The sequence below is a fragment of the Enterobacter cloacae complex sp. ECL411 genome (assembly GCF_021869665.1).
Classification (GTDB): domain Bacteria; phylum Pseudomonadota; class Gammaproteobacteria; order Enterobacterales; family Enterobacteriaceae; genus Enterobacter; species Enterobacter intestinihominis.
The window spans coordinates 1,151,390-1,209,060 of record NZ_CP091486.1 but is presented as its reverse complement, the minus strand read 5'-3'; the positions used below and the strand labels follow the sequence as shown (position 1 = coordinate 1,209,060).

Annotated in this window: 49 protein-coding genes and 3 pseudogenes (2 of these 52 running past the window's edge); 19 read left to right on the top strand and 33 right to left on the bottom strand. The window is 57.1% G+C overall.

Annotation, left to right across the window (positions count from 1 at the left end; genetic code table 11):
• Nucleotides 1–1,409 carry the 3' portion of a TonB-dependent siderophore receptor gene (locus L3069_RS05705; RefSeq protein ID WP_063135850.1) on the top strand. The gene continues 832 nt to the left of window position 1, outside the view, so the window shows 1,409 of its 2,241 coding nt (coding positions 833–2,241); its start codon lies beyond the left edge, outside the window; its stop codon occupies nt 1,407–1,409.
• A 519-nt stretch (nt 1,410–1,928) separates the two neighbouring features.
• Complete coding sequence (entD, locus tag L3069_RS05700; RefSeq protein WP_038415620.1) at nt 1,929–2,618, top strand: enterobactin synthase subunit EntD; 690 nt, start codon at nt 1,929–1,931, stop codon at nt 2,616–2,618.
• On the opposite strand, the gene L3069_RS05695 is transcribed toward entD, so the two are convergent.
• The 7 genes from L3069_RS05695 to betT all read right to left on the bottom strand — a co-directional run bounded on the left by L3069_RS05695 (nt 2,554) and on the right by betT (nt 8,880).
• A complete protein-coding gene (locus L3069_RS05695; RefSeq protein WP_038415618.1) occupies nt 2,554–3,393 on the bottom strand; it encodes a metal ABC transporter permease in 840 nt (279 codons plus the stop codon). The genes entD and L3069_RS05695 overlap by 65 nt on opposite strands.
• Nucleotides 3,390–4,238 (bottom strand): iron/manganese ABC transporter permease subunit SitC, encoded by an 849-nt coding sequence (gene sitC / locus L3069_RS05690; protein ID WP_032624704.1) that lies wholly within the window; start codon nt 4,236–4,238, stop codon nt 3,390–3,392. Before sitC ends, L3069_RS05695 begins: the two co-directional genes overlap by 4 nt.
• Entirely contained in the window at nt 4,235–5,041 is an 807-nt protein-coding gene (sitB, locus tag L3069_RS05685) for an iron/manganese ABC transporter ATP-binding protein SitB (protein WP_038415616.1), read from the bottom strand. The genes sitC and sitB overlap by 4 nt, the downstream gene beginning before the upstream one ends.
• Before the next feature lie 2 nt (nt 5,042–5,043).
• On the bottom strand, nt 5,044–5,955 hold the full coding sequence (sitA, locus tag L3069_RS05680; RefSeq protein ID WP_032624705.1) for an iron/manganese ABC transporter substrate-binding protein SitA: 912 nt from the start codon (nt 5,953–5,955) through the stop codon (nt 5,044–5,046).
• Nucleotides 5,956–6,166: 211 nt separating this feature from the next.
• Nucleotides 6,167–6,451 (bottom strand): NadS family protein, encoded by a 285-nt coding sequence (gene nadS / locus L3069_RS05675; protein ID WP_003858821.1) that lies wholly within the window; start codon nt 6,449–6,451, stop codon nt 6,167–6,169.
• A 2-nt stretch (nt 6,452–6,453) separates the two neighbouring features.
• Nucleotides 6,454–6,708 (bottom strand): hypothetical protein, encoded by a 255-nt coding sequence (locus L3069_RS05670; RefSeq protein WP_032621825.1) that lies wholly within the window; start codon nt 6,706–6,708, stop codon nt 6,454–6,456.
• Nucleotides 6,709–6,846: 138 nt separating this feature from the next.
• Nucleotides 6,847–8,880, bottom strand: a complete 2,034-nt coding sequence (gene betT, locus L3069_RS05665) for a choline BCCT transporter BetT (protein ID WP_023305649.1) — start codon at nt 8,878–8,880, stop codon at nt 6,847–6,849.
• A 128-nt stretch (nt 8,881–9,008) separates the two neighbouring features.
• On the opposite strand from betT, the gene betI reads away from it, so the two are divergent.
• From betI to L3069_RS05640, 5 genes are all read left to right on the top strand, one after another.
• Nucleotides 9,009–9,596 (top strand): transcriptional regulator BetI, encoded by a 588-nt coding sequence (gene betI / locus L3069_RS05660; RefSeq protein WP_003858827.1) that lies wholly within the window; start codon nt 9,009–9,011, stop codon nt 9,594–9,596.
• 13 nt (nt 9,597–9,609) lie between these two features.
• The gene (gene betB, locus L3069_RS05655; RefSeq protein WP_038415612.1) at nt 9,610–11,082 is read left to right on the top strand and encodes a betaine-aldehyde dehydrogenase; all 1,473 of its coding nucleotides are present in this window, start codon (nt 9,610–9,612) and stop codon (nt 11,080–11,082) included.
• A 13-nt stretch (nt 11,083–11,095) separates the two neighbouring features.
• Nucleotides 11,096–12,775: a choline dehydrogenase gene (gene betA, locus L3069_RS05650; protein WP_038415610.1), complete on the top strand. Its 1,680-nt coding sequence runs from the start codon at nt 11,096–11,098 to the stop codon at nt 12,773–12,775.
• A gap of 273 nt (nt 12,776–13,048) precedes the next feature.
• Nucleotides 13,049–13,789 carry an SDR family oxidoreductase gene (locus tag L3069_RS05645; RefSeq protein ID WP_023299541.1) on the top strand — a complete coding sequence of 247 codons (741 nt, stop codon included), beginning with the start codon at nt 13,049–13,051 and terminating at the stop codon, nt 13,787–13,789.
• 33 nt (nt 13,790–13,822) lie between these two features.
• Entirely contained in the window at nt 13,823–15,517 is a 1,695-nt protein-coding gene (locus L3069_RS05640) for a thiamine pyrophosphate-binding protein (RefSeq protein WP_023299540.1), read from the top strand.
• Nucleotides 15,518–15,550: 33 nt separating this feature from the next.
• On the opposite strand, the gene L3069_RS05635 is transcribed toward L3069_RS05640, so the two are convergent.
• The 5 genes from L3069_RS05635 to budA form a co-directional block, all read right to left on the bottom strand.
• Entirely contained in the window at nt 15,551–16,249 is a 699-nt protein-coding gene (locus L3069_RS05635) for a GNAT family N-acetyltransferase (RefSeq protein WP_038417000.1), read from the bottom strand.
• A gap of 107 nt (nt 16,250–16,356) precedes the next feature.
• Nucleotides 16,357–16,830 carry a cold-shock protein gene (locus tag L3069_RS05630; RefSeq protein ID WP_022647360.1) on the bottom strand — a complete coding sequence of 158 codons (474 nt, stop codon included), beginning with the start codon at nt 16,828–16,830 and terminating at the stop codon, nt 16,357–16,359.
• 130 nt (nt 16,831–16,960) lie between these two features.
• Nucleotides 16,961–17,731: a (S)-acetoin forming diacetyl reductase gene (locus tag L3069_RS05625; protein WP_003858846.1), complete on the bottom strand. Its 771-nt coding sequence runs from the start codon at nt 17,729–17,731 to the stop codon at nt 16,961–16,963.
• Between the two features lie 20 nt (nt 17,732–17,751).
• Entirely contained in the window at nt 17,752–19,473 is a 1,722-nt protein-coding gene (gene alsS, locus L3069_RS05620) for an acetolactate synthase AlsS (protein WP_276523073.1), read from the bottom strand.
• Nucleotides 19,445–20,224: an acetolactate decarboxylase gene (gene budA, locus L3069_RS05615; protein WP_088581799.1), complete on the bottom strand. Its 780-nt coding sequence runs from the start codon at nt 20,222–20,224 to the stop codon at nt 19,445–19,447. Before budA ends, alsS begins: the two co-directional genes overlap by 29 nt.
• Nucleotides 20,225–20,329: 105 nt before the next feature.
• Between budA and L3069_RS05610 the strand changes: the two genes are divergently transcribed.
• Complete coding sequence (locus L3069_RS05610) at nt 20,330–21,226, top strand: LysR family transcriptional regulator (protein ID WP_100167681.1); 897 nt, start codon at nt 20,330–20,332, stop codon at nt 21,224–21,226.
• Nucleotides 21,227–21,452: 226 nt separating this feature from the next.
• Here the strand turns inward: L3069_RS05610 and cspA are convergent, their stop codons facing one another.
• Nucleotides 21,453–21,665, bottom strand: coding sequence for an RNA chaperone/antiterminator CspA (gene cspA, locus L3069_RS05605; protein ID WP_022647355.1), 213 nt, complete (start codon nt 21,663–21,665; stop codon nt 21,453–21,455).
• Nucleotides 21,666–22,379: 714 nt separating this feature from the next.
• Here cspA and L3069_RS27435 point away from each other — a divergent pair.
• From L3069_RS27435 to L3069_RS05590, 4 genes are all read left to right on the top strand, one after another.
• The gene (locus L3069_RS27435; protein WP_157843337.1) at nt 22,380–22,487 is read left to right on the top strand and encodes an ash family protein; all 108 of its coding nucleotides are present in this window, start codon (nt 22,380–22,382) and stop codon (nt 22,485–22,487) included.
• 26 nt (nt 22,488–22,513) lie between these two features.
• On the top strand, nt 22,514–22,969 hold the full coding sequence (locus tag L3069_RS05600) for a hypothetical protein (RefSeq protein ID WP_038415604.1): 456 nt from the start codon (nt 22,514–22,516) through the stop codon (nt 22,967–22,969).
• A 179-nt stretch (nt 22,970–23,148) separates the two neighbouring features.
• Nucleotides 23,149–23,769 (top strand): LysE family translocator, encoded by a 621-nt coding sequence (locus L3069_RS05595; protein ID WP_038415603.1) that lies wholly within the window; start codon nt 23,149–23,151, stop codon nt 23,767–23,769.
• Between the two features lie 177 nt (nt 23,770–23,946).
• On the top strand, nt 23,947–24,276 hold the full coding sequence (locus tag L3069_RS05590; protein ID WP_032671566.1) for a type II toxin-antitoxin system HigB family toxin: 330 nt from the start codon (nt 23,947–23,949) through the stop codon (nt 24,274–24,276).
• Nucleotides 24,277–24,359: 83 nt separating this feature from the next.
• Here the strand turns inward: L3069_RS05590 and L3069_RS05585 are convergent, their stop codons facing one another.
• The 9 genes and pseudogenes from L3069_RS05585 to L3069_RS05540 form a co-directional block, all read right to left on the bottom strand.
• Nucleotides 24,360–24,923 carry a hypothetical protein gene (locus tag L3069_RS05585; RefSeq protein ID WP_038415601.1) on the bottom strand — a complete coding sequence of 188 codons (564 nt, stop codon included), beginning with the start codon at nt 24,921–24,923 and terminating at the stop codon, nt 24,360–24,362.
• 132 nt (nt 24,924–25,055) lie between these two features.
• Complete coding sequence (locus L3069_RS05580; protein ID WP_038415599.1) at nt 25,056–25,394, bottom strand: barstar family protein; 339 nt, start codon at nt 25,392–25,394, stop codon at nt 25,056–25,058.
• Nucleotides 25,394–25,603 (bottom strand): annotated as a pseudogene (locus tag L3069_RS05575) (ribonuclease domain-containing protein); the annotation flags it as partial. The pseudogene L3069_RS05575 and the gene L3069_RS05580, both read right to left, overlap by 1 nt.
• Before the next feature lie 150 nt (nt 25,604–25,753).
• Nucleotides 25,754–26,580 (bottom strand): annotated as a pseudogene (locus L3069_RS05570) (RHS repeat domain-containing protein); the annotation flags it as partial.
• A 556-nt stretch (nt 26,581–27,136) separates the two neighbouring features.
• Entirely contained in the window at nt 27,137–27,751 is a 615-nt protein-coding gene (locus tag L3069_RS05560; RefSeq protein WP_126504311.1) for a hypothetical protein, read from the bottom strand.
• Nucleotides 27,752–28,317: 566 nt separating this feature from the next.
• Entirely contained in the window at nt 28,318–28,884 is a 567-nt protein-coding gene (locus tag L3069_RS05555) for a hypothetical protein (RefSeq protein ID WP_023299519.1), read from the bottom strand.
• On the bottom strand, nt 28,878–33,116 hold the full coding sequence (locus L3069_RS05550; protein WP_232926097.1) for an RHS repeat-associated core domain-containing protein: 4,239 nt from the start codon (nt 33,114–33,116) through the stop codon (nt 28,878–28,880). Before L3069_RS05550 ends, L3069_RS05555 begins: the two co-directional genes overlap by 7 nt.
• A 17-nt stretch (nt 33,117–33,133) precedes the next feature.
• Complete coding sequence (locus L3069_RS05545; protein WP_038415594.1) at nt 33,134–33,571, bottom strand: DcrB-related protein; 438 nt, start codon at nt 33,569–33,571, stop codon at nt 33,134–33,136.
• Between the two features lie 117 nt (nt 33,572–33,688).
• A complete protein-coding gene (locus tag L3069_RS05540) occupies nt 33,689–34,579 on the bottom strand; it encodes an oxidoreductase (RefSeq protein ID WP_038415592.1) in 891 nt (296 codons plus the stop codon).
• Between the two features lie 105 nt (nt 34,580–34,684).
• Here L3069_RS05540 and L3069_RS05535 point away from each other — a divergent pair, with 105 nt between their 5' ends.
• Nucleotides 34,685–35,806 carry a YbdK family carboxylate-amine ligase gene (locus L3069_RS05535; protein WP_022647338.1) on the top strand — a complete coding sequence of 374 codons (1,122 nt, stop codon included), beginning with the start codon at nt 34,685–34,687 and terminating at the stop codon, nt 35,804–35,806.
• On the opposite strand, the gene L3069_RS05530 is transcribed toward L3069_RS05535, so the two are convergent.
• The 3 genes from L3069_RS05530 to L3069_RS05520 form a co-directional block, all read right to left on the bottom strand.
• Complete coding sequence (locus L3069_RS05530; protein ID WP_063135797.1) at nt 35,736–38,891, bottom strand: efflux RND transporter permease subunit; 3,156 nt, start codon at nt 38,889–38,891, stop codon at nt 35,736–35,738. The genes L3069_RS05535 and L3069_RS05530 overlap by 71 nt on opposite strands.
• 9 nt (nt 38,892–38,900) lie before the next feature.
• Nucleotides 38,901–39,965: an efflux RND transporter periplasmic adaptor subunit gene (locus tag L3069_RS05525; RefSeq protein ID WP_038415590.1), complete on the bottom strand. Its 1,065-nt coding sequence runs from the start codon at nt 39,963–39,965 to the stop codon at nt 38,901–38,903.
• Nucleotides 39,966–40,076: 111 nt separating this feature from the next.
• Complete coding sequence (locus L3069_RS05520; protein WP_038415589.1) at nt 40,077–42,785, bottom strand: cation-transporting P-type ATPase; 2,709 nt, start codon at nt 42,783–42,785, stop codon at nt 40,077–40,079.
• A 488-nt stretch (nt 42,786–43,273) separates the two neighbouring features.
• On the opposite strand from L3069_RS05520, the gene L3069_RS05515 reads away from it, so the two are divergent.
• Nucleotides 43,274–43,522, top strand: a complete 249-nt coding sequence (locus tag L3069_RS05515) for a DUF1158 domain-containing protein (protein WP_003858875.1) — start codon at nt 43,274–43,276, stop codon at nt 43,520–43,522.
• On the opposite strand, the gene L3069_RS05510 is transcribed toward L3069_RS05515, so the two are convergent.
• Entirely contained in the window at nt 43,508–45,076 is a 1,569-nt protein-coding gene (locus L3069_RS05510) for an alpha/beta hydrolase-fold protein (protein WP_038415587.1), read from the bottom strand. The two genes, L3069_RS05515 and L3069_RS05510, sit on opposite strands and share 15 nt — an antisense overlap.
• A 123-nt stretch (nt 45,077–45,199) precedes the next feature.
• On the opposite strand from L3069_RS05510, the gene L3069_RS05505 reads away from it, so the two are divergent.
• Nucleotides 45,200–47,344, top strand: coding sequence for a TonB-dependent siderophore receptor (locus tag L3069_RS05505; protein WP_038415585.1), 2,145 nt, complete (start codon nt 45,200–45,202; stop codon nt 47,342–47,344).
• 106 nt (nt 47,345–47,450) lie between these two features.
• On the opposite strand, the gene L3069_RS05500 is transcribed toward L3069_RS05505, so the two are convergent.
• Both L3069_RS05500 and L3069_RS05495 read right to left on the bottom strand, forming a co-directional pair.
• On the bottom strand, nt 47,451–47,792 hold the full coding sequence (locus tag L3069_RS05500) for a RamA family antibiotic efflux transcriptional regulator (protein WP_017694370.1): 342 nt from the start codon (nt 47,790–47,792) through the stop codon (nt 47,451–47,453).
• A 32-nt stretch (nt 47,793–47,824) separates the two neighbouring features.
• A complete protein-coding gene (locus L3069_RS05495) occupies nt 47,825–48,928 on the bottom strand; it encodes a RomA family MBL fold metallo-hydrolase (protein ID WP_038415583.1) in 1,104 nt (367 codons plus the stop codon).
• A 192-nt stretch (nt 48,929–49,120) separates the two neighbouring features.
• Between L3069_RS05495 and L3069_RS05490 the strand changes: the two are divergent.
• Both L3069_RS05490 and nfsB read left to right on the top strand, forming a co-directional pair.
• Nucleotides 49,121–49,426 (top strand): annotated as a pseudogene (locus L3069_RS05490) (TetR/AcrR family transcriptional regulator); the annotation flags it as partial.
• 59 nt (nt 49,427–49,485) lie between these two features.
• Nucleotides 49,486–50,139 (top strand): oxygen-insensitive NAD(P)H nitroreductase, encoded by a 654-nt coding sequence (gene nfsB, locus L3069_RS05485; RefSeq protein WP_003858884.1) that lies wholly within the window; start codon nt 49,486–49,488, stop codon nt 50,137–50,139.
• A 27-nt stretch (nt 50,140–50,166) separates the two neighbouring features.
• Here the strand turns inward: nfsB and L3069_RS05480 are convergent, their stop codons facing one another.
• Both L3069_RS05480 and L3069_RS05475 read right to left on the bottom strand, forming a co-directional pair.
• The gene (locus L3069_RS05480) at nt 50,167–50,769 is read right to left on the bottom strand and encodes a hypothetical protein (RefSeq protein ID WP_023299508.1); all 603 of its coding nucleotides are present in this window, start codon (nt 50,767–50,769) and stop codon (nt 50,167–50,169) included.
• A 152-nt stretch (nt 50,770–50,921) separates the two neighbouring features.
• Entirely contained in the window at nt 50,922–51,791 is an 870-nt protein-coding gene (locus L3069_RS05475; protein ID WP_022647328.1) for a helix-turn-helix transcriptional regulator, read from the bottom strand.
• A 107-nt stretch (nt 51,792–51,898) separates the two neighbouring features.
• Between L3069_RS05475 and L3069_RS05470 the strand changes: the two genes are divergently transcribed.
• Complete coding sequence (locus L3069_RS05470; protein ID WP_038415581.1) at nt 51,899–53,335, top strand: MFS transporter; 1,437 nt, start codon at nt 51,899–51,901, stop codon at nt 53,333–53,335.
• A gap of 67 nt (nt 53,336–53,402) precedes the next feature.
• Nucleotides 53,403–54,647, top strand: a complete 1,245-nt coding sequence (locus L3069_RS05465) for a mechanosensitive ion channel family protein (protein ID WP_022647326.1) — start codon at nt 53,403–53,405, stop codon at nt 54,645–54,647.
• Here the strand turns inward: L3069_RS05465 and L3069_RS05460 are convergent, their stop codons facing one another.
• The 3 genes from L3069_RS05460 to L3069_RS05450 all read right to left on the bottom strand — a co-directional run.
• On the bottom strand, nt 54,648–55,619 hold the full coding sequence (locus L3069_RS05460; protein ID WP_022647325.1) for a LacI family DNA-binding transcriptional regulator: 972 nt from the start codon (nt 55,617–55,619) through the stop codon (nt 54,648–54,650). It abuts the gene before it with no gap.
• A 75-nt stretch (nt 55,620–55,694) separates the two neighbouring features.
• A complete protein-coding gene (locus L3069_RS05455; RefSeq protein WP_038415578.1) occupies nt 55,695–56,837 on the bottom strand; it encodes a Gfo/Idh/MocA family protein in 1,143 nt (380 codons plus the stop codon).
• On the bottom strand, nt 56,830–57,671 hold the 3' portion of the coding sequence (locus L3069_RS05450; protein ID WP_038415576.1) for a sugar phosphate isomerase/epimerase. Its footprint extends 184 nt past the window's final position; 842 of the gene's 1,026 nt are visible here — the last part of the coding sequence; its start codon lies off the right edge, out of view; its stop codon occupies nt 56,830–56,832. The genes L3069_RS05455 and L3069_RS05450 overlap by 8 nt, the downstream gene beginning before the upstream one ends.

The following is a 57,671-nucleotide window of genomic DNA, read 5'->3' as shown; positions in this document are numbered from 1 at the left end:
GCCGCCAGAACAACCTGTATGCGGGCGACACGCAGAACACCAACAACGACAACGCGCTGGTGAAGAAGAACTACGGTAAAGAGACGAACCGTATTTATCGCCAGAACTTCGCCGTGACCTGGAACGGCGGCTGGGATAACGGCATTACCACCAGCAACTGGGCGCAGTACGAGCACACCCGCAACTCCCGTCTGGGTGAAGGACTGGCGGGCGGTACTGAAGGTCTGTTCAACAGCAATAAATTCACCGACACCGATCTGTCCGACGTGATGCTGCACAGCGAAATCAACCTGCCGATTGATTTCATTGTGAACCAGAACCTGACGCTCGGCACCGAGTGGAACCAGCAGCGCATGAAGGACTCGACCTCCTTCACGCAAACCCAGCAGGGCGGCACCATCCCGGGCATGAGCGAAGACCGTAGCCCCTACACGTCAGCGGAGATCTTCTCCCTGTTCGCCGAAAACAACATGGAGCTGACCGACAGCACCATGCTGACCCCTGCCCTGCGCTTCGATCACCACACTATTGTCGGCAATAACTGGAGCCCGTCCCTGAACCTGTCGCAAGGTCTGGGGGATGACTTCACCCTGAAGATGGGCATCGCGCGCGCCTATAAAGCGCCAAGCCTGTATCAGACCAACCCGAACTACCTGCTGTACAGTAAAGGCCAGGGCTGCTACGCCAGCTCCGACGGCGTGGGCTGCTACATGATGGGTAACGACGATCTGAAAGCGGAAACCAGCATCAATAAAGAGATTGGCCTTGAGTGGAAACGCGACGGCTGGCTGGCGGGCGTGACCTGGTTCCGCAACGACTATCGCAACAAGATTGAAGCGGGCTACGCGCCGATTGGCCAGACGTCCACCGGCAAAGTCACCACCGATATCTACCAGTGGGAAAACGTGCCGAAGGCGGTGGTGGAAGGTCTGGAAGGCTCCCTGAACGTGCCGGTCAGCGACACCATCAACTGGACCAACAACATCACTTACATGCTGCAAAGCAAGAACAAGGAGACCGGCGATCGTCTGTCGATCATCCCGGAGTATACGCTGAACTCTACCCTGAGCTGGCAGGTACGTCAGGATGTCTCATTGCAGTCGACCTTCACCTGGTACGGCAAGCAGCAGCCGAAGAAGTACAACTACAAAGGTCAGCCGGTGACCGGGTCTGAGAAAGACGAAGTCAGCCCGTACAGCATCGTTGGCCTGAGCGCGACCTGGGACGTGACGAAAAACGTCAGCCTGACCGGCGGCGTGGACAACGTCTTCGACAAGCGCCAGTGGCGCGCCGGTAACGCCCAGACCACGGGTAATACCACGACGGGTGCGTATATGTACGGTGCGGGTGCGTATACGTATAATGAGCCGGGTCGCACCTGGTACATGAGCGTGAATACGAGGTTCTGATACAGGTAGTGACTTCCCCCTCTCCCTGTGGGCTGAGGGATCCCCAGTAATTTTTTTATGCAGTAGCAATAAAGTTGCTTTCTAAATGACTGAGGGCTGTCAGCGATGCCCTGGTCCGGCTGTAAATCGCTGAGGCGTTTGCCTTCCGGCCGGGGCGAGGCGCAGGGATGCGCCGAGAGGGCGGCTTTACAGGGACGTTGCCTCCGCCCGTACCCGATAAGCCGGAAGGAATAAGCCGAGGGCACCGCGAAGCGGCGATTTACCGCCGGGAGCCCGGGTCGCCAGGGTGGTGGCGACTGAGCCACCCTGGCACGTTCACCGGTCATGTCGTTACAGAGTAGCAAGGAACATAAAGTGAACGGAATGACCACCACCGCCGTATATTCCCCTCACCCTAACCCTCTCCCCGGAGGGGCGAGGGGATTGCTCAGTGCTCGCATTAATTTGTGGGGAACCCTCAGCCCTTTGGGAGAGGGCCGGGGTGAGGGCATCAGGCCGCACAATACTGAAGGGAAAACCATGCACACAACCCACAGCACATTTTCTCTCGCCGGCCACACCCTTCACCGCATCACTTTCGACCCCACCACCTTCACCGACGCCGATCTCCTCTGGCTCCCCCATCACGCACAGCTGGCTGACGCCGGACGTAAGCGCAAATCCGACCACCTGGCAGGCCGCATCGCCGCGGCGCATGCGCTAAACGAGCGCGTAATCCCCGGCATCGGACCCAGCGGCGAACCGCTCTGGCCGCAAGGTATTTCCGGCAGCATCACCCACAGCGGCACGCAGGCGATGGCCGTCGTCACGCATCACCCGGCGCTTATCGGCATAGATTGTGAAACGATCCTTTCCGAAAACGAAGCCTGGGAAATCAAAGACGGCATCATTGATATGCAGGAAGAACCTGTGCTTTCCCGCTCGGGATACCCGTTCGCCCTCGCCCTGACGCTGGCGTTCAGCGCCAAAGAGAGCCTGTTCAAGGCCCTCTTTCCGCAGGTGCAGGCCTGGATGGGTTTTGACAGCGCCCGCATTACCCTGCTCGACGACAGGACGCTTACGCTGGCATTGACCCGTCAACTTGCAGGCTTTGAGGAAGGCACTGCCTTCACCCTTCACTGGCAGCAGCACGGCGAACAGGTCATCACCCTGCTGTCACACGCTCCTGCCGACGTGCCTTCACGCTGGTCACCACAAACGTCACGATAAACACCATCGCGAACAGGACCACAATGGTCGGCGCGGGCGCGCTGTCGAGATAAAACGAGGCATAAACGCCGCTTACCGACACCAGCGCTGAAACGGCGACCGCCACCAGCAGCGCCATGTGAAAGCGTCGGGTGATCAGCACCGCCACCGCGCCGGGGGCAATCAGCAGCGAAATCGACAGAATTATCCCCACCGCTTTCAGCGTCGCCACGATGGTCAGCGAAACCATGCACAGTAAGCCGTAGTGCAGCCAGCGGGTGCGCAGGCCGCTCGCCTGCGCCTGCTGATAGTCAAAGCAGAACAGCAGAAAATCGCGCCACTTCAGGCCAATCACCAGCGCAATCAACCCCGCGACGAGACCGCTTTGCAAAATGTCCATCCCGTTAATGCCCAGCATATCGCCGAACAGAATGTGGTCGAGATGCACCTCAGGTTTGACGGCGATATAGAGGATCAGCCCGGCGCCGAACATGCCGGAAAAGACGATCCCCATAACCGTATCTTGCTTGATTCGGCTGTTATCCTTCAGGTATCCGGTGGCGACCGCGCAGAACAGACCGGCCACGAATGCGCCCAGCGCCAGCGGCAGGCCCATCATCCAGGCCAGCACGACGCCGGGAAACACCGCGTGGCTCATGGCGTCGCCCATCAGCGCCCAGCCTTTCAGCACCAGAAAAACCGACAGCAGCGCGCAGGGCACGGCCACCAGGAGTGAAATCAGCAGCGCGTTGTTCATAAACGCAAACTGGAACGGTTCGAGGAGCAGCGTCATCATGGATGTGCCTCCCGCGCCCGACGGCGGCTGGCAAGCAGCCCGTGCTTCGGCGCAAAGACGAACGCCAGCAGGAACAGCAGCGTCTGGGCGACCACGATAATGCCGCCGGTGGCGCCGTCCAGGTAATAGCTGGCCCACGCACCGAGGAAGCTGGTGATGCTGCCAATGGCGACGGCAATCATCAACAGGCGCGGGAAGCGATCGGTCAGCAGCCAGGCGGTCGCACCGGGCGTAACCACCAGACAGATCACCAGAAATGCGCCGACGGTTTGCAGCGCCGCCACGGTAGAGACCGCCAGTAGCGTAAAGAAGAGAATTTTCAGACGTTCCGGGCGCAGACCGATGGCGCGGGCGTGGTTCTCATCAAAAAAGGTCACCATCAGATCTTTCCATTTGAACAGCAGGATAACTATCGACACCACGCCGATAATCGCCAGCTGGACGATATCTTCCGGGGCGATAGCCAGAATATTGCCGAGGACGATGGTCTGAATGTTCACCGAGGTCGGGTTGAGTGAGACCATAAACAGCCCCAGCCCGAAAAAGGAGGAGAAGATCAGCCCGATAATGGCGTCCTCCTTCAGGCGGCTGCGCTGGTTGAGAAACAGCATGCTGCCCGCCGCCAGCCCGCCCGATAAAAACGCCCCCAGCGAGAACGGCAGCCCGAGCATGTAAGCGCCCGCTACGCCCGGCACGATGGAGTGCGACAGCGCATCGCCGATCAGCGACCAGCCTTTGAGCATCAGATAGCAGGAGAGAAACGCGCACAGCCCGCCCACCATCGCCGAGACCCACATCGCGTTGAGCATGTACTCGTAGCCGAAGGGTTCGAGAAGCACGTTCATTTGGCCTCCTGTCGGTGCGTGACGAAGGGGCGTTCGTCGTCGGTAATAATGCGATCTTCCGAGCCGCTGAGGACCACGTGGCGCAGCACGCCGCTGAAGGCGCGCTCAAGATTCTCAGCGGTAAAAGTGATATCCGTCGGGCCGCTCGCCAGCACGGTGCCTTTGACCATCACCGTGTAATCGCAGAATTCCGTGACCGAGCCCAGATTGTGGGTCGAAACCAGCATCGTTTTACCCTCGTCGCGCAGCTCCCGCAGCAGGCTGATGATCCTGGCTTCGGTTTTGACGTCCACGCCGGTAAACGGCTCGTCGAGCAGGATCACCTCGCCCTGCTGGGCAATCGCCCGCGCCAGAAACACGCGCTTCTTTTGGCCGCCGGAGAGCTCGCCAATCTGCCGATGACGCAGCTCAAGCATATCCACGCGCTTCAGGGCGTCGGTTACAATCTGCCTGTCGCGCTCTTTAGGCCGACGCAGAAACCCCATATGCCCGTAGCGGCCCATCATCACCACGTCCTCGACCAGCACCGGAAATGACCAGTCGACCTCTTCCGACTGCGGCACGTAGGCGACCAGGTTCTGGCGCAGCGCCCGGTGAGGCGGAAGCCCGAGAATGGAGATAGTGCCGCTCGCCGCCCGCACAAAGCCCATCACCGCCTTAAACAGCGTGGACTTGCCGGAACCGTTCACCCCCACCAGGGCGGCAATCGATCCGCCCGGCACGCTGAACGACGCGTCGCGCAGCGCCGTGTGGCCGTTGCGGTAGGTCACGGTCACGTCGGTTACAACAATCCCCTTCTGCATGGTTACTCCTTCATCCCATCGCGGATGCCCTGCACCAGCGTGCGGGTGGTGACGTTCAGCAGATCGATATAGGTCGGCACCGGGCCGTTTTCTGCACTCAGGGAGTCAACGTACAGCACGCCGCCGTAATGGGCGCCGGTTTCCCGCGCCACCTGACGAGCGGGCTTATCCGAGACGGTGCTTTCGCTGAACACCGCCGGAATGTGATGTTTTTTCACCAGATCGATAACCTTGCGCACCTGCTGCGGCGTGCCCTGCTGATCGGCGTTGATCGGCCACAGGTACAGCTCTTTCAGGCCCAAATCCCGCGCCAGATAGGAGAACGCCCCTTCGCTGGTCACCATCCATCGCTTGTCTTCCGGGATCGCCGTGACCTGCTTGCGCAGCGGTTCGAGAGTGGCGGTGATCTTCTGCTTGTAGGCGTCGGCGTTACGCTGATAGGTCTGCGCGTTGGCCGGATCGTACTTCACCAGCGCGTCGCGGATGTTATCGACGTAAATCAGGGCGTTGTCCGGCGACATCCACGCGTGCGGGTTGGGCTTGCCGTTATAGGGCCCTTCGCTGATGCCCATCGGGGTGATGCCTTTGGTAACAATCACCTCCGGCACGCCGTTCAGATGCTGATAAAAGCGCTGGAACCACAGCTCCAGATTCATGCCGTTCGCCAGGATCAGCTGCGCCTTCTGCGCGCGTTTGATATCGCCCGGGGTGGGCTGGTATTCGTGAATTTCCGCGCCCGGTTTGGTGATGGAGGTGACCTCTGCGGCATCCCCCGCTACGTTTTTCGCCATATCAGCGATAACGGTAAAAGTGGTGATGACCTGGAACTTTTCAGCCGCCAGCGCGCCGGTTGTGGTCGCGGTCATAAGCAGCGCGCCGAGCAACAGACGCTTCAATCCTTGCCGTGGATGCATCGCAGAAGTCTCCTGAGGTGATTAAATTAAAAGCAAAATTAGCCCGTGCTATAAGGTATAGCACAGGCTATATTTAAATGAAAATAATTATCATTAAAGTTGTGTCAACGGAGGGAGAGCCTGATGGCGCTTCGCTTATCAGGCCTACGGTAAAGCAGTTTTGGAGTTTTGTAGGCCGGGTAAGCGCAGCGCCACCCGGCATAAGGGCGACTCACTGCCCGGCAAGTGCCTTATAAAATGCAGGATTCTCCCGAATCACATTAAGTACCTTCGCCGCCAGCCCGGTTGGGTTGCGACGTTTAGACTCCCAGCTCTTTATCGTATCGACGCTCGTGCCAAGCGCCTTCGCCATTTCGCTTTGCGTGATATTGAGCTGCTCTCTGATGGCGCGCACATCAGCAACTTCATAGCGGGTTACCCGGGAAGCGGCTTTTCTTCCGTTATGGATCTCAACGGCCTCTTCAAGCGAAGATTTTAATTCATTAAAAATACTCATTATCAGCCTCCACCTGCCTGATTAGGGTACATAGTACACCTCAAATTTACGGCACTGGAAGCAGTATTTTTCAGAATGGAAGTCAGCTTTTTAAGTTCTGCTTTCTCTGTCTCTGTCAGGCTGTCCTTTATGCATTTTGGATAGGCCATAATGAAATAGATCACCTTTTGCAGATCCTTTAATTCATCATCCGTAGCAATGCTTTTAATCTGTCGGGTAAAGAGTGATGTTTCGATAAACTCTATCGCATGACTCATCCATAGTTCCTTCCCTAAACGCAGCAAAAGCCCGAATGCTTCAGCATCAGGCTCTTGCTGCATGGTTACTCTTCCTTGAGTAATGCTGCGCCAAATAACTGTATTTATATACAGTCTGAAGGTATTTTAAGAATCCGTTTAGACATCCGGGAACATCACGCTATTCCCCGGCGCTTCCCTGTGGAGATGGATAAAGTTCAGGTGCCGTTCATACTGGTCCAGAATATCCGTAATTACCTGCTCCTTGCTGTAATCCATCAAATCATTCCCCTGGCTGCCTTCCAGCAGGAAGGTCTCCAGCCGGTAGTAGGTCGATTTGCCGCTGCGCGCCCGGTAGGTGAACCCTGGCACCGAATACTGCTGCGGCCAGATCTGATAAACAAAGTTCTGCTCGTCGCCCATGTGCACCAGCAGATCCAGGTGCCCCAGGGTTTCGCCCTCTTCCGGTGGCAGGTTTTTCAGCTCCACGTAGGCGCCACGCAGCTTCAGCTCCTGCGCCACCTCTTCCATCGCCGGGAAGCAGACCGTCTCCATCATCTGGCTGGTGTAGCGCGTGCCCGGGTAGTTCATGAGGCGCGACAGGCGTTTCTTCCAGCTCAACCTGTCCTGCGCGCCCATCGGCCGCGGGGCGGTGTCGCGGCTGGCGCTGACGCGGCGGTAGTCTTCCACCTTAAGCGATTTATACAGCCCGGCCATCACGAAGAAGATCACGAAGCTGAACGGCAGGCCCATGATCACCGTGGTGTTCTGCAACGCAGAGATACCGTTGGTCATCAGCATCCCGAGCGTCAGCAGGCCGATGGCGACGGACCAGAAGATGCGCAGCCAGTTCGGCGCATCGCTGTTGATGTCTTTAAGCTTCGAAGTGAAGTTCCCCAGCACCAGCGCGCCGGAGTCCGCCGAGGTGACGTAGAACAACAGGCCGGTAATGGTTGCTACGGACGCGCTAAAGGTAAACGCCGGGTACTGCGCCAGCAGGCTGTAGAAGCCGCGCTCCGGGTGCACCATCGCTTCCTGCGCGAAGGTCGCATTGCCGTGGATAATTTCGTGCAGCGCGCTGTTGCCGAAAATCGACAGCCACAGCAGGGTGAAGGTGAACGGGATGATCAGCGTGCCCATCACGAACTGACGGATGGTGCGGCCACGCGAAATGCGCGCCAGGAACAGGCCGACAAACGGCGACCAGGCCACCCACCACGCCCAGAAGAAGAGCGTCCAGTTGTTCATCCATTCCACCGGGCGGTCAAAGGCGAAGCTGTTCAGCGTCATGCCCATAAAGCGGTTCACGTAGTCGCCCACGTTGAGCACTAGGGCGTTGAGCAGGAACGAGGTGTCGCCCATAAACAGCACGAACAGGATCAGCCCCAGCGCCAGCGCGACGTTCAGCTCGGAGAGCACGCGAATACCTTTATCCACGCCGGAGGTCACCGAGATGGTAGCGATGATCACCGACAGCGCAATTAGCGCCGCCTTCGCCGCCATCGAATCCGGGATGTCAAACAGCACGCTCAGCCCGTAGTTAAGCTGCACTACGCCAATCCCGAGCGTGGTGGCGATGCCGAAGATGGTGCCGATCACCGCCGCGATATCGACGCTGTGGCCAATCGGGCCGTTGATCTTTTTCCCGAAAATCGGGTACAGCGCGGAGCGGATGGTTAGGGGCAAATTATAACGATAGCTAAAGTATCCGAGCGCCATGCCCATCAGGGCATACATTGACCAGCCCGTCAGGCCGTAGTGGAACAGCGTCCAGACCATCGCCTGACGCGCGGCCTCCATCGTCTGCCCTGCCCCTTCCGGCGGCTGCATATATTGCGTGACCGGTTCCGCCACGGAGAAGAACATCAGGTCGATGCCAATGCCCGCGGCAAACAGCATCGCGGCCCAACTCAGCAGGCTGAACTCGGGCTTGGACTGCTCCGGCCCAAGCTTCACCGAACCGAAGCGCGAGCAGGCAATGCAGACGACGAACACGATATAGAGCGTCGCCGCCAGAAGGTAGTACCAGCCGAAGGTCTTCGACACCCAGTTCAGGGTGCGCCCAATCCACTCGGCAGAAAAATCACGAAAGAAGATGGTCGTCAGGGAAAACAACAAAATCAGCCCGGCGGACGTATAAAAAACGACCGGGTTGATTTTGTCTTTTTCTCTGTCTTGTGAAAGGTCTGTCATCCAGTATCCCCACTGTTTTTGTAACTATTAAAATCCAAAATCGCAACAATTAAGACACATTTTATATTGAACGTCCAATCAAAAACCGCTTTAATAGATTACCAACGCTGATGAATGGAGTGGCAAAAATGCCCAAAGTGGGGATGCAGCCGATCCGGCGCAGGCAGCTCATCGATGCCACGCTGGAAGCAATTAATGAAGTGGGAATGCATGACGCAACCATCGCGCAAATCGCCCGTCGGGCGGGCGTGTCCACGGGCATCATCAGCCACTATTTCAAAGATAAAAACGGTCTGCTGGAAGCAACCATGCGCGACATCACCGGTCAGTTACGCGATGCGGTATTAAGCCGTTTACGCGCCCTGCCGGACGGCAGTGCAGAGCAGCGTTTGCAGGCGATTGTCGGCGGCAATTTTGATGAAACCCAGGTCAGCGGCGCGGCGATGAAGGCCTGGCTGGCCTTCTGGGCCAGCAGCATGCATCAGCCGATGCTCTATCGTTTGCAGCAGGTCAGCAGCCGCCGGTTGCTCTCAAATCTGGTGTACGAATTCCGCCGCGAACTGCCGCGTGAACAGGCTGAAGAGGCGGGCTACGGGCTCGCCGCACTGATTGACGGGCTGTGGCTGCGCGCCGCGCTCAGCGGCAAACCGCTGGATAAAACCCTGGCCCAGTCGCTCACCAGCCACTTTATCAGCCAGCATTTACCGACCGATTAACCGAGGAGAATTTATGTCCCGAATGGCAGAACAGCAGCTTTATATCAATGGTGGTTACACATCGGCCACCAGCGGTCGCACCTTCGAGACCATCAACCCGGCGAACGGTGAAGTTCTGGCAACCGTGCAGGCCGCCGGGCGCGAAGACGTGGACCGCGCCGTAGAGAGCGCAAAGCGCGGGCAAAAAATCTGGGCGGCGATGACCGCCATGGAGCGCTCGCGCATCCTGCGTCGCGCCGTCGATATCCTGCGCGAGCGCAACGACGAGCTGGCAAAGCTGGAAACCCTCGACACCGGTAAAGCGTTTTCTGAAACCTCGACCGTCGACATCGTCACCGGCGCGGACGTGCTGGAGTACTACGCGGGGCTGATCCCGGCACTGGAAGGCAGCCAGATCCCGCTGCGCGAGACCTCCTTCGTCTACACCCGCCGCGAGCCGCTGGGCGTGGTGGTGGGCATCGGCGCGTGGAACTATCCGATCCAGATCGCCCTGTGGAAATCCGCCCCGGCGCTGGCGGCGGGCAACGCGATGATCTTCAAGCCGAGCGAAGTAACGCCGCTTACCGCCCTGAAACTGGCGGAAATCTACACCGAAGCGGGCGTGCCGGACGGCGTGTTTAACGTTCTGCCGGGTGTGGGCGCGGAAACCGGCCAGTACCTGACCGAGCATCCGGGCATCGCCAAAGTCTCCTTTACCGGCGGCGTCGCCAGCGGCAAAAAGGTGATGGCAAACTCGGCGGCCTCGTCCCTGAAAGAGGTGACGATGGAGCTGGGCGGTAAATCCCCGCTGATAGTGTTTGACGATGCGGATCTGGATCTCGCGGCAGATATCGCCATGATGGCCAACTTCTTCAGCTCCGGTCAGGTGTGCACCAACGGCACCCGCGTGTTCGTGCCCGCGAAGTTCAAAGCCGCGTTTGAGCAAAAAATCGTTGAGCGCATGGGCCGCATCCGCGCGGGCGACCTGTTCGATGAAAACACTAACTTCGGCCCGATGGTCAGCTTCCCGCACCGCGACAGCGTGATGCGCTACATCGCCAAAGGCAAAGAGGAAGGCGCGCGCGTGCTGTGCGGCGGTGACGTGCTGAAGGGTGACGGCTTTGATAACGGCGCGTGGGTTGCCCCGACCGTGTTCACCGACTGCACCGACGAAATGACCATCGTGCGCGAAGAGATCTTCGGCCCGGTGATGTCCATTCTTTCCTATGACACTGACGAAGAGGCCATTCGTCGCGCCAATGACACCGACTACGGTCTGGCGGCGGGCATTGTCACCGCCGATCTGAACCGCGCCCACGGCGCTATTCATCAGCTCGAAGCGGGCATCTGCTGGATCAACACCTGGGGCGAATCCGCCGCGGAGATGCCGGTGGGCGGCTACAAACACTCCGGCATTGGCCGCGAGAACGGCGTCATGACGCTTCAGAGTTACACCCAGGTGAAGTCCATCCAGGTTGAGATGGGTAAATTCCAGTCCATATTTTAACCGGGAGGTTTATTTGCAATTTGACTACATCATTATCGGGGCCGGCTCTGCCGGCAACGTTCTGGCAACACGACTGACTGAAGATCCGAACACCACCGTCCTGCTGCTTGAGGCGGGCGGGCCGGACTACCGCTTTGACTTCCGCACCCAGATGCCTGCCGCGCTGGCCTTCCCGTTGCAGGGCAAGCGCTACAACTGGGCGTATGAAACCGAGCCAGAGCCTTTCATGAACAACCGCCGCATGGAGTGCGGACGCGGAAAAGGGCTGGGCGGCTCGTCGCTGATCAACGGCATGTGCTACGTGCGCGGCAACGCAATGGATCTGGACAACTGGGCGAAAGAACCGGGTCTGGAGCACTGGAGCTATCTCAACTGTCTGCCCTACTACCGCAAGGCAGAGACCCGCGACGTGGGGCCGAACGACTACCACGGCGGCGACGGTCCGGTGAGCGTCACCACCTCTAAGCCGGGCGTGAACCCGCTGTTTGAAGCGATGGTGGAGGCAGGCGTGCAGGCAGGCTACCCGCGCACCGACGATCTCAACGGCTATCAGCAGGAAGGCTTTGGCCCGATGGATCGCACGGTCACGCCGCAGGGCCGACGCGCCAGCACCGCGCGCGGCTATCTGGATCAGGCCAAACCGCGCCCGAATCTGACCATCCGCACCCACGCCATGACCGATCACATTATCTTTGACGGCAAGCGCGCGGTGGGCGTCGAGTGGCTGGAAGGCGAAAGCACCATTCCTTCAAAAGCGACAGCGAAGAAAGAGGTACTGCTGTGCGCGGGCGCTATTGCGTCACCGCAGATCCTCCAGCGCTCCGGCGTGGGCAACGCTGAACTGCTGAAGCAGTTTGATATCCCGCTGGTACATGATTTACCCGGCGTGGGCGAAAACTTGCAGGATCACCTGGAGATGTACCTTCAGTATGAATGCAAAGAGCCCGTTTCCCTCTACCCTGCCCTGCAGTGGTGGAACCAGCCGAAGATTGGCGCGGAGTGGCTGTTTGGCGGCACCGGCGTGGGTGCGAGCAACCACTTCGAAGCGGGCGGGTTTATCCGCAGCCGCGAGGAGTTCGAGTGGCCGAATATTCAGTATCACTTCCTGCCGGTAGCGATTAACTACAACGGCTCGAACGCGGTGAAAGAACACGGCTTCCAGTGCCACGTCGGCTCCATGCGCTCGCCGAGCCGCGGGCACGTACGGATTAAGTCTCGCGACCCGCATCAGCATCCGGCGATCCTGTTCAACTATATGTCCCACGAGCAGGACTGGCAGGAGTTCCGCGACGCGATCCGCATCACCCGCGAGATCATGCACCAGCCCGCGCTGGACAAATACCGTGGGCGCGAAATCAGCCCGGGCGTCGAATGCCAGACCGACGAACAGCTGGACGAGTTCGTGCGTAACCACGCCGAAACCGCCTTCCATCCGTGCGGCACCTGCAAGATGGGCTACGACGAAATGGCGGTGGTCGACGGCGAAGGCCGGGTTCACGGGCTGGAAGGGTTACGCGTAGTGGATGCGTCGATTATGCCGCAGATTATCACCGGCAACCTGAACGCTACCACCATCATGATTGGCGAAAAGATTGCCGACGCCATTCGCGGGCGCGAGCCGCTGGCGAAGAGCACGGCGGCGTATTATGTGGCGGATGGGGCGCCGGTTCGTCAGGCATTACAGAACGTTTAATATTCTGCCCTCTCCGTAAAACGAGAGGGTTTTCAATACATCCCTTCATTACGATAATATTTTTCGATAACTATAAGAAATAAATATTACCCGGCAATTATTTTGTTCATTTAAAAGTCTGTTGACACTGCTCCCGTAATTCAACTAAGTTTAATCGAATGTCTTTCCATTCGAAATATACAATATATTTTAAACTGAAATTAAAGAAAGCGTCATTATTCTTTAATTCTCTCCTGCCTTTATTTTTGCATCACTCAACCGCGAGATAAGATCATGAATAATAGTGCAAACAACGTTGTTGTTATCACCGGCGCCAGCAGCGGTATCGGTCAGGCTATTGCCCTGTATTTAGCGAATAAGCCTTTTTCTCTGGTACTGGTGGCGCGTCGCCTGGACAGAGTTAACGCCCTGGTGGATCGCATCATCCAGCAGGGCGGCCGGGCGATTGCCGTGAAGGCGGACGTGACCCGTCAGGAGGAGGTCCAGCACGCGATTGACGCTGCCGTTGCCGCATACCAACGTGTCGATGTGCTGATCAACAACGCGGGCTTTATGGCTATCGCCCCCATCAGCGAGCGCAAGACCGACGAGTGGGATCGGATGATCGATACCAACCTCAAAGGCGTTTTATACGGCATTGCGGCGGCGTTACCGGTGTTCCAGCGCCAGGGTGGCGGGCATTTTATTAACGTTGCGTCTGTGGCCGGTATTAAGGTGCTTGCGCCCGGCGGCGTGGTCTACAGCGCCACGAAATTCGCCGTCCGCGCGCTGAGCGAAGGCTTGCGTCAGGAGGTGGGTAAAACGGTCCGCACTACGCTTATTTCTCCCGGTGCGGTCGAGAGCGAACTGCAGTTCGGCAGTTCTGACGAAGAGAGTAAAAAATTCCTGCATGAATTTTATAAGCAGGCTATTCCGGCAGATGCCATTGCGCGGGCCGTATTATTTGCTATCGAGCAGCCTGATGATGTTGATGTAAATGAAATTGTCGTCCGGCCAACGCAGGAAGAATTTTAGCATGACTTAAATAACGCTGAATGAGGTGTCATTATGATTAAGTCATTAACGTCCTTATCAGATTTAAATATGCGAACAGGTGCCGACATTCTTCTTGAAGTGCTGGAGAGTGAAGGCGTGGAATATATTTTTGGCAACCCCGGCACCACCGAACTTCCGCTCATTGATGCCCTGCTCCGGCATGAAAATATTCACTATATTCTGGCGCTTCAGGAGAGCACCGTGGTGGCGATTGCCGACGGCTACGCGAAAGCCTCCGGCAAAACCGGTTTTATCAATTTGCACACCGCCAGCGGTCTTGGGCACGGAATGGGAAATTTAATCAACTCGCGGATCATGAAAACGCCGCTGGTTGTCACCGTCGGGCAACAGGACACGCGGCACTACGTGCGCGACCCGCTCCTGTACGATGACATAGTCTCCATTGGATCGCCGGTGGTGAAATGGGCGCAGGAGGTCACCAGCGCCGACCAGCTCCCGGTGCTGGTGCGTCGCGCGTTCCATGCTGCCAGCTATCCCCCCGCCGGGCCCGTATTGCTCTCTCTGCCAATGAACGTGATGGAAGAGCTGAGCGACGCCGGGATACAAACGGCCTCCAAAGTGAACTATCACACCGTCGCGGGCTCCCTGGACGAGCTGGCGGCGGACCTGAGCCAGGTTACGCCCGGCAGGATCATGATTGTGGCGGGGGATGAAGTTCACTCCAGCGGCTCGACGCCGGAGATTGTCCAGCTTGCAGAAGCGCTAGGTGCACACGTTTACGGCTCATCGTGGCCGTTGAATTTGCCCTTTCCCACGCAGCATGCCCTCTGGCGCGGCAATATGCCTACCACCGCCAGTGAAATTGCCAGCATCGTTAATGCCTACGACGCGGTGTTTATCATTGGGGGCAGAAGCCTGATCACCATATTATACAGCGAAGGAGACGCGATTCCGGGCTCATGCGCGGTCTACCAGCTCTCCGCCGACATGAACGAGCTGGGCCGCACCTACGCTACACGCCTGTCGGTGATGGGGGATATAAAACTCTCCCTGAAGGCGCTCTTACCTCTGCTTCAGCAGCGCCTGGTGGCAGGCAAATTGACGCATCAGCGGCTGCTCAAAACGGCACGCGCTGAACGTGAAAAAGAGTGGCAACTGCAGGAAGAACGTCTGGCTGCCGAGCGGCTGCGCCCGGCCATTTCGCCGATGGTGGCGGCCTATGAAGTCATCAAAGCCGTTCCGCCGGGCGTCACCATTGTTGATGAAGCGATTGCCACAGCCAGACATGTCCGACGTTTTATCTCCGACACGCAGCACCAGCGCTACTATTTCATGCGCGGCGGCGGTCTGGGCTGGGGTATGCCTGCGGCGGTGGGCCACTCGCTGGGGCTGGGCCGCGAGCCGGTAGTGTGCCTGATGGGCGACGGCGCCTCGCTGTATTCGCCGCAGGCGCTCTGGACGGCAGCACACGAAAACCTGCCGGTCACCTTTATCGTGATGAATAACCTGGAGTACAACGTTCTTAAAAACTTTATGAAAGGACAGCCGGGTTACAGCTCGACGCAGTTGGGGCGCTTTATCGGGATGGATCTGATTAATCCGCACATCGATTTTCAGTCGCTGGGCACCGCCATGGGCATTCGCTGTTGTCGGATAACCGATGCTGCAGACATCGCCGAAGCGGTAACCCGCGGACTGCAGTCAGGAAAAACCAACCTGATTGAAATCGCGATTTCCGCGGATTAACTGCATCTTTGCGCTGTACCCTACATAAAAAGCTTATAAACGAAACGCCTCCAGCCGCTTAATCTGCCGCCCCTGGGCGTCAAAATTCTCCGCCGCCAGCCAGGCGCGCAACTCCGCGTCCCTTTCCTGCCACTCGCCGTCAATAATAGAGAGCATATCGCTGTCGCGGTTGCGTCCTTTGCGCACCAGCTTCTGGCGCAGACGTCCCTCCCAGACGAACCCCAGCCGCTCCGCCGCGTTGCGTGAGGCGGTGTTCATCGAATCGCATTTCCACTCCAGCCGACGATATTTATGCTCAAAGGCATTTTTCAGCAGTAGCCACACCGCTTCGGTGCCAATGCGGGTGCCTTTCATCTTGCGCGACCAGGTGACGTGGCCAATTTCCACCGATCCCAGAAAGCGTTCAATCGCCATATAGCTCACCAGCCCTACCGCCTTTTCGGTGCGCAGATCGATAACGGCAAAGGGCACCAGGTCGTCATCCAGCACCTTTCCGAGCACCCAGTGCGCAGTAGCATCAACGCTCACAGGCTGGGTGCTGGCAAGCCACGTCCAGTCGCTGTCATCGCCCAGTGCGTAAGCTTCAAACAGATCCGCCGCGTGGCGTTCTGCGTCCAACGGTTCCAGACGACAATACTGGCCGGTTAGCGGCGTGCGAGTTAGCGCTCGGGCACATTTCCAGTCGGGGACGATATCGTTAACGGTTTGACCATGTTGATTGATTTCGGGCACGGCGGTGACTCCCTGCAAGGTAAGGAGTTTGTTATAGCAGGTTAAAAAGCGGTCGAAAAGGAAGAACGTGCAGGCCGGGTAACGCGTAGCCGCCACCCGGCATAAAATTACTTCAGCAGCTTAACCGTCGCGTCGATGTCGATTTCATCTTCGGTGAAGATCATCGTCGTGTTCTGGAAGGTGGTGATCGCCAGCTTCTTCACCGTGCGCATCTCGCCCGGCTTTTTCTCACTTTTCGGCTTGATGCTGTTCATCAGTAGCCCCACCGACAGCACCGCGTTCTCTTTGTCGATTTTGGTCTCAACGGGCTCTTCTTCGCTGAACACCACGAAGGATTTGATCGAGGTGAGCTTCACGCGCTCGCCCGCGATATAAAGATGCTTGCTCTCCGGGATCACCTTCACCGCATACGCGGAAAGGCCTTTGGTGTTTGTGGTGGGTTCGAAGGTCACCGCCGCATCTTTCTTAATCAGATCAGGGTTGGCGACCTTAATCACGTGAAAATAGCGGTTGTCGCCGTTTTCATCTTTGATAAATCCGAAGCCTTTATCTTTAAACCACGTTGTGATTGTACCGTTCATCGCTGTTACCGCCTGTCAGATCTTAAGACTAAAGTTTTGCAGCGCGCAGTGTAATGCACAATGGCTGAGGAGACAAAAAAAAGCCCCTGCACGGGAGCAGGGGAAAGTTCATGTCAGAGCTTATTAGAATTTAGTTGAACACCATCCCACCATCAATCAGCAGCGACTGACCGGTCATGTAGTCGGAGTCTGGTCCGGCGAGGTAGGAGACGCAGGCGGCCACATCTTCCGGTTCGGACAAACGGCCAAGCGTGATGCGTTTGGCAAAGGTTTCCGTTCCGTAGCCGAGCGGTTTACCCGCCGCCTCGGAGACCTGACGGTCGATCTCCGCCCACATCGGCGTTTTGACGATGCCCGGGCAATAGGCGTTAACGGTGATCCCCAGCGGCGCGAGATCCCGCGCGGCGGTCTGGGTTAAGCCACGCACCGCGAACTTGCTGGAGCTGTACACCGCCAGTTCCGGGTTGCCGGTATGGCCCGCCTGGGAGCAGGCGTTGATGATTTTACCGCCGTGCCCCTCTTTGCGGAACGCGTCAATCGCGGCCTGAATGCCCCAGATCACCCCTTTCACGTTGATGTTGTAGACCTTGTCGACAATTTCCGGCGTGATGGATTCGATTGGCGTGGACGGCGCCACCCCGGCGTTATTGACGATGACGTTGAAGCCGCCCAGCGCAGTGCGGGCTTTTTCCACCGCCGCAAACACCTGCTCGCGGTCAGAGACGTCCACCTTCACGGCGACGGCTTTCCCGCCGTTGCGGGTGATCTCATCCGCGACCGCTTTCGCCGTCTCTTCGTTGTAATCCGCAATAGCGACGGCAAAGCCGTCCTTCACCAGGCGAAGCGCGATCGCTTTGCCAATCCCCTGGCCGGAGCCGGTTACGAGAGCCACTTTTTGCATTTCTCTGTCCTTATATTGATTCACAAAATCTGGCTGAGATGGAGCTGGCCCATCAGCAGCGGGTTATCGCTGTAGTCGACGGGAATGGCCACCACGGCCGGGCCATCGACATCCATTGCGGCACGCAGCGTCGGTTCGAGCGCGTCGGCGCTCTCGACGGCAAAGCCTTTCGCACCGAAGGCGTCGGCATAGGCTTTGAAATCGACCGGGCCAAACTCCACGCCGGAGAGACGCTGGTATTTTTTCTCTTCCTGGATCGCCACCATGTTGTAGGCGTTATCCACCCAGATGATGTGCAGCACGTTGGCATTGAGGCGCACGGCGGTTTCCAGCTCCATGCTCGACTGCAAAAATCCGCCGTCCCCGGAGACCGACACCACCTTGCGCCCCGGGTTGACCAGCCACGCGCCAATCGCCCACGGCAGCGCCACGCCCATGGTCTGCTGACCGTTGGAGATCATCACCTGACGCGCGCGGAAGCTGTAGAGGTAGCGGGCGATCCAGATGTGGAAGCTGCCCATATCGACGGTGAGCGTTACGTCGTTATTCACGATGTCCTGCATGGCGCGCACGATGCGCAGCGGATGCAGGGCAAACTGGTTTAGCGATGCGCCGCGACGGTCGAGGAGGTCACGCTGATGCTGGCGATCGACAAGAATTTCCGAGGCGCGCTGGCTGAGTTCAAGTTTGTGCTCGATTCGGCTGGCAAGCAGATTCAGCGTGGCGGCAATATCCCCGACCAGTTCCAGATCGGGAACATACTTGCGCTCCTCATAGGCGGGCAGCACGTCAATGTGCACCAGCGTCGCGTCGCCGCTGTTCCACATGGACGGCTCGTATTCCACCGGGCTGTAGCCGATGCAGATAATCAGATCCGCCAGATGCAGCAACCGATCTCCGGCCTGGTTGTTGAACAGGCCGACGCGCCCGGCGAAGCGGGTGAAGTGTTCCTGATTCACCGCCCCGGCGGCCTGATAAGTGCTGGTGACCAGAATGCGGCTTTTCTCCAGCAGCGTGCGCAGCGCGGCGCTGTTCGCGGGCTGGCTGGCCATCAGGCCGAGTAAAATGACCGGGTTTTTGGCGTTCTCGATAAGCTTCGCCACCTCGTTAATGGCGGACTCCGGTGCCGGGCCCATCAGCGCCGGGCCGCTGGCGGGTAAAATCGCCCCCGTGGTGGGCTGGTCGACAATATCCTGCGGTAAGCTGACAAACGCCCCGCCCGGCCTGCCCTGCTCGGCAGCGCGAAACGCGTTCGACACCACCTCGGCAATCGCGTCCGGGGAGTTCACTTCTACGGCGTATTTGGTCACCGGGCTGAACATGGCGACAGTGTCCATGCTCTGGTGCACCAGCTTGGCTTTATCCGCCCGCTTCACCGCCCCGCCCAGCGCGACGACCGGGTCGCCTTCGCTGTTGGCGGTGGCGATGCCGGTGATCAGATTGGAGCAGCCCGGCCCGGAGGTGACCAGCGCGACTCCGGCCTTGCCGGTTAACCGCCCTACCGCTGCCGCCATAAACGCCGCGTTCGCCTCGTGACGCACCGGGATGATCTCGATGGAGGAGTCCAGCAGGGAGTCAAAGACCTTGTCGATTTTTGCGCCCGGGATCCCGAACACCTGCTTCACACCCTGCGCTTCCAGCTGGCCGACAACCATATCGGCGCCGTGCGCCCACTGACGTGACTGTTTCTCACTGTTCACGGTAGTTCTCCTGTTAGTTTTCGACGGCGCGGATAGCCGCATCAAGGTTGCTGGGGTGCAGGTTGGCCTGTAAAAACGCGCTGTCGGCGGGCAGGTCAATCATCAGCTTGTGGATTTCGCCGAAGGTGAGCACGCCGCTCTCCAGCTGATAGTCGAGCAGATGTCCCCCGCCCTGACGGTCGTCGGTGATAAAGTGCTCGTGATAGCCCGCCACGTTGATGCCCTGCATATGCTGCGGGGTGCGGAACCCGACCAGCACGCCCTCGCGCTGGTTAAAGCGGAACACCGGCTGGTCGTCCAGCACGTCGGTCATCGCCCGGTACGGCGGCGTCTGGCGCGGAACGGTGCGGGTATGCGCATGGCGGAAGTTGCCATCGATGCGCAGCGCGCAGAACAGGTTATCGGAGGGGATCTGCTGGTCGATCACGTCGTGGATCTGCTGACGGCTGACCGGACCGTTAAAGGTTTTGCGGTACTGCGGCTGGAACCAGGTCATCACCGCGAACGGCGTTTTTTGCTCCGGCTTAGCGGCGCGGGCGCTGCCGTCGGCGCGCAGCTGGTACACCTGGCTGCTGAAGGCAATCATTTCACCGTCCAGCTCGTTAAAGGTGCCGAGACCAAAATCACCGTGTGCCAGCAGGTCGGCGATCGTCGTCTCCCCTTCGTAGACGCCACTTAGCAGGGCGCTCATTAGCGATGTCTGATAGATCACGCTGTCAGGATGCTGAGCCGAGAACCCGCGCAGGGTCTCGCATAAGCTCGCCTCACAGTCGCATGCAGATGAATGCATCATCATGCCCGTCCTCTTCAACTTTATTTATAAAGGTTAAATAAATGTTGACCCGATTCAGCAGAGAGTTCCAATATAGAATCCATGCTGGTTTGAGACGTTTTTGATATGGAACTTCGTTATCTGCGCTATTTTGTCGCGGTAGCACGCGAGCGACACTTCACCAGGGCGGCCAAAGCGCTGGGTATTTCACAGCCTCATCTGAGTCAGCAGATCAAACGGCTCGAAGAGGAAGTGGGCACGCCGCTGTTCAGGCGCCTGACGCGGGGCGTGGAGCTGACCGAGGCGGGAGAAGCCTTCTATGAGGACGCCTGTAAGATCCTGGCGCTGAGCGACGCCGCGCTGGAGAAAGCCCGGGGCATCGCGCGCGGGCTGAACGGCAGCCTGTCGATTGGCATCACCAGTTCAGATGCTTTTCATCCCAAAATCTTCGCCCTGATTCGTCAGTTTCAGGTGCAGAACATGGCGGTGCAGGTTCACCAGGTGGAAGCCAATATGTCTTCGCTGACGACAATGCTGGCGGAGGGTGAACTGGATATCGCCTTCGTGCGCCTGCCGTGCGAGAGCAGCAAGGTGTTCGAGCTAAAAATCCTAGACCGGGAGCCGATGGTGGTGGCGCTGCATCGCGACCATCCGCTGGCTGCGTGCGATTCGCTGGCGTTAGAGCAGCTTCGGGAGACACCGGTGGTGCTGTTCCCCCAGGAGGTCGCGCCGGGGCTGTATGACCGCGTTTACGGCAGCTGCGAGCGGGCCGGAGTCGATATGCAACACACGCTGCAATCTTCACAACTTTCCTCTTCTCTGAGCATGGTCTCCGCTGGCGGCGGGTTCGCGCTGGTGCCGAAATCGATGGCCGCTATTTCTCCGCCGAATGTCACCTACCACGCGCTGAGCTCACCGGAGCTTTATACCGATATCGCGCTCTGCTGGCGGCGCTTTGAACGCTCACGGACGGTGAAACGGTTTCTGGCGATGATGAGCGAGGGGGAACGGGAGCAGGGATGAACCTTTTCAGAAACTGCGGACTGTATTGATGCTCAATTTATTGCGAAGCAGTTTTTGAGGCTGAATTTGAAGGGAGTATGGGCAGGCTGCCATATAAAACTCAGTACCACTACCCTTTAAAAATAAAAAACCCGCACAGGTGCGGGTTAATTTTTATCAGTACAGCTTAACTGCTCGGACTATTGTCTTCATCGCTATCGTACGCCGCACTGATATTTAGCGCGGGTTACAGTGGAGAAACGTTTCCAGCTGCTGGACCTTTTGCGCCATTCTCAATGGTAAAGGAAACTTTCTGACCTTCATCAAGCGTTTTGAAGTTGTCGCTCTGAATTGCAGAGAAATGTACGAATACATCTTTGCTGCCGTCGTCAGGGGTGATAAAGCCGAAACCTTTATCTGCGTTGAACCATTTTACTAAACCAGTCATTTTATTAGACATAGATAAATCCTTAATTTATGAGCCACTTAAGCGCGGCGATGATGGCCTGTATTTCGAGAGTTACTTATTTGGCACTTAGGAGGAGGCTCACGAAGAAGGAGTATCTACTGATAACACCTGAACTGAGGACTGCTTTACTAAAACTGCTTTCATAAGGTCTGTATTCCAAACCGATGACGCTATTAAGACACAGCGAAATTTATTGCGCAATGATTATTATTATTTATTTTAACCATTTAAACGCCCGGATGGCTGGTCGCGGTGCCAGACATCGTTCTGGCTTGAGGTCTACCATGTACTACAAAATGTCTACGCTTTCACTGTGCCGGGAGTTTGGGGTGTTTTGTTCACAGGCGGGAAAATCCTCCCGCGCGACGCAGACATCATTAGAAGGGATGCTCAAATGAAAAGGTCTGCGTAAGACGTAACCGCAGTGCAAACTGTGCCCGGCGGCGCTGCGCTTGCGCGGGCCTACGGGTCGTATCGCGGTGGTTTGGAGGCCGGGTCGGGCGTAGCCGCCACGCGGCAATCCCCTTCTGGAAGCCGCCTCGCAAACCTGCAAGCAACCTTATGTAATTCAGGGGCCTCCCTTTTCATCCCTTCTTCACGGTCGTAAAGTGCCTGCGTTGCGGCACATCCGTAACCGGGCGTAGGAACCCGTTAGCATAAAGCGATATTTTTTGTCGCGACAGCGCATATCCCGTTAGAATCACGGTGGCGCTGACGGAGCAGTCGAAAGGCTGGCCGTTTTTCTTTATGCACGGTATTCCTACCTCCGTCAGCGCTACCCCCTCTGAGCGTAGGAACTCATCGGGCGGTTAACATTTTTTGCATAAAGAGGATGCCTTATGGCTACTATCCCTGGATTTTCTTACGCGCTTAATGAAGAAAGCGCTGTTTATCACCTTCTCCACCTGCAACTTCCCGATTCTGCGGATCTCTTTGAACTGGCTGACGCCTGCACTGCGTATGTTAGCGTGCTGGTGGAAACTGACGACGCAGTGATGTTTGCCACGCTCTGCAAGCGATTGCTGGCCGCGCTGAAGCGGCTGCGTGAGTGCTGTGACTCAGAGCTTCCGTCGTATCTGGTTGAGCAATTGATTGCAGGTGAAAAGATTACTTCCTGCGTGCCGGACTGCTGGCAGGAAACGGTGTTGCAGGTGGATTATGCCGTGGCATTAACGCTGGCGGTGATGGGCGGGACACTGCCTGCGAGCGTGGCGAAAGAACTCGCCGGGCTACTGCATGATATGGTCTGGCTGCTGGCAGAGTTTGTGAAGGAGCCGTATATAACGACGCACTGAGGCGGGTGATGGGAGGCCGGAGTTCTGCTGGGTAAGAAGCGGATCCCCGGCCATACGCAAAATTTAATGTTGTTTTTGAATGTCTGGTAAGAGCGAACAGCGGACCTTTTAAAAATAATATTTTATGGATTGATTGTAGCGAACTAAATGATTAGCATTTTCTCTTTCGGATAAAGAAAATGACTGTTAACGATTCCCTCTTCGCATTCTCTCTCGCAGCATTGTTACTTACCCTGACTCCCGGCCTTGATACGGCACTTATTTTGCGCACAGCTTGTGCTGAGGGCGGCAAAAAGGCTTTTCAGGCTGCGCTTGGCATTGATGCTGGCTGTTTTGTATGGGGCGCGCTGGTGGCGTTAGGTCTTGGTGCTCTTCTGGCGGTTTCAGAGATGGCTTACACTGTGCTCAAAGTTTGTGGCGCGGTCTACCTGAGCTGGCTGGGCTTACAACTGCTGGTACGTCCCCGATCATCTTTCAGTAATGGCGATGACAACAACGATTCTCAGGGGAACTGGTTTATCAGAGGAATGCTGGGGAATGTGCTCAATCCTAAAATGGGCATTTTCTATGTCTCTTTTTTGCCGCAGTTCATACCTGCCGGTCACTCTCCTTTTATATGGACTTTTATCCTGGTCAGCATCCACGTAGCGATTGGGACTATATGGTCACTCACACTCATTTTATCCACACATTTTGCGTCAGCCGTATTGAAGAAAAGTCGCGTTGTTAAGGTGATGGATAGAGCCACAGGCGGCTTATTTTTATGCTTTGCGGCTAAACTCGCTATGAGTACGAGATAGCCTTGAGCTGGCTATAAAGGTCCGCTTCTTGCACAAAGTGGACATTTCTTTCACAGTCACCTCTTACAGTGTTCGCACTCATTAAATGATCGCCTTTATCACGAGCAAATGAAAACTGCAATCCATGACAATTCCCACATTCTCAACCCGCCGACCACCACCTTAAATGTTTCCAATCTGGAAACAAGGGGCAAAAATGCCCGCAGTCTCAAGAGCGCTTTCGACGCGGCCACCAGACATTTTCCTATTCAAGAACTCGCTCTGGAAGATCTTTACTGGGTACTAAAAGGAGACCACTATCCATCACCAGACGACATGCGAAAGCGCTTCCCCAGCCGGGAGAGGATGAAATACCGGGAAAAATGGTGGGTCATTGACGTAGGTGGCGGGTATTTAAGAGTAATGTTATTTACTGATTTTGAGCGCGGAAAGCTCTTCATCAAACACACCAGCACTCACGCAGAGTATGACAAGCTCACGTACCTCTACCGGAGAACGAAAGAATGAACTTTGCAGCAGCCATCAAAGCGGCGAACAATCTGACAAGCGAGGCATATCCCATTCATTTATTTAAATAAAAAACATGTACCCTAGCCATAAAAATAATCATAGAATGCATTAAAACCTTCATTACCGATAAGAGGCGCAATTCTTTTCCGCAACTCATCAATAAAGTCACCTTTCACTTCGTCATTATCATCTGCTATATCAAAGATACCGTATTGACCATATACCAGATCAATAAGCTCAGCTAATGAAAATATAAATCCAGAGAGACTGCTAGCTATTTTAAATGGTTCAATTACATCATAACTAGCATAGACAGAGGTATTCCCTTCTTCGATAACCGCAATTAAAGGTTTACCTCCACCTAAATCATCACCAATAACAAGATAATTATCCGGTAAGTATTCATAACCACTTTGAGCCTTCGAGAGCTCACTGACAGAGTGAATTTTAATTGGCGTGAAGCCTGTTTCAATGTTTAATTTTTCCGGATTGTAATTTTTATATAAGTAATCAACATCTGTGGAACGAGGTAGGTTGGTTGGAAATGCATTGCCCAAGTCATTAACGGTATTGAAATTTCCGGATACCGAGCATTCATTACAAATAGCGGCTAGTTGCTTCAACGCCTCTTTAATCCCTCTCATCAGCCCTCCCTAAAGTATCTATGATTACACTCCACATAGTGAGTGAAAAATATACTTTCCGCAATATACTTCCGTTCAGAATAATATCAATTAATAAAAAACAGGCGAATTTTTCTTTTCGCCCGCCATATTTCACTTATGTTGTGCACAAAGCAATAACAAGATAGTTGGCTCCTCACCAAATAAAATACTTCTATTATTTACCTCTTGAATTGACAAAAGAAAATCATGCTTCAACTCCTCATTCAAATTGTTGATATTACTTATCTTAAGTAATAAAAACTCGTCTTGCTTTAAGTTTAAAGATGTCATCCCCTCTTCTGGGAATCGCAAACTAGTCAGGCAATCTATGAATGCATGGAAATTATTACCATAGAAATCAGGAAAGCCAAACAAGTGCTTAACCCTATCATGAAATTCTGTAACATCATTTATTTCTTTAAAGTCAATAGATAAAGTAATTACTTTCATTACTTCCATCCTCCTAGACCGATCTCTATGAAAGTGTTGTAATGGTCGTGACTATAAAATGCTTGACCTGTTTTTGTATCCACAACTATACGCCTGGCTCCTCGATTTCCTACACCAGGTGTTTTTACTGTCCATTCTCTATAAGGACCGCTTCCTGTATTAAGGCGCTGACTATCTGGTGAAATTTTGAAATTATTTTCAAAAGGTATTCCATCACGAGGAAAAGCTGGTCTATTCAATTTAATATTATCGATTGTTTTTTGTACTTCCCTCATTTCTGAGGCGGTCATTTTATGCCCCCATTTTTCGTTTACAACAGCATGAAATTCTTTAGGATTCTTTGCTGAATGAGAACATTTAAGACCCAGCGGATCAATCCACCCCAACGGGTTCGGCGCATACTGATAAAGGTTCCACCCACCATTCAACCCAATCGGATCCTGCACAATAAACCGCCCGACCTGCGGGTCGTAGTAGCGGAACAGGTTATAGTGCAGCCCCGTTTCACCGTCAGCGTACTGCCCGGCATAGCGAAGCGGCTGGTGTGCCATCGCCGTGCGGTTCACAACCCGTGAGAACCCTTCGCTCTGATGGCGCACTTCGCCAAAGCTGCCGTACTGGCCGCTCCAGCGCACCGCGCCGCGCTCGTCGGTCACTTCCAGCGGCGCGCCGTTCAGATCGGTATTGAACCAGTAAATCTCACCGCTGCTCTGGTCACGGAGATGATCCACCCGCGCCAGCGGGCTCCAGGCCTCATTCGGGTCGTAGATATAGGTGCTGCACAGCCCGCTCTCCTGCTGCTCCTGCAGCAGACGGTAGCCCTGCCACAGGAAGCGGGTGTCGGTGGTGCCGTGCGTCGTGGTGACGATTTTGCGCGTGCGGCGGCCCAGCGCGTCGTAGTGATAGCGCGCCTCAAACCGCCCTTCCGGCCCGGTTCCCCGGGCGGATACCAGCCGGTTCTCGGCGTCATACGCGTAATGCTGTTCATACAGCCCGTTGCGGCGGCTGACCAGGTTGCCCCAGTGGTCGTATTTCATAAACAGCGCCTACCAGTGCCGCAGGCGGTTATCCGTGACCGGTACCGGATCGTCACTGGCGGCGAGGTTATCCGCTGCGTCATAGCTGAACTGCGCGCGGCTGTGCCCCTGTCGGGCCTCGTAGTGCTCAGCAGACGCCCGGCGGCGTCATGACGGTAAGCAACCTCATCGCTTTCAATACCCAGGGCAACGCCTTCGGCGGTTGGCGTGCGGCGGATGCGGGTAATCTGGCCGCTCAGGTCGTGGAAGTAGCGGTTTGCATAAGACAATCATGCTACCGCCACACCCTGATAAATTAAGCTATCTGCACGATACTTATGTTACTTTCTAAAAAGTAGGTTAAATAGAAAAAACTTACTCAAAGTATCCTGCTTTTTAAGGTCGACTTTGTCGGCATTACCTATTCCAACCGTAAACCAAAATCTCTGCCGGACATACACGCAAGCCCAACTTGCCCCCTCATGAGCAACTGACTCGCAGAGAAGGGATTTGAGACCGGGCGCAGCGTCACCATGAATATTTCGAACAGCTATATTTTTCTGATAGCGGATAATTATGATATGCAGGAGCTATCCAAGTAACATAATCTGACAAGACATATGGTGTAAAACTTCCCCAAAATTAGAATAAAAAAGGACTTGAAAGATAAGAAGATCTTTCCAGTCCTTTTTTATTATTAAGTTAGCTAATTTATAAAAAACAACCTTACCATTCTTTCAGATTATCAACTGAATCAACCTCTTGAAAACTAATTCCATTTTTCTTACAATATTCAACGGCTTTATCCCATATATTACCATCAAAAACAATTACACTCCCCCCAGCGACAGGAGTAAAAAACCTGTAAAAAAGAAATTGATAACCTTTTTTTATTAAAGAATTTATTACACTTACATCAGCACCACCATAATCATCATAAAGATTAAGTAGTTCAGGTTTCTCAGGGAAATTCTCTTCAGGTAATCCTTTATTAGTTCTTAACTTATTTTTCAGAAGCATCTTGCGATACTCCGTCAGTCGCTTATTCACTTGTTCATTATTGTTGCCATAAAAATAAAGCCCTTTTCTACTTAGGGCTGAGCAAGCATCAAGATTTTGCCCCTCTTTATTAAAACACATAAGATTAGTAAATAAAGAGGACAATAGCCCCTTCGATTTTTCAGTTAAAAAATCATAAGGACCATATCCATTACTATCTATATTATATTGATAGCAAATACAATAAGCCTCCGATGGTAAATCAGTTTTGAAATGACCTGATTGAACTATCCATTCGGAAATAGGAAATTTAATTAATTGCTCAGGCATATTATTTACCATGTAAAAATCACCTCATTACCTTTAGGGTCAATCGCATGCACATGACCATTAGAATGATGCTCAGACATACCAGTTTGACTAGCATCCGGGTGGCCGTCGGGATGCTCAAACCAATGATTTTTCTAATTAGGATTACGCCTACCTGGTAGCAGATAAACCTAAAGAAGCTTTTACCAAAAAGCTAAAGGAATAAAATCTTAACTCAGTGCTAATATTATTAAAGCATCACGACCGTAAATCATATCATATTTTTTTCTAGTGCCTTTACATTCATGTCAACGATATCCCGTCGTGTCTATAGAATTACAAACTTAACCAGTTGAAACTATGCATCTTAAAATATTAACATTTTGGCGGAGATAGAATCTTAAACACGGGCGAGCAATTATTAAATTATAAAAAAATATATTTTTCTGAGACATGATATTAATACCATGATTAATTGAAAGAAATTTTATAAAAGCAATTAAAAAATTAAGAAAAAAAGCATTCCGAATAAAAAACCATCAATATTATATAAGCCGGAAATAATTAATACTAACCCGGCTTTTATTAATCATTTATCTTTACGAGTACTGCCAAAAACCAGCTATGATATTCCCGCCAGATATGTTTTTATACAAATACAAAGCACCGTAACCAAAGATGTAATCACCATCAAGCAATGCATCTGGATAATAATCTTCATCTATCTGCATGAAAAATTCATAACCATCTTTTTGCAAAGCATCAAAATAATAATCTTCCGATTGTATTAATCTTGCCTCTTCGGTTTTAGTGATAAAGTCAAACTCTTCACTTTCAACCTTATCATACCCAACGATAACTGCCTTATTAATGTGTTTTATCGTAAATGCATCATTATTGCTTTCATCAGAATGCGTGTGCGTAAAAATTTTTACTGAACAATTAGGGTAGATGTTTTTATCAATCATATCATCATATCGTTCAGGAGTAAGTATCGTAATATACTCATGTGCCTCATCAGGATTCTGAACTGTCAAATAAAATTTATAACCCCGCACAATATCTAGTTTATCTAAAAAGAATTCAGGGATATTTCCACCAATCCGCCCAATGACATTACCATCAGGCAGGGTACTTATTTTAGCGATAAGATTAGATTTTAACATTTTGTCAACCCATTTTTTCTGGCAAACCCAATAGACTCTTCTCTAAGTTTCATTGCCGTTTCTGTGGCAAATTCCTTAGCGTTTTGACGTTCCCAACCTCTGTTATTCACCAAGTCTTCGTAAATACCTCTTCGAGTAATTGCAGTATTCCTGTTGATATTCTGCAATGCGGACTGGTTTTTTAGTACATTAGGATTATGCAATCCATATTTGGCCTGTAATTTGGATATGGTTTTATGCATAGCGTTTTCTTGCAAAGCTATCGCTGGGTTGGTAGTTGCAATACCAGACATTCTACCTTTTATTATGCCATTATTTCTTAGCCAAGCATTTTGTAATAACTCATGTGCAGTTAAACCGTCTTTTGCATGGACGGGGCTTCCATAGCCTGCGATTCCAAATTCGTTTATTAAACCCAGCGGATCAATCCACCCCAACGGATTCGGCGCATACTGATAAAGGTTCCACCCGCCATTCAGCCCAATCGGATCCTGCACAATAAACCGCCCGACCTGCGGGTCGTAGTAGCGGAACAGGTTATAGTGCAGCCCCGTTTCACCGTCAGCGTACTGCCCGGCATAGCGAAGCGGCTGGTGTGCCATCGCCGAGCGATTCACAAGCCGTGAGAACCCTTCGCTCTGATGGCGCACCTCGCCAAAGCTGCCGTACTGGCCGCTCCAGCGCACCGCGCCGCGCTCGTCTGTGACCTCCAGCGGAGCACCGTTCAGATCGGTATTGAACCAGTAAATCTCACCGCTGCTCTGGTCACGAAGGTGATCCACACGCGCCAGCGGGCTCCAGGCTTCATTCGGGTCGTATACATAGGTGCTGCGCAGCCCGCTCGCCTGCTGCTCCTGCAACAGGCGGTAGCCCTGCCACAGGAAGCGGGTGTCGGTGGTGCCGTGCGTCGTGGTGACGATTTTGCGCGTACGGCGGCCCAGCGCGTCGTAGTGATAGCGCGCCTCAAACCGCCCTTCCGGCCCGGTTCCCCGGGCGGACACCAGCCGGTTCTCGGCGTCATACGCATAATGCTGCTCGTACAGCCCGATGCGGCGGCTGACCAGGTTGCCCCAGTGGTCGTATTTCATAAACAGCGCCTGCCAGTGCTGGAGGCGGTTATCCGTGACCGGTGCCGCAGCGTCACTGGCGGCGAGGTTATCCGCGGCGTCGTAGCTGAACTGCGCGCGGCTGTGTCCCTGTCGGGCCTCGTAGTGCTTCAGCAGACGCCCTTCGGCGTCGTAGCCGTAATCCACCTCACCGCGCAGGGTGTCGCTGACGCCGGAAAGCTCACCGCGCGCGGTGTAGCGATACAGGCGTTCCAGTAGCGCCTGCTCCGGCAGGGTCACGTCCGTGCTCAGTTCGCTGCGCTGCAGGGTGCGTCTGCCGAGGCTGTCATACTGACGGAGCTGCTCGCGCGCGCCCTGGGTGCGGCGCACCTCGCGGTGCAGGCGGTCGCGGGTGAACTCGGTCACCAGCTGCTGCCCAAAGCGGATGGCGCTGACGTGGCCGGAGCCGTAGTGCAGCCAGGCCAGCTTTTGCTCGCCGGGCAGCGTCAGGCCGGTCAGGTTGCTCAGGGCATCCCATTCGTAGCCCACCGCGCCGTTAATGCCGGACTCGCTCAGCACGCGCCCGGCGGCGTCGTGGCGGTAAGCGATCTCATCGCTTTCGATACCCAGGGCAACGCCTTCGGCCGTCGGCGTGCGGCGGATGCGGGTAATCTGGCCGCTCAGGTCGCGGAAGTAGCGGTACTCCGCGTGGCGCTGAGTGCGCCCGATCAGCAGCCCGCTGTCGTCATAGCTGAACTGCTGGACGCGACGGGCGATGCCGCCGTCGGCGGCAGGCCGGCCGTTTTCTTCGAGCGCGCAGAGGAACCCTCGCGCGTCCCATTCCATATGGCGCACGGTCTCGTCCGGGCGCGTTTCGCTGAGCGGGCGGCCCACGGCGTCGTAGGTGAAGCGGTATTCCGCCCCGTTGCCGTTATCGAGTCGCAGCAGGTTACCGCGCGGGTCGTAGCGCCACTGGCGCACGCGGCCAATACGGTCGGTGAGGCTGACCGGGAGGCCGAGCGCGTTATAGGCCCAGCTCACCTCGCTTTCCAGCGGGTCGCGCCAGCCCGTGAGCTGGCCGCGTTCGTTCCACACCAGCGACTCGCGGCTACCGTCCGGATGGATCACGGCGCTGAGCAGCCCGGCACGGCTCCACTCCCGCCGCGTGATATTCCCTTCTGCATCTTCGCTGGCAATCAGTTGCCCGAAGCGGTCGTAGGTGAAGCGGGTGACGCTGCCGGAGCAGTCGGTGCGCTGCGTCAGCAGCCCCTGGTGGTTCCAGACCAGGCGCACCACGCCGCCGATAGCGTCGGTGATGCTCTCCGGGAGGAATTCTTCATCATCGGGATAGCGATACGCGGTGGTGCTACCGGCCGGATCCGTCTCCGACAGCAGGCGACCGCGAAGGTCGTACATGGCCTGCGATGAGGTACCGTCCGGGTAAACCGTGCGGGTGATGCGGTCGGTCAGGCGATGCCAGTGATACTCCGTGCGGCGGCCCGTCGGGTCCGTCTCGCTGGTCATGCGGCCGTATTTGTCCCACGTGCTGCGGCGCATCGCCCCGCCCGGCAGAATGACGTGGCAGAGCTCGCCGTCGCGGTAGACAAACGTCGTCTGGCGACCGTCGTAATCCGTGAAGCGCGCGATGTTGTCGTCGTCATCCACCAGCCAGTGCGCCTGCGCGCCGTCTTCGCGGGTCGCGCGGCGGGTGCCGTTCTCAAAATCGTATTCGAACGTCAGCTGTTCGCCGCCGCTATGGCGGAAGCCGACCACGCGCGGCAGGCCGTCAATCTCCCGCCAGCGGTATTCGCTCAGCAGGCCGTTGGCGTCATCATGAGCGCTCATCAGCCCGTCCTGCCAGCTGAAGCGTCGGCGCACGCTACCGCCCCGGCCGGTCACGGAGACCAGCTGGCGCTGTTCATCATAAGCGTAACTGACCAGGCAGATCTCGTCATCCAGCCAGGCGCCAACGAGCCTGTCGCGGTCGTAGCGGCAGACCACGCGCTGGCCCGCACAGTCGGTCAGGGCATGCAGGGTATTATCCGCATTCCACTCAAAGAGGATATCGTTGCCGCAGGGTTCGGAGAGGCGCTGGAGCAGCGACGGGGCAGCATCCCGCAGCGGCGCATAGTGCCAGCGCTCGCCGCTGACGTCATACACCGACCAGCTGTCGTCCTGGTGATGTTCAAGCCAGTTTTTTTCGCTTTCGCAGTAGGAGCGCATCCCTTTCGGGACCTTCGGGAAGGCGACGTAATCGCCGGACGGTGCGCGCCACACCAGGCCGTCCTGATAAGGCTCCAGGCGGCTTTCCCAGAACAGGCTCCATCCGCGGCCCAACACGCTGTCGCCGGGGTTGCCGCTGCGCCAGTAGCGCTGCCAGCGCACCGGAAGACGGGAAGGCAGGACGAAGTCCAGCTCATCATCCCCGCTGAGAAACTTCTGTCCGCTGACGATATCCACCGGGCGGGCGATGATCCCCGCGGCCGCCACGCCGGTCATCAGCGTGCCGGCGCGACAGGCGATACGGGCCAGCTTGTTGATGCCGGGGATTTTGCCCAGCAGCTTAGAGAGCGCCCCGACTTTGCCAGCGGCGCCGCCCCAGCCGCCGAGAAGCCCGGCGAACAGCAGGGTAAGATCGGAGACCTTATAGAGCCACTCGGGGACTTCAGACTGAATGGGCAGGGTTTGCTGCGGATCGCCACCGATAATGACGTTGTCAGAACCGGTCATCACCTTCGCGTCGCAGGTGGTGCGATCCCCGATGCGTGACGCAGGCTGGCTGTTAATGGAGACTCGCTTAGAGCCTTCGGCCATCTGCTGCGAGCCGTCGTCAGAACAGTCGACGGTGCTATCGGTGGCAAGCGCGGCGGGTTTACCGTTGATAAACACGTTGGGCGAGCCGGAGGTGATGACGCCTTTCTTCGTCATGCTGGATGCCCCGGCGTCGGCGATGCTGTCCCTGGCGGCAGTCGCCAGCTCCCCGGTGTAATATCCCACGGCCAGGCTGGCGCCGACGAGCAGGACGCCCACGCCAAGACAGGATGCGCCGAGACCGGCAATAAACATGGCCCCCGCCAGAATGCCCCCGGCGGCGGCAATCAGGCCACCGACAATCGTTCCGGCAATCATCCCGGCCAGCGCACCGGAGTGGCCGATATCATCACCAACGCGTGCTGCTTCAAACATAACAACGGTCCCTGAAGTTAATGGTGGAAGCGGAAGCTCCTGAGAAGATCGCCAAACAGCGCGCCGTCGGCATCGCCCGGCGCGCGGGTGCAGGTCATAGTGAACACCAGGATTTTATCGCCGTCGACGTTAAACACGGCCTGCTGCTGCCAGATGCGTTTCCCGTCGCGCAGGTAGCTGGCATGGACGGTTTCACCCTGTAAAAGGCTGTCGCCCAGCGTAGCGGCGCTGCGCTCACCCTGCTTCCAGCCCTTGATGTGCTTTGCCATCAGGGCGAGCTGGCGATCGATATACGCGGCAAGCGCTTCGCCGGGGTTGAGGGCATCGCGGGAAATGTTGAACGCGGGCGCATCCGCTGCAGGCGGCGCGAAGACATTTACGGTACGGTCCTGATAGCCCTCAGGAAAAGCAATCATTCCTTCATTAAACAGGCACTGCGAAGATGGTTCTGACATTGAGCGGGTCCCACCACATTTTTTCAGAAGCGGTAAGTTTCGCATATGTGTTTAAGGCTGACTATCCCCAGATTATTGCTCCACCGTCACGCTCGCCGAACGGAAAAACAGCGGCCGTTAGCCCGGCCCCTCGCTCCCCGCCGCCAGCAGCGGTACCACCACGTCGCTGATGGGCACCGCAATACCGTGCTTGCGGCCATAGCGCTGGATCACGCCGTTACGAATATCCCACTCCATCGGGCGTTCGGCCTGACGGTCGGCAAGGATTGACGTGCCTAAATCCTCGGGCGCGCGCTGGAAGTTCGCCAGAATCTCCTGGGCCACCGCATCGTCCAGCTTCGCCCCTTCGGCGCGGGCGACGGCAAGTCCCTCGTGCAGATAGGCCAGCGCCAGCTCGCTGATATCCTCGCGTCTGAACATCCCGGCGCGGCGATTGGCCAGCACCATCAGCCCGGCGACCGCGTTTTGCAGCAGCTTGCGCCAGGCGACGGTGGCGAAATCTGTCGAGAGCTCAACATCACAGCGCGTACCGCGAAGCGTCTCGACCACCCGCTGCGCCTGCGGCACGTCCGGTAGTGTCAGACGCGGTTTTGCCCGCAGCCAGACGGAGGCGTCCGGCTCGCGCTGCGCCGGGAACCAGACCACCGACGGCAGCACCGTTGCGCCGTTGACCAAAGGCGCAAGCTGGGCTTTCTGCTCCACGCCGTTTTGCAGCGCGCAGACCACGGTGTTTTCATCGCACAGGGCGCGCAGCCACCCGGCGCTGTCGGCATTTTGCGTCGTTTTTACCGCCACAAAAACGAGGTCTACGGGGCGGGTAATGACGGTGGGATCGGTAAGTACCGGACCGGGCACCACAGTTTCATCCTCATCGTGACGCAGGCGTAATACCGGATGCGCGGTGCGACCGCACAGCAGCGGCGTACGGCCCGCGTCATGCAGCACCGCGGCAATGGTGGTGCCAATCGCACCGGGACCAATCAGCGCAATGGTTGGATAGTCAGACATGGGTCACTCCCCTTTTGCTAAGCCTGCTATCAGTTATACCACCCTGAAAAGAGCGCGCCACGCCCATTGTCTATACTCAACACATAACAGACAACGGAGTGCGCCATGCCCTTACCCGATTTCAAGTCCTCTGAACCTTATACCCTCGGCATTGAGCTCGAACTCCAGGTGGTTAACCCGCCGGGTTACGATCTGAGCCAGGACTCCTCTGCCCTCATCGCCGCCGTCAAAGACGACATCAAAGGGGGCGAAGTCAAACACGACATCACCGAAAGCATGCTCGAAATCGCCACCGGTGTATGCCAGACCATCGACCAGGCGGCGGCGCAGTTCTCCGTGATGCAGCAGAGCATCCTGCGGGCGGCGTCGGAGCAGCACATCCAGATCTGCGGCGGCGGCACGCACCCGTTCCAGAAATGGCAGCGGCAGGAGGTGTGTGACGACGAGCGCTATAACGTCACGCTGGAGCGCTTTGGCTATCTGATTTTGCAGGCGACGGTGTTCGGCCAGCACGTGCACGTGGGATGCCGAAACGGGGACGACGCGATTTACCTGCTGCACGGCCTGTCGCGCTTCGTACCGCACTTTATCGCCCTCGCCGCGTCGTCACCTTATATGCAGGGCACGGACACCAAGTTTTCCTCGTCGCGGCTCAACATATTTTCCGGGTTCCCGGATAACGGCCAGATGCCGTGGGTCAACAGCTGGCAGGAGTTCGAGGGGCTGTTCCGCCGCCTGAGTTCCACCAGCATGATCGACAGCATTAAGGATCTGCACTGGGACATCCGCCCCAGCCCGCACTTTGGCACCGTGGAGGTGCGGGTGATGGATACGCCGCTGACGCTCGGTCACGCCATTAACATCGCCGGGCTTATTCAGGCGACGTCGCACTGGCTGCTGACTGCGCGGCCCTATAAGCATCAGGAACGGGATTTTCTGCTATACCGCTTTAACCGTTTTCAGGCCTGTCGCTACGGGCTGGAAGGCATTCTGACCGACGTGCATACCGGCGAGCACAAAACCGTGGCGGAAGATATCGCCTGGCTGCTGGAGCAGGTTGCACCGTCGGCCGAGAAACTCGGCGCGACGAGCGCCATCAAGGAAATTGCCCTGCTGTTAAAGCAGGGCAAGAGCGAGGCGCAGCGCATGCGGGACTTTATCGCCGATGGCGGCTCGCTGATTTCTCTGGTGCAGAAGCACTGTGAGCTGTGGGCGACGAGTCCGTAAGGCCGTGCCCCCATTCGCGAAGGCGCTGGAACAGCACGAACAGCGCCGGGATGAACACTATCCCCACCACGGTGGCTACCAGCATGCCGCTGAACACCGTGGTGCCAATGATACGGCGGCTCTGGGCACCCGCCCCGGTCGCCAGCATCATCGGCAGGACGCCGATGATGAACGACACGGCGGTCATCATTACCGCGCGGAAGCGGCGCGATGCCCCTTCCCGCGCGGCATCGACAATCGCCATTCCGTCCATACGCCGGGCGCGGGCAAACTCCACGATCAGGATCGCGTTCTTGGCGGCGAGGGCTATCAATAGCACCAGACCAATCTGCACGTACACGTCGTTGGCATAGCCTGCCAGCCACAGCCAGACCAGCGCTCCGCCGATGGCGAACAGCACCGAGAGCATCACGCTCGCCGGCAGCGTCCAGCTCTCATACTGGGCGACGAGGAACAGCCACGCCATCACCACCGCCGCCAGCACAATCCATATCGCCTGATTCCCGGTCTGCTGCTCCTGATACGACATGCCGCTCCAGGCGTAGTCGTACCCGGCTGGCAGGTTTTCCGCCAGAATCTCGCCCATCGCCGCCATTGCGGTGCTGCTGCTCACCCCTTCCGCTGCCGAGCCGCTCACCGATACCGACGGGAACTGGTTGTACTGCTGAATAAATGGCGCGCCGACGGTCGGCGTGATGGTGACGAGGTTGCTCAGACGCACCCGCTCGCCGCTGTTGCTGCGCACGAACAGCTCGCTGATTTGCTCTGCGCGCTCGCGCCACTGCATCTCGTTCTGCATCACCACGTGGTAGACGCGGTTGTTGACGCTGAAATCCCCGGCGCGCGTGCCGCCAAAGGCGGTTTGCAGGCTGCTGAAGATGCGCGACACCGGCACGTCGAGGCGGGCCGCGCGCTCACGGTCAACGGTGAGCGTCATCTGCGGCACGTTGCTGCTCCAGGTGGTGAACACGCGGCTCAGCTGCGGGTGCTGGTTGGCTTTCGCCAGCACCTCGCGAGTTACGCGCTCCAGCTCCGCCGGGCTTTGCCCCGCCTGTGCCTGAATGCGCAGATCGAAGCCGGAGGCGTTGCCCAGCCCCGGCAGCGTCGGCGGTGCAAAGGTCATGATGGTGGCTTCCGGCAGGGCCAGCAGCTGGCGCTGAAGGGTGCCCATCACCTCATCCAGCGGCGGACGCTCGCTCCAGTCTTTGAGCATGATGGAGATAAACCCGCCGTTCGATGCGCTGGTGCCGTTGAGGATGTTAAACCCGGAGACCTGAATCACGTCTTCCACCGCCGGGTTTTTAGCGATCAGCTCGCGCGCGGTGGTCATCACCGCTTCGGTGCGCTCCAGCGAGGCTGCCTCCGGCAGCTGGACGCTGGCGAAGAAGTAGCCCTGATCCTCCTGGGGCAGGAAGCCCTTTGGCATCGATATAAAGCTGAATATCACCACCGCCGCCGCGCCTGCGGTGGCCAGCAGCGCCAGCCACGGACGGAGGTTGAACACGCTCACGATCCGGGTGTAAAGCGTGCGCGTGGCGTCCAGCCCGCGGTTGAACCCACGGAAAACGGCGGCGGGCTGTGCCGGACGCGGGCGCAGCAGCATCGCACAGAGCGCGGGCGTCAGGGTCAGCGCCACGAGGCTTGAGAGCGTGACGGCGGTCGAGAGCGTCACCGCGAACTGGCGGTACAGCTCGCCCACGATCCCCGGCAGGAGCGCCACCGGTACAAACACCGCCAGCAGCACCAGCGTGGTGGCAATCACCGGCCCGGCAATCTGACGCAGCGCCAGCGCGGTCGCCGCCGTGCGGCTCTGCCCTTCCGCCATCAGCGTTTCGACACTCTCCACTACCACGATGGCGTCATCCACCACCATGGTCAGCGCCAGAATGATGGCGAACAGACTGAGCGTGTTCGCGGAGTAGCCGAGCGCGTAGAGCACCGCAAAGGTGCCCACCAGCGACACCGGAATGGCAAGGGCGACAATCAGCGTCGCGCGCCAGCTTTGCAGGAACAGGGACACCACGACCACCACCGCCAGCATCGTCAGCGCCAGCGAGACGCCAATCTCTTTGATGGTAGCGGCCACAAACGAGGTGGTGTCGAATTTGACTTCATAGACCAGATCGTCCGGGAAGCGCGTGGATAACCGTTCCAGCTCCGCGCGCACCGCATCGGCCACGCGCAGGGCGTTAGCGGACGGCGTCGGGTAGATGCCAAGGTAGGCGGAGTCATGCCCGTTCAGCTGCGCGCCCGAGCTGTAGCTGCGCGAGCCAAGCTCAATGGTGGCGACGTCCTTCAGGCGCACCAGCTGCCCCATCTCCCCGGTGCGGATAATGATGTTGGCAAAGTCGTCGGCCTGGTTTAAGCGCCCTAGCCCGTTGATGGTTAGCGTCTGCTGCTGGCCGTTAAACACCGGCGGCGTGCCGACCTGGCCTGCCGCCCCCTGCACGTTCTGCTCGCGCAACGCCTGCGCCACGTCATCGCTGGTCACGTTCAGGGCATTCATGCGGTCCGGACGCAGCCAGATGCGCATACTGTAGTCGCGCGCGCCAAACATCTGTACCTGCCCGACGCCCGGCAGACGCGACAGCGCCTCGCGCACCTGGGTGCTGGCGTAGTTGCTGACGAACAGCGGCGTGTGGGTGTTATTTGGTGAGTAAAGGCTTACCCCCATCATCAGGTTGGTGGCGCGCTTGCGCACCTGCACGCCGTTTTGCTGTGCCTCGGTCGGCAGCTGCGCCACAGCCTGCGCCACGCGGTTCTGCACGTCGATGGCGGCGAGATCCGGGTCGGTGCCCGCCGCAAAGGTGATGTTCAGGCTGTACGTGCCTTCGTCCGAACTGGTGGACTCCATATAGAGCATATGATCCACCCCGTTCAGCTGCGTCTCCAGCGGCGTGGCGATGGCCTCCGCCACGTCAGCCGAGCTGGCGCCCGGCCATGACGCTGACACATTCACGACCGGCGGTGTGATCTGCGGGTACTGCTCCACCGGAATAATCCTCAGCGCGATGGCCCCCAGCAGGGTGATGACCAGCGCAATCACCATCGCAAAGCGCGGGCGTTTGATGAAAAACGTCAGCATGATGGCTCCTTAATTCAGTATCTGAACGGCAGCGCCTGGCTGCACGCGCTGCGCACCGTCAGTAATTGCTCGCTCACCGGGCTTAACGCCGGAGGCAATCTGGAACTGCTGGCCCATCTGCCCGGCGACCTTAAGCGGACGCATTTCGGCTTTATCCTCGGCGTTAACCACCCAGGCGAAGAACCCGTCGCCATTCTGTTGTACCGCAGCGGCGGGCAGGGTCAGGACAGGCTGCTCGCTTGCCGGACGCAGGTAGACGTTCACATTGCCGCCGGGCAGCAGCTGATGGCGCGGGTTAGCGAACTCGGCGCGCAGCATCACGCTGGCGGTACGCGGGTCGATGCGGTTGTCCACGGAGGTGAGTTCCCCGCTGACGCGCTGGCCGTTGCTGTCAATCAGCGCCTGCCAGGCCTGTTTCATGGCGCTGATATCCGCATGCTGTCCGGCTTTGGTGGCAAACGCGCCCTCTTCCAGCGCAAAGGCGATGCGGATCGGATCGAGCTGGACCACCTCCACCAGCACACCGCTGGCAGGATCCACCAGGCTGCCGACGTGAAAGTTGCTGTGCCCCACGCGTCCGTCAATCGGTGAGGTAATGCGCGTGTAGTTGAGGGTGACGCTGCGGGTGTCGAGACGGGCTTTCGCCTGCTCCAGCGCGGCGCTCGCTACGTCGCGCTGCATGCGGGCGTTGTCCACATCGTGGCGGCTGATGGCGTTGCTGCTGCCCAGGCTTTCGAAGCGGGACAGCTGCTGTTGCGCCTGACGCAGCGTGGCTTCGGCGCTTCTCACTTCGGCCTGCGCCAGGCGCAGGGCGGCGCGCGGCTCGGCGTCGTCAAGCTCGAACAGCACGTCGCCCTTTTTCACGTACTGGCCGTCGCGGAAGTGGATTTTGGTGATGACGCCTTCCGTACGCGCGCGCAGTTCAACGGTGTGAATCGCTTCGATGCGACCCGGGATCTGACGTTCGGCGGCGTGGGCGGTCTGCTCCACGGTGGCGATACGCACGGGAATGACTGCGGCGAATGCGGGCGGCAGGGTAGCGGCGAGGAGCGCGAACAGAAGTGGGAGTTTCATGGGAGTACCTCAGTATTTTCCCCTCACCCTAACCCTCTCCCCAAAGGGGAGAGGGAACTTGAACACCCTCTCCCCTTTGGGGAGAGGGTAGGGTGAGGGGTAAGGTTTTAGTTATGCAGCCTTACGGAACCTGCGGGTCAGTCGCTTCTCGATTTCGACGACGAAGAACATCACCCCCGCCACCGCCAGCGTCACGAACCAGTAGCGCAGCGGCAGTGCTTCGGTGCCGAACAGCATCTGCATAAACGGCAGGTAGATGATCGCCGCCTGGAGCAGGAACAGTACGCCCGTTACCAGCCAGATCCCTTTGTTCGCCAGCAGGCCGCGGTTCAGGGAGAACCCTTCGGTGTTGCGGCAGTTAATCATGTACACCCACTGGGCGCAGACCAGCATCTGGAGCAGCACGGTGCGGATGAACTCCGCGCTGTGGCCGCGCGGGGCCAGCCAGGCTTCCAGCGCAAAGGCGGCGATGGCAATCATGGTGCCGACGAAAGCCACGCGCCATACGGCGTAGGCGTCCATCACGTGCTGGCCGGTCTGACGCGGCGGACGGCGCATTATGTTGCGCTCGGCGGCCTCGAAGGCCAGGCCGAAGGAGAGCGTGGCGGAGGTCGCCATGTTCATCCACAGGATCAGCACCGGCGTCAGCGGAATGATGTTCCCCGCCAGCAGCGCAATCACAATCAGTAGCCCCTGCGCCAGGTTGGTCGGCATGATGAACAGAATGGTCTTCTTCAGGTTGTCGTAAACGCGACGCCCCTCTTTCACCGCGCTGGCGATGGTGGCGAAGTTATCGTCCGTCAGGACCATGTCCGCCGCCTCTTTGGTGACTTCCGTGCCTTTGATGCCCATCGCAATACCCACATCCGCCTGACGCAGCGCTGGCGCATCGTTCACGCCGTCACCGGTCATGCCGACGATTTCGCCTTTGTCCTGTAACGCTTTCACCAGGCGCAGCTTATGCTCCGGGCTGGTACGGGCGAAGATGTCATACTTCACCGCCGCTTCGGCCAGCTCCGCGTCGTCCATCTTCTCCAGCTCATAGCCGGTGACCGCCTGCTCGCTGTTAGTGATCCCCAGCATCTGGCCTATGCTCATCGCCGTCTGCGGGTGATCCCCGGTGATCATCTTCACGCGGATCCCCGCCTGCTGGCAGGCGTTAATTGCCTCAATCGCTTCCGGACGCGGCGGATCCATCATCCCGGCAATGCCGAGGAAGATCAGGCCGTGGCTCAGGTCGTCGTGAGTCAGTGCCTGCTCACCGTTCGCTGGCCTGAACGCCGCGGCGACCATGCGCAGCCCCTGACGCGCATAGCGCTCCATCTCCGTTTCCCAGTACGCGCGGTCAAAGGCTTGCGCACCGTTGCGGGTCTGCTGCTGCTCACACAGGGCGAAAATCACGTCCGGCGCGCCGGTGATCAAAATCTGCTCCTCACCGCCAATCTGGTAGTGGGTGCTCATGTACTTGTACTGCGAGTCGAACGGGATCTTGTTGACCAGGGTGGTCTCGACCGGTGCGAGGTAGGCTTTTGCCGCCAGCACCTTCAGCGCGCCCTCGGTCGGGCCGCCGGTGATGCCCCACAGGCCGCGCTCGTCCTGAATCAGCTGGCTGTCGTTACACAGGTCGATGGTGCGAAGGTACTGCTCCAGCACGGTGCCCGGCTGGATCTGCACCGGCTCGTCGCTGCCTTCGAGGTAGAGGTTGCCCACCGGCTCGTAGCTGTTGCCGTCCACGCGATAGCACGCATCGGCGGTAATGATGGCTTTCACCGTCATCTCGTTCATGGTCAGGGTGCCGGTTTTATCCGAGCAGACCACGGTCATCGCGCCCAGGGTTTCAACCGTCGGCAGCTTGCGGATAATCGCCCGCTTACGCGCCATCGCCTGTACGCCCAGAGAGAGGATGATGGAGATAATCGCCGGCAGACCTTCCGGTACGGAGGCTACCGCCAGGCTAATCAGGGAGAGCAGCAGCTCGCCCATCGGGATCTCGCGGAACACCAAGCTGAAGACAAACAGCGCGGCCATCATCGCCAGAATGATAGCGAAAATCGCTTTGCCCAGCTTGTCCATCTGCACCAGCAGCGGGGTGCGGTGCTTTTCAATGCCCGCCATCATCTGGTTGATGTGGCCGAGCTCCGTATCCTTACCGGTGGCGGTGACCAGGCCAACGCCACCGCCCGCGCTTACGGTCGTCCCGGAGAAGACCATATTGGTGCGGTCGCCCAGCGGCAGTTCACCGCTCAGCGGATTAATGTGTTTATCCACCACGGTGGATTCGCCGGTCAGAATTGCCTCTTCCACGCGTAAATTATGCGCTTCAATTAAGCGCATATCCGCCGGAATACGATCTCCTGCGCGCAACACAATAATATCGCCCGGGACGATTTCCGTCGTCGGGATGGTTTCATGGTTACCATTACGAATTACGCGCGCCTCGCTGGAGAGCATATTGCGAATACTCTTCAGGGATTTTTCTGCGTTACTTTCCTGAATGTGGCCAATTAAGGCATTGATTACCGCCACACCCAGGATAACCAGCGTATCAACCCAGTGTCCCATTACAGCCGTTAATACGGCGGCCGCCAGCAGGACGTAAATCAGGACATCGTTAAAATGCGCGAGAAAACGCAGCCAGCCCGGCTTGCCTTTTTTCTCCGGCAGCGCGTTCGGGCCATGCTTCTGCAAACGTGCCTGCGCCTCGGTGCGGTCCAGGCCATTCGCATGGCTCTGCGCCTGAGCAAGCACCTGCTCTACGGTCTGCTGGTATGCCTGCCCGCCTGCGGGTGGCATATTCTGCGAGAAATTTTTTTTGGTCATGGTATTTTTCCTTCAATATCCGGTGGACGGAAGCCGGAATTCCTTTCTGGCTTTAAATAATTCATTTTTAAGTCTTGCGGGTTAAATTGATCTACCGCAATATATTGACTACCCGGTTATTCAAAACTGATTAAAATTATTTCGACGCGTTGATTTTTACAAAATATTTCTAAACCAACACTAAACGAGGAGGAAGCATGTTTGGTATTTATCGCGGGCGGCGCCTGGCGTTATACATTGTCGCAGCCATTGTTATTGCGACGTTAATTGGATATAGCACCTATAGCTTTGTAAAATTATTTTCGTGAAAAAGACGTTTATTTACATTACGCGATATTAATTTAATCGCCCCGGAAATATTATCTATTTTCCGTTATTAACTCGCAGAATAACGGTGGCCTTTCACTCAATTTTGCCAGTGGGGATGATATTGCTTTACGTTTCAGGATGCCGGACAATGACATTTTTAACTCACGATTAACATTACGATGAAACACCCGTTAGAATCGCTGCTCACCGCAGGGGGCATTTTGCTGATGGCCCTGCTCTCCTGTCTGCTGTTACCTGCGCCGTCGCTGGGTCTGGTGCTGGCGCAGAAACTGGTTCAGACCTTTCATATGGTCGATCTGAATCAGCTGTACACCATTCTGTTCTGTCTGTGGTTTTTGGTGCTCGGTGCCATAGAATTCTTTATCCTGCGTTTCATCTGGCGCCGCTGGTTTTCACTGGCGTCGTAAGCCAGTGAGATCGCGCATCCCGTGGATCAGCGCTTCACACCAGGCCGCGTAGTCGTGGCCGCTGGATGAGGGGTGGAAGCTGACGCGATAGCCTTTTTCCTTCAGCACCTGTTCAAAATCCTGCGTGGTGCGATAAATGCCGCCGCCCGGCCCCGTGGTTTCAAACTTTCCGGCCTGTAACCAGAAGCGCACCGGATACGGCGGCGACTGCTGGTACTGACGCGTCAGCCAGCCGGGGGCGTCACCTTTCGGCGCCCACCAGTAGGAGCCGGAAAGGCTCAGCACGTTGCCAAACAGGCGCGGATAGCGCAGCGCCACCCATGACGAGGCAATTCCCCCGTAGCTCGACCCCGCCAGCACCGTTTTCTGCCGCTGCATCGCGATGCCCTGCCCGCGCAGCCACGGCAGCAGCTCGTGCGCCATAAAGTCAGCAAATTCCGGGTTCGGCGGCAGCTCGTTGCCGCGACGGGCGTGATCGAGGCTGTCGATAAATACCACGTTAATCGGTGGCAGGTGATGCCGGGCAATCAGACCGTCCAGCACGTTGGCAAAATGGTATTCGTCCTGATAAATCTGCCCGTCGAACAGAATTAACGTCCAGCGTGCGGGCTGTGCGCCGCGCGGTTTGTAGATCATCACGTCGCGGGCGTTGCCGAGGATGTGGCTGGAAAAACTCTGACGGCTCAACGTCCCGTGCACCAGCGGCTTTGCCGTGGCCTGAACGGAGCAGTAGCGCACCGGGCTGAGATCGAGCAGCGAGTAACGGTTCCATCGATCCGCCTTCTGCTCCCCAAAGGTGTTCGGGTTAAGCGGATCGGCCTGTGCGCTCACCAGGATGGCACGGCGTTGATCGCGGGCAGAGCCTTCAACGATCGGCACATCGGGGGCGAGCTTATATTGCATCACCGTATCAGCGGGGACCACGTAGCTGCGGAACCAGACGTCGCTGTTGCCCAGGCGGAACAGCGGATCGTGATCCCCCGCCGGAGAGCCGAGAATGAAGACGTTATCCCGCGCGCCGTGCCACAGAAAGGTCACGCGCTTATGGTTCGCATCTACCGGTTCCACCATTGGCGTTCCCTGTCGACGCTGCGCCTGCCAGAACGCCTCGGTACTTCCACCGGCAGAAATGACGTTTGCCAGCGCCTTTAGCGTCGGGCTTACTGGCGCCAGCATCTGCACGCGTGGTAATGGAGAGGTCTCTTTCATCCGCCACTGAAAACGCCACGGCTTACCGGCTTCGCCGTGTAGCACCAGCGAGGTGTTCTGTTTCACCGGCAGGGCAAACAGCAGCGTGTGTTCCCCGTCCGCAGGACCATTTTCGATCAGCGTGCGGATGCGGCGGTTTTGCCCATCCAGCAGGCGCGCATCCGTCACGCCATTCAGCGTGGCGGAAACGTAATTTTCACCCAGTTCAGGCAGGGAGAAGCAGACTTCGCCGCTGGCATCAAACTTTCCCTGAACATCGCCCTGCCGGGACGACTGCTCGCACGTTGCCGCCACGGCGGGCAGCGCGCCGATCCCCAACAGCAACCCACTCCATACCCTCTTCATTACCGCTTGTTCCCCAACGAAATTTGTTAACAACGCTAATGCAAATGGTAATAATTTGCAATATCATCAACGGCGATTTACCGGTGTTTTTATGGCGATAGCAACCAAGGACGTTCAATAAAAATGTTTAAAAATAATAAGATAATGTATCTCTGGCTGATGAGTCTGGCGACGACCAGCGTCGCGGCTCAGGCAGAAATGAAGGAAGAAACGATTACGGTGACGCAGGGCGTGAGTGAAGAGCCCACTGCGCCCGTAAAAGGCATTGTGGCGACGAAAACGCTCTCCGCCACCAAGACCAGCGCGGAGATTGTGAAGACGCCGCAGTCGGTATCGGTGGTCACCCGCGATCAGATGAACATGCAGGACGTCACATCCGTTTCGCAGGCGCTGCGCTACTCGGCGGGCGTGTTTACCGAATACCGGGGCTCGTCTAACCGTAACGACGAGGTGTTTGTGCGCGGCTTTAGCTACGTGCCAAAATTCCTCGACGGCTTAAGCTTTGGCGCAACGGCCTCATCACAGACGGGCACAGTTGACCCGTGGCTGCTGGAGCGCGTGGAGCTGGTGCGCGGCCCGGCGTCGGTCCTGTTTGGTCAGGTGAATCCTGGCGGGTTAATCAGCATGACCAGCAAGCGCCCGACGGCGGAGGCCATTCACAACGTGCAGTTCCGCACCGGCAATAACGATCTCGCCGAAGGTGCGTTTGATTTCGGCGGCAGGCTGAGCGACGACGGCCGCGTACTGTATCGCGTGAACGGTATCGCCCGTACGCAGCATAATCAGGTGGACGATTATAAAGAGACGCGGATGGCGATCGCCCCGGCGATCACCTGGTATCCGAACGATCAGACCCGCTTTACGCTGCTGACCAGCTACCAGAAAGATCCGGATGCCGGATACCGCAACTTCCTGCCCGCGTATGGCACGGTGAAAAGCGTCGACGGGAAGTACATCCCACGCGACTTTAACGTCAGCGATCCGAATTACAATCAGTCCTTGCGCGAGCAGACGATGATTGGCTACGAGCTGGAACACCAGTTCGCCGACAACCTCACCTTCCGCCAGAACGCCCGTTACGCCACCATCAAGCAGAAATACCGTTATCTGGTTTACGCCAACAGCGCGGCCAACAGCACGGTGTTGACCCGTCGCGCCCAGCGTGAAGAGCGCACGACCAATGAATTTGGCCTCGATAACCAGCTGGAATATCTGCTGGAGACCGGGAGCGTCAGCCATACCCTGCTCGGCGGGTTTGATTACAAGACAAGCAAGGATAAACAGCTGCTGGCGCGCGGGAGCGGCTCACAGTATGACCTCGACTGGACAACCCCGGTTTACGGCGTGAACGTGGATGAAAGCACCTTCAAAACGGCCTCCGACGAGCAGCAAAATCTCGACCAGATGGGGCTGTATCTTCAGGATCAGATGAGCTGGAACAACTGGGAGTGGCTGGTTTCCGGGCGCTACGACTGGAGCGAAGTGCGTACCAACGACTTCACCGATAATAGCTTTACGCAGCAGAACGACAGCAAATTTACCTGGCGCACTGGCCTGCTGTACGCGTTCGATTTTGGTCTCTCGCCGTACATCAGCTACAGCACGTCGTTTGAGCCGAACCTGCAAACCAACCGTGCGCCGGGCGTCGCGCCATTCAGGCCTACTACCGGGGAGCAGACCGAGATTGGCCTGAAATATCAGCCGGTCGACACCACGCTGATGACTCTCGCGCTGTACGATTTAACTCAGGACAACGTAGCGACCTATAACAGCGCTGAAGGCTGGTTCGAAAATGCGGGCAAGGTGCGTTCGAAAGGCGCTGAAGCGGAAATCCACGCCACGCTGATGGATAACATCAACCTGATTGGCTCCTACACTTACACCGATGCAAAAACCGAAAGCACCACGGTGGCGGGCACCGAGGGCAAGACCCCGGCGCGTATCCCGACGCATATGGCGTCTGCGTTTGCCAGCTATACCGTTCCGGGCGGGGCGCTCAAGAGCCTGACCGCTGGCGTGGGGATGCGCTACATCGGCACCAGCTACGGCGATGCGAAGAACACCTTTAAGGTGCCATCGGTGGATCTGTATGACGCGATGCTGCGCTATGATCTGGGCGAGATGAACCGCAGCCTGAAAGGGGCAAGCGTGCAGTTCAACGTCAATAACGTGGCGGACACGAAGTATGTGGCGTCATGCGCAAGCGATACGGCGTGCTTCTACGGGATTGGCCGGACGGTGACGGCGACGGTGAATTATCGGTGGTAAGTGATTTGTAGGCCCGGTAAGCGCAGCGCCACCGGGCAGTTACGGGCACCGAGCCCACAAAAAAGCCGGGTGGCGGCTACGCCTTACCCGGCCTACACGCGACATGTTAATGTGTCTGGCTATGGTTCTCTTTGCGGTACGCCCCGGGCGGCTGGTTGAAGGTGCGGGTAAAGATGCGGGTAAACGTCTGCTGCGAGTCAAACCCGTAGCGCAGGCAGATATCGTACACGCGCTCGTCTGACTCACGCAGATCGCGCGCCGCCATCAGCAGCTTGCGTTCGCGGATGTAGCGCCCCAGACTTTCGCCTTTGTACTGCATAAACAGCCGCTGTAAATGCCATTTTGAGTAACCCGCATGGCGGGCAATCTCTTCGATGCGTAACGGCTGGTGTAGGTTGTCATCGATCCATTCGACAATCGTATCAATGACCTGAGCGGAAATCGTCATACTGCTCTCCCCCTCTGCTTCTCGCTTAAACATTATTCCCACCACTCGCGAAATTGTTGCGTGGTATCACTCACCCGCACGGGCTCGCCCAGCTCCGGTGTCAGCAGCCGGTAGTTTTTATCCTTACTGGCTTTCGCCAGCTGGATCAGTGGATCGTTCCAGGTATGTTTCGCCAGCACAAAACGCCCGTTATGTCCCGGTACGACCGCTCTGGCATTGAGATCTGCCGAGGCCTGCGCCGTTTCCGCCGGATGCATATGGATGTACTTCCAGTCCTGGTCGTACTGGCCGTTTTCCATAATGGCTAAGTCAACTCCGCCAAACTGCTCGCCAATCGCTTTGAAGTGCGGGCCATAACCGGAGTCTCCGCTGTAGTAGACCTTCTGCTCCGGAGAGACAAACATAAAGCTGCCCCACAGGGTCTGGTTACGCTTAATGCCGCGCCCGGAAAAATGGCGCGCCGGCAACACGTGAACCTTCAGCGCATCGCTGATACGTACCGACTGGTTCCAGTCCCGCTCGTCGATAATCTCAGGGTTCATCCCCCAGTAGCGCAGATGCGAACCCACGCCCAGCGGGGTGACCACGCGCTTAACCTTCGGCAGCAGCGCCTTGATGGTGGCGTAATCCAGATGATCATAGTGATCGTGGGAGATAATCAGCAGGTCGATCTCCGGCATGCTCTCCGCACGCCACGGGTACTCCCCCGCAAAGGCTTTATTGAGGAAGGAGAACGGTGCGGCGTAGTTACTCAGAACCGGATCGATCAGGATTCGTTGCCCCGCCAGCTGCATATACCAGGAGGAGTGGCCGAGCCACACCAGCGTGTCCTGTTCAGGCGACAGGCTCGCCAGATCGGTTTTCACCAGCGGCAGCGGCTGCGCAGGACGGGCGTTTTCGGTTTTACGGGTAAGAAACTGCCACCACGCCACCAGCATATTTTGTTGCCCGGTAAAGCCCGGCGTAGGGAGCGTGTTATGGAATTGCCCGTCGCGATAGTGCGGAGAGGCCTCCACTTCAGAGAGCTGCGCACCCTGCGGTGGCTGGCCAAATCCGGCATTCAGTACAAACGGTAAACTGGCAGCTGAAGCAATAATCATAACTAACACCACGCAGATGAATAGAGGCTTTTTCATTATCCTGACCCGCCAACGCGCCCTGTCCGATAGTTTGCGCGGGTTGAACTTGATTATGAGTGAGTAAGCACTCATTATAGATAGGATGATCACGCCGTCAAGAAGGTTTTCGATCTTTGACATTCCGCGTTGCAGCGTGGCAAAGCACGTGTTTCAATCAGGGTTTTTACAATTGACGGGAGGAAAAATTTAGTGGCACGTCCGAAGAGTGAAGATAAAAAACAGGCCTTACTGGAAGCAGCAACGGCTGCGTTTGCGCAGTCAGGTATTGCCGCCTCAACGGCGTTAATTGCCCGTAATGCGGGCGTCGCTGAAGGGACACTGTTTCGCTACTTTGCTACCAAAGACGATCTGCTGAATGCCCTCTATCTGCATCTGAAGCAGGATCTTTGCCAGACCATGCTGGCGAACCTCGATCGCACCATCACCCAGCCAAAAGAGCATACCCGTAATATCTGGAATAGCTATGTGGACTGGGGCATTCGTAACCCCCTGGCGCGGTAATCTGCTTTCCTTTCACGCCCGCCCGCGGGCGAATTTCATCACCAGGAGTTGTTATGGATATTATTTCTGTCGCCCTGAAACGCCACTCTACCAAGGCGTTCGACCCAGCCAAAAAACTGACCGCAGAAGAAGCGGAAAAAATCAAAACGCTGCTGCAATACAGCCCGTCCAGCACCAACTCCCAGCCGTGGCACTTTATTGTTGCCAGCACTGAAGAGGGTAAAGCGCGCGTGGCAAAATCCGCGGCGGGCACCTATGTGTTTAACGAACGCAAAATGCTGGATGCCTCTCACGTGGTGGTGTTCTGCGCGAAAACCGCGATGGACGATGCCTGGCTTGAGCGCGTCGTCGATCAGGAAGAGGCTGACGGCCGTTTCGCCACGCCAGAAGCAAAAGCCGCGAACCACAAAGGCCGGTGCTATTTTGCCGACATGCACCGCGTGGATCTGAAAGATGACGACCAGTGGATGGCGAAGCAGGTTTACCTGAACGTCGGCAACTTCCTGCTGGGCGTGGCCGCGATGGGCCTGGACGCAGTGCCGATTGAAGGCTTCGATGCCGCAATCCTCGACGAAGAGTTCGGCCTGAAAGAGAAAGGCTTCACCAGCCTGGTGGTGGTGCCGGTTGGGCATCACAGCGTTGAGGATTTCAATGCCACGCTGCCGAAGTCTCGCCTGCCGCTGAGCACGATTGTGACTGAATGCTAATGAAAATGGGCCGCTGCATGCGGCCCGTTACGCTTTACTGATGACAAGCCTGCGATGCGGATGGACCTCACGATCGTTTCCCCAGGCAAAAGCAATCCAGCGCTCTTCCAGCTCAGCGTAGGAATTTACGGGCGTTAACGTCCACTCTTCTCCCACCGTACCGTCCGCCACGCTAATGCGATAGTTCATGGTAAACGCCCAGTCGATCATGCGCAGCCAGAACCGTTGCCCGTCTCCCGTTTGTTCGCTGTCAGAGACAACGATGTCGTATTCGCTTAGCACCCACTGAAAAAAGAGTTGTGGCAACCCGCTTATCACGCGTTGATGAACGGCACGTGGCGTACGCCACACCATCACCTGCGTGGCGGCACCGTGGGGAAAGGTAATTTCTTTATGAAATTTAAGCTTTACGGCATACGCCGTATAAGGTTTGCCGTCATCGGTGGTCACGAGACGATATTCATCACCATAACGCGATTTCAGGAGCCGGTATCCCACAGGCAGCAGAAACCCCGGCAGATGAAAATCCGCCGTACCTCGTGCCAGGAACGCTTCGGTGTGTTCGACGTTTCGGGAGATAAGGCCGAGTTTTTGGCTGAAGTCTGCGGAATCAATCATCAGTGGCGACATTTGTTGTTTCTCATGGCGTGAGTATAGTCGACTTAATCCCTCATCGAAATGATGTCGATTCAGTCGGTTGGTTTAAGTTAAACGCCACCTTATACCTGTCTCATCCGCTTAGCAGAGCCAGCTCTTATTCCCTGAAAGCCCCTCGCAAAAAATTATTTCCCCTGCGCCTCCAGCCATGCCATCGCCCTCTCACCCGCCTCGTCCACCGGTAAATAGACCAGCAGCCGCGATCCGTTTCGCGGCGCAGAGTACCAGTACATCTGCTGGAGATGAAAATCCCCCAGTTCGGGATGGGTGAACAGCTTGAGCTGGTTCTCCACGCCGCGCACGTCGTTACGCTGGTGCCACAGGGTTTTGAACTCCTCAGACACCGCAAAAAAACGCGCCAGCTTCGCTTCCCAGAGCGGGTCGCCACGGTGCTCAGCCATTGCCGCGCGGAAGTAGGAGACGAAAATCGGCAGCACGTCGTCACGTTTGCCGAGCCGCGCGCGCCACGCCGGATGGGTGAGGAACAGGTAAATACAGTTGCGATCTTCCGGCGGGATAGCGTTGAAATCGACGCCCATCAGGTGTCCGAAGCTGTCGTTCCACGCCACGATATCGAAATTCGGTTTCTGAATACTGGCAGGCTTCGGCATCAGGGTATCCAGCAGGCGACGCGTGCCTTCGCTGATCCCCTCACAGCACACCGCCTGCGGGGCTTCGCCCGGCGGCAAACCGGCAAGCACAAAAAGATGCCGGGCTTCGGTCGGGGTGCATTGCAGCGCTTTTGCAATGGCGGCCATCACCGCGCTGGACGGATTGACGTCCCGGCCCTGTTCCAGCCAGGTGTACCAGGTCACACCGACATCCGCGAGCATCGCTACCTCCTCCCGGCGCAGGCCCGGCGTGCGGCGACGGCCGCTGCGCGGTAAGCCGAGCCGCTGCGGATCGAGGCTTTCGCGCCGGGCACGCAAGAACGCGCCCAGCTGCTTACGGGTGTCATCCTGGAGAGAGGTGACAGGTTCAGACATCAGCGCCATAACATCTCCTGCATGGTAGTGCCAGTACCAGTATAAGTAAGAACTGGTACCCGTTTATCAGATGGTTGATGCTACGACTCTACGCTGTTTGACGCAATGGAGTCACCATGAATACGTCAGTTGTTTCACCGGGTCGTGCGGGCCTGATATTGCTGTTAACCGGCCAGATGCTGCCGCTGATTGATACCTCGATCACCAACGTGGCGCTGGATTCCATCACCCATTCGTTACACGCCACCGCCACCGAACTGGAGCTGATCGTCGCCCTCTACGGCGTGGCCTTTGCCGTCTGCCTGGCCCCCGGCAGCAAGCTGGGCGATAACCTTGGCCGCCGTCGCTTGTTTATGTGGGGCGTGGCGAGTTTTGGCCTGGCCTCGCTGCTGTGCGGCATGGCGGGCAATATCGAACAGTTGCTTGCCGCGCGCATTATTCAGGGCGCGGGCGCCGCGCTGATCATGCCGCAAATTCTCGCGACGTTGCACGTGACGTTAAAAGGAACGGCACACGCCAAAGCGATCAGTCTGTTCGGCGGTATCGGCGGTATTGCGTTTATCGTCGGCCAGATGGGTGGCGGCTGGCTGGTGTCGGCGGACATCGCCGGGCTTGGCTGGCGTAACGCCTTCTTTATCAACGTGCCGATTTGTCTGGTGGTGCTGGCGTTGAGCCGTCGCTACGTACCGGAAACCCGCCGCGACACGCCGTCGCGCATTGACTGGACCGGGACTATCCTGCTGACGGCGATACTGTGCTGTCTGCTTTTCCCGATGGCGCTCGGCCCGCAGTGGCACTGGTCGTGGCCGCTGAAGGCCGCGCTGCTGGCGATTGTGCCGCTGGTCTATTTGATGGTGTTAAACGCGCGTAAGAAAGAGCGAGAAGATGCCCACCCGCTCATCGCGCCGCGCCTGTTGCAGCTGCGCAGCATCCGTTTTGGCGTGCTGATCGGGATACTCTTTTTCAGCGTCTGGTCCGGGTTTATGTTCTGTATGGCGCTGACCATGCAAAGCGGTCTGGGGATGGCGCCGTGGCAGTCCGGGAACAGCTTTATCGCGCTCGGCGTCACCTATTTTATTTCCGCCTGGTTCGCCCCACGCCTGATTGCCCGCTACAGCACCAGCGCCATCCTGCTGACCGGGCTTGCGATTCAGCTTGTCGGCCTGGTGGCGCTGATCGCCACGTTCCGTCACTGGGGAATGCAGAATACCGCGCTGACGTTGGCCCCGGCCACCGGGCTGGTGGGTTACGGGCAGGCGCTGATTGTAAACAGCTTCTACCGTATCGGGATGCGCGATATTCAGCCTGACGACGCGGGGTCCGCGAGCGCGATTTTAAGCACGCTGCAACAGGCTGCGCTGGGGCTTGGCCCGGCCATTTTCGGCGCGATTTTGCTGCACGGGCTGCAAAATCATCACGGAGATTACACCCAGGCAGTCAACGTCTTCCTGATGGTGGAAACGGCCATGATGGGGGTGCTGGCAGTGGCCACGCTGCGTATGCGCCATCGTCTGTGTTTACCGGTCGTCAAGGCCTGTCCGGCGACAAAATAAAACTGCCTGAATTTGCATAATGGATCCGCAGCCGCCATTATGGGGCTGCATCAATACAGGAGACGTTATGCAGGAATTAATTGCTCAGGTTGAAGAGTTAGGGATTGAAATTAATCACACCACCTCTTTAGTGATTATCTTTGGTATTATTTTTCTTACAGCCATTATCGTTCATTTTATTCTTCACAAAGTGGTGCTGCGCGCCTTCGAAAAACGCGCGCAGGCCAGCAGCCATTTATGGTTGCAGATCATTACGCAGAACAAGTTATTTCACCGTCTGGCGTTTACCCTCCAGGGGATAATCGTCAACGTTCAGGCGGTTCTGTGGCTGCAAAAAGGCAGCGAAGCGGCGGAAATGCTCACCACCTGCGCAAAATTGTGGGTGATGGTCTATGCCCTGCTCTCCTTCTTCTCGCTACTGGATGTGATTTTTAATCTGTCGCAGAAAATGGCCACCGCATCACAGCTGCCGCTGAAGGGGATATTCCAGGGCATCAAGCTGGTGAGCGCCATTCTGGTGGGAATATTAATTATCTCCCTTCTGATCGGTCAGTCACCCGCCATTCTGATAAGCGGCCTGGGTGCGATGGCTGCCGTTCTGATGCTGGTCTTTAAAGACCCGATACTGGGCTTAGTGGCCGGTATTCAGCTCTCCGCCAACGACATGCTGAAGCTCGGGGACTGGCTGGAGATGCCGAAATACGGGGCCAACGGCACGGTGACCGACATCGGCCTGACCACCGTTAAAGTGCGCAACTTCGATAACACCATCACCACCATCCCGACCTGGGCGCTGGTGTCCGACGCGTTCATCAACTGGAGCGGCATGTCAGCCTCCGGTGGTCGCCGCATCAAGCGTAGCCTGAATATCGATACCACCAGCATTCATTTCCTCGATGAGCAGGAGCAGCAGAAACTGATTCAGGCGAAACTGCTGAAGCCGTATCTGGCCGCGCGTCACGAGGAAATTAACCTGTGGAATCAGCAGAACGGCGAAGGGGAATCGGTATTAAACCTGCGCAAGATGACCAATATCGGCACCTTCCGTGCCTATCTGAATGAATATCTGCGTAACCACCCGCGTATTCGTAAAGATATGACGCTGATGGTGCGCCAGCTCGCGCCCGATGCCAACGGGCTGCCGATTGAAATATATGCCTTTACCAACACGGTGATTTGGGCAGAATACGAAGATATTCAGGCCGACATCTTCGATCATATTTTCGCGGTGGTGGATGAATTTGGCCTGCGTATTCACCAGTCGCCAACCGGAAACGATATTCGCTCGCTGGCTGGCGTCATCGCCAGATAATCAGGTGCTGGCGCGGGAAATAAAGCGCCAGTCCATCATGACCCTTTCCGTGGGCGCATCCGGGTTGTCGATCTTATTTAACAGCAGATTGACCGCCTTGCGCCCGATATCCCGCGACGGTTGTTCAATGGTGGTGAGAGAAATCATCTCCGCCAGCTCGGTGCCGTCAAAACCCACCACCGCGATATCTTCTGGCACCCGCAGCCCTGCCTGCTGAATGGCGCGCAGCGCCCCCGCCGCCAGCGTATCAGAAACGGCAAACACCGCATCCGGCGGGTTTGCTTTTAACAGATTTTGCATCGCCGCCATGCCCGCACTGGAGCTGAGCTCACTGGCGTACTCCACCGCCTGATAGTCCAGATCCCGCAGGTGTATGACGCTCTTATAGCCGCGTTCGCGTAAACGGGCATATTTGTAGCTGAGGTCGTGGTTGATGAGCGCAATGCGTTTGCGGCCCTCGTCGGCAAGCTGGCTGACAACGTGCTGGGAGGCATCAACATCATTAATCCCCACGCAGGAGACCGCGCCCGCATCGGCGTATTCAGCGCACTGTACCCACGGCGCGTTGCCAATCAGCGCGGCCAGCTCCGGCAGCTTCGAGAACGCATCCATGGTGATAATGCCATCGACGATTTTGCCGGAGAGCAGGCTTAAGCCCGAGCGGGAGCGCTCAATATCCGAGCCAGAGTTGCACAGCAGAATGCGGTAGCCGTTTTTCTCCGCCTCGGCTTCGATGCCCTTCACCACTTCGGCACAGAACGGGTTGGCGATGTTCGAGACCATCACCAGGATCATATAGCTGCGGGCGGTGCGCAGCTGACGCGCCAGCAGATTGGGCTGGTAGTTACTCTCCTGGATCGCCTGCAAAACGCGCTCGCGGTTTTTCGCCTTCACGGTATCGCTGTTATTCAGTACGCGAGAGACCGTTGCCACGGATACCCCGGCCAGTTGAGCGATTTTCTGAATTGACATAGCGACGATACATCCTGCGGTTAGCGTTTTGTGCAGGCTACCATAAATTGGTTGCCCGGCGAACCGGGCAATGCGTCAGTATTCCACACGCACCCAGCGCTGCTGCTGATGGCTTTTCACAATCGCATCAAGGATATACATCACACTGGCGCCATCGTGGAAGGTGGCAAACTGCGGATTATCCGGCATCGCTCCCGCCTGCACGGCACGGTAAAACTGCGCCATCATATTTTTAAAGGCATCCGGCCAGCCTTCAATGTGTCCGCCGGGGAAATGGGCGCTGTCGGCCACATCACGGTTCAACAGACCCGGATCGTCGCTGAGCGTCTGGTTTGCCCGGGTGCGATGGCCGATCCACAGCTGCTGCGGGGTTTCCTGATCCCACGCCACCGACTGCTCGCTGCCGTTAATTTCAAAGGTCAGGCGGTTTTTTCGCCCCGCGCTCACCTGCGAGACGCTAAAGCTGCCCTTGCTGCCGTCGTCAAAACGCAACAGCACCGAGCCGAAGTCTTCGGTAGTGACCAGTTTATCTTCATAGTGAGCATGTTCGTCGTGCGTAAACGTCTGACTGCCCGCCACGTTAGCCTTGCGCGTCGGCCAGACGATGGATAAATCAGCCATCACCTCAGTAATGCGCCTGCCGGTGACATACTGCACCGTATCGCACCAGTGGGAGCCGATATCCGCCACCGCCCGCGATGCGCCGCCGAGCGCGGCATCCACCCGCCAGTTGTAGTCGGTTTCCAGCAGCATCCAGTCCTGTAAATAGCTGCCGTGCGAGGCAAACAGCCGCCCGAGGGTGCCCGCGCGCATCATGCTCGCCGCCTGGCGCACCATCGCAAACTGACGATAGACAAAGCTCACGCCATGCACCACGCCCGCCTGCTCTGCCAGCGCCACCAGCTCGCGCGCCTCGTCCGGCGTCATGCACAGCGGCTTTTCGGAAAACACGTGCTTGCCCGCGCGCAGGATCTGGCGGTTAATCTCCGCGTGCAGGTGGTTCGGCGTGCAGTTGTGCACCGCATGCAGATTGGGGTGCGCGAGCAGTTCTTCCACGCTGGCGTAAGCATGCGGCACATTTAGCTGGCGCGCCTTTTCCTGCGCCTTAACGAGCGAACCGTCGCAGAGCGCGACCACCTGCACAAACCCGAGACGCCTGAGCGCCTCGATGTGTGCCGGGCCAATAAACCCGCTACCGATAATCCCGACGTTAATCATGGCTGCCCCCTGCGGCGAAATCATCAAACGCCCGTCCGGAAACGGGAATAATGTGGCGGCGGATAAATTCGCTGCCTTCACTCGCGCCGGTATCGCCATCCTTCAGGCAGCACTCCCACTCCAGCACCGCCCAGCCGTCGTAGTCGTACTGGGTCAGCTTGCTGAAGATGCCCTTAAAGTCGATCTGCCCGTCACCCAGCGAGCGAAAACGTCCGGCGCGGTTGATCCACGGCTGGTAGCCGCCGTAGACGCCGCTGCGCCCGCTGGGGCGGAACTCCGCGTCCTTGACATGGAACGCTTTAATGCGCGCATGGTAGAGATCAATAAAGGTCAGGTAATCCATTTGCTGAAGCAGCATATGGCTCGGGTCGTAGAGAATGTTGCAGCGCGGATGGTTATCCACCAGCGCCAGAAAACGCTCGAAGGTTACGCCGTCGTGCAGATCTTCCCCCGGATGCAGCTCAAAGCAGACGTCCACGCCCTGCTCGTCGAAGGTATCCAGTATCGGCCGCCAGCGGGTTGCCAGCGCCTCGAACGCCTCCTGAAAACGCTGCTCGTTGTGCGGCGGCCACGGATAGAAAAACGGCCAGGCCAGCGAGCCGGAGAAGGTGGCGTGCGCTTTCAGGCCTAATCGGGCCGAGGCGACCGCCGCCTGCTTCAGTTTTTCCGTTGCCCACGTCTGACGCGCCGCATCGTTACCGCGTACGGATGCGGGTGCGAAGTGGTCAAACGCCTCGCTGTAAACCGGGTTCACCGCCACAAGCTGCCCTTCCAGATGGGTCGACAGCTCGCTGATGACCAGCCCGTGCGCGGCCAGCTTAGCGGTGATGTCGT

Coding starts and splice junctions, on each gene's coding strand:
- entD (WP_038415620.1), top strand. CDS start 1,929: ATGCACACAACCCACAGCACATTTTCTCTCGCCGGCCACACCCTTCAC.
- L3069_RS05695 (WP_038415618.1), bottom strand. CDS start 3,393: ATGATGACGCTGCTCCTCGAACCGTTCCAGTTTGCGTTTATGAACAAC.
- sitC (WP_032624704.1), bottom strand. CDS start 4,238: ATGAACGTGCTTCTCGAACCCTTCGGCTACGAGTACATGCTCAACGCG.
- sitB (WP_038415616.1), bottom strand. CDS start 5,041: ATGCAGAAGGGGATTGTTGTAACCGACGTGACCGTGACCTACCGCAAC.
- sitA (WP_032624705.1), bottom strand. CDS start 5,955: ATGCATCCACGGCAAGGATTGAAGCGTCTGTTGCTCGGCGCGCTGCTT.
- nadS (WP_003858821.1), bottom strand. CDS start 6,451: ATGAGTATTTTTAATGAATTAAAATCTTCGCTTGAAGAGGCCGTTGAG.
- L3069_RS05670 (WP_032621825.1), bottom strand. CDS start 6,708: ATGAGTCATGCGATAGAGTTTATCGAAACATCACTCTTTACCCGACAG.
- betT (WP_023305649.1), bottom strand. CDS start 8,880: ATGACAGACCTTTCACAAGACAGAGAAAAAGACAAAATCAACCCGGTC.
- betI (WP_003858827.1), top strand. CDS start 9,009: ATGCCCAAAGTGGGGATGCAGCCGATCCGGCGCAGGCAGCTCATCGAT.
- betB (WP_038415612.1), top strand. CDS start 9,610: ATGTCCCGAATGGCAGAACAGCAGCTTTATATCAATGGTGGTTACACA.
- L3069_RS05645 (WP_023299541.1), top strand. CDS start 13,049: ATGAATAATAGTGCAAACAACGTTGTTGTTATCACCGGCGCCAGCAGC.
- L3069_RS05640 (WP_023299540.1), top strand. CDS start 13,823: ATGATTAAGTCATTAACGTCCTTATCAGATTTAAATATGCGAACAGGT.
- L3069_RS05630 (WP_022647360.1), bottom strand. CDS start 16,830: ATGAACGGTACAATCACAACGTGGTTTAAAGATAAAGGCTTCGGATTT.
- L3069_RS05625 (WP_003858846.1), bottom strand. CDS start 17,731: ATGCAAAAAGTGGCTCTCGTAACCGGCTCCGGCCAGGGGATTGGCAAA.
- alsS (WP_276523073.1), bottom strand. CDS start 19,473: ATGCGGCTATCCGCGCCGTCGAAAACTAACAGGAGAACTACCGTGAAC.
- budA (WP_088581799.1), bottom strand. CDS start 20,224: ATGATGCATTCATCTGCATGCGACTGTGAGGCGAGCTTATGCGAGACC.
- L3069_RS05610 (WP_100167681.1), top strand. CDS start 20,330: ATGGAACTTCGTTATCTGCGCTATTTTGTCGCGGTAGCACGCGAGCGA.
- cspA (WP_022647355.1), bottom strand. CDS start 21,665: ATGTCTAATAAAATGACTGGTTTAGTAAAATGGTTCAACGCAGATAAA.
- L3069_RS05600 (WP_038415604.1), top strand. CDS start 22,514: ATGGCTACTATCCCTGGATTTTCTTACGCGCTTAATGAAGAAAGCGCT.
- L3069_RS05595 (WP_038415603.1), top strand. CDS start 23,149: ATGACTGTTAACGATTCCCTCTTCGCATTCTCTCTCGCAGCATTGTTA.
- L3069_RS05585 (WP_038415601.1), bottom strand. CDS start 24,923: ATGAGAGGGATTAAAGAGGCGTTGAAGCAACTAGCCGCTATTTGTAAT.
- L3069_RS05580 (WP_038415599.1), bottom strand. CDS start 25,394: ATGAAAGTAATTACTTTATCTATTGACTTTAAAGAAATAAATGATGTT.
- L3069_RS05560 (WP_126504311.1), bottom strand. CDS start 27,751: ATGGTAAATAATATGCCTGAGCAATTAATTAAATTTCCTATTTCCGAA.
- L3069_RS05555 (WP_023299519.1), bottom strand. CDS start 28,884: ATGTTAAAATCTAATCTTATCGCTAAAATAAGTACCCTGCCTGATGGT.
- L3069_RS05550 (WP_232926097.1), bottom strand. CDS start 33,116: ATGTTTGAAGCAGCACGCGTTGGTGATGATATCGGCCACTCCGGTGCG.
- L3069_RS05545 (WP_038415594.1), bottom strand. CDS start 33,571: ATGTCAGAACCATCTTCGCAGTGCCTGTTTAATGAAGGAATGATTGCT.
- L3069_RS05540 (WP_038415592.1), bottom strand. CDS start 34,579: ATGTCTGACTATCCAACCATTGCGCTGATTGGTCCCGGTGCGATTGGC.
- L3069_RS05535 (WP_022647338.1), top strand. CDS start 34,685: ATGCCCTTACCCGATTTCAAGTCCTCTGAACCTTATACCCTCGGCATT.
- L3069_RS05530 (WP_063135797.1), bottom strand. CDS start 38,891: ATGCTGACGTTTTTCATCAAACGCCCGCGCTTTGCGATGGTGATTGCG.
- L3069_RS05525 (WP_038415590.1), bottom strand. CDS start 39,965: ATGAAACTCCCACTTCTGTTCGCGCTCCTCGCCGCTACCCTGCCGCCC.
- L3069_RS05520 (WP_038415589.1), bottom strand. CDS start 42,785: ATGACCAAAAAAAATTTCTCGCAGAATATGCCACCCGCAGGCGGGCAG.
- L3069_RS05515 (WP_003858875.1), top strand. CDS start 43,274: ATGAAACACCCGTTAGAATCGCTGCTCACCGCAGGGGGCATTTTGCTG.
- L3069_RS05510 (WP_038415587.1), bottom strand. CDS start 45,076: ATGAAGAGGGTATGGAGTGGGTTGCTGTTGGGGATCGGCGCGCTGCCC.
- L3069_RS05505 (WP_038415585.1), top strand. CDS start 45,200: ATGTTTAAAAATAATAAGATAATGTATCTCTGGCTGATGAGTCTGGCG.
- L3069_RS05500 (WP_017694370.1), bottom strand. CDS start 47,792: ATGACGATTTCCGCTCAGGTCATTGATACGATTGTCGAATGGATCGAT.
- L3069_RS05495 (WP_038415583.1), bottom strand. CDS start 48,928: ATGAAAAAGCCTCTATTCATCTGCGTGGTGTTAGTTATGATTATTGCT.
- nfsB (WP_003858884.1), top strand. CDS start 49,486: ATGGATATTATTTCTGTCGCCCTGAAACGCCACTCTACCAAGGCGTTC.
- L3069_RS05480 (WP_023299508.1), bottom strand. CDS start 50,769: ATGTCGCCACTGATGATTGATTCCGCAGACTTCAGCCAAAAACTCGGC.
- L3069_RS05475 (WP_022647328.1), bottom strand. CDS start 51,791: ATGGCGCTGATGTCTGAACCTGTCACCTCTCTCCAGGATGACACCCGT.
- L3069_RS05470 (WP_038415581.1), top strand. CDS start 51,899: ATGAATACGTCAGTTGTTTCACCGGGTCGTGCGGGCCTGATATTGCTG.
- L3069_RS05465 (WP_022647326.1), top strand. CDS start 53,403: ATGCAGGAATTAATTGCTCAGGTTGAAGAGTTAGGGATTGAAATTAAT.
- L3069_RS05460 (WP_022647325.1), bottom strand. CDS start 55,619: ATGTCAATTCAGAAAATCGCTCAACTGGCCGGGGTATCCGTGGCAACG.
- L3069_RS05455 (WP_038415578.1), bottom strand. CDS start 56,837: ATGATTAACGTCGGGATTATCGGTAGCGGGTTTATTGGCCCGGCACAC.